The organism is Streptomyces sp. NPDC016469, assembly GCF_040632905.1.
Lineage (GTDB): Bacteria > Actinomycetota > Actinomycetes > Streptomycetales > Streptomycetaceae > Streptomyces.
The window spans coordinates 1-55,991 of record NZ_JBEYCQ010000007.1; the positions used below are offsets into that span (position 1 = coordinate 1).

Annotated in this window: 52 protein-coding genes and 2 pseudogenes; 23 read left to right on the plus strand and 31 right to left on the minus strand. The window is 71.8% G+C overall.

Annotation, left to right across the window (positions count from 1 at the left end; all coding sequences use genetic code 11):
- The 4 genes and pseudogenes from ABZ565_RS09445 to ABZ565_RS09460 form a co-directional block, all read left to right on the plus strand.
- A pseudogene (locus tag ABZ565_RS09445) lies at nucleotides 1-300 on the plus strand (2-oxoacid:ferredoxin oxidoreductase subunit beta); the annotation flags it as partial.
- A gap of 146 nt (nucleotides 301-446) precedes the next feature.
- Nucleotides 447-1,307, plus strand: coding sequence for an SDR family oxidoreductase (locus ABZ565_RS09450; RefSeq protein WP_361022657.1), 861 nt, complete (start codon nucleotides 447-449; stop codon nucleotides 1,305-1,307).
- 115 nt (nucleotides 1,308-1,422) lie between these two features.
- On the plus strand, nucleotides 1,423-2,427 hold the full coding sequence (rarD, locus tag ABZ565_RS09455) for an EamA family transporter RarD (RefSeq protein ID WP_361022660.1): 1,005 nt from the start codon (nucleotides 1,423-1,425) through the stop codon (nucleotides 2,425-2,427).
- Entirely contained in the window at nucleotides 2,415-2,873 is a 459-nt protein-coding gene (locus tag ABZ565_RS09460) for a VOC family protein (RefSeq protein ID WP_361022663.1), read from the plus strand. Before rarD ends, ABZ565_RS09460 begins: the two co-directional genes overlap by 13 nt.
- Before the next feature lie 48 nt (nucleotides 2,874-2,921).
- Here the strand turns inward: ABZ565_RS09460 and ABZ565_RS09465 are convergent, their stop codons facing one another.
- The 5 genes and pseudogenes from ABZ565_RS09465 to ABZ565_RS09485 all read right to left on the minus strand — a co-directional run bounded on the left by ABZ565_RS09465 (nucleotide 2,922) and on the right by ABZ565_RS09485 (nucleotide 6,550).
- Nucleotides 2,922-3,356, minus strand: coding sequence for a hypothetical protein (locus tag ABZ565_RS09465; RefSeq protein ID WP_361023370.1), 435 nt, complete (start codon nucleotides 3,354-3,356; stop codon nucleotides 2,922-2,924).
- A gap of 9 nt (nucleotides 3,357-3,365) precedes the next feature.
- A pseudogene (locus ABZ565_RS09470) lies at nucleotides 3,366-3,827 on the minus strand (peptidoglycan-binding protein); the annotation flags it as partial.
- A gap of 39 nt (nucleotides 3,828-3,866) precedes the next feature.
- Entirely contained in the window at nucleotides 3,867-4,946 is a 1,080-nt protein-coding gene (locus ABZ565_RS09475) for an N-acetylmuramoyl-L-alanine amidase (RefSeq protein ID WP_361022666.1), read from the minus strand.
- A gap of 16 nt (nucleotides 4,947-4,962) precedes the next feature.
- Nucleotides 4,963-5,364, minus strand: coding sequence for a peptidoglycan-binding domain-containing protein (locus tag ABZ565_RS09480; RefSeq protein WP_361022669.1), 402 nt, complete (start codon nucleotides 5,362-5,364; stop codon nucleotides 4,963-4,965).
- A 334-nt stretch (nucleotides 5,365-5,698) separates the two neighbouring features.
- Nucleotides 5,699-6,550 (minus strand): sigma-70 family RNA polymerase sigma factor, encoded by an 852-nt coding sequence (locus ABZ565_RS09485; RefSeq protein ID WP_361022671.1) that lies wholly within the window; start codon nucleotides 6,548-6,550, stop codon nucleotides 5,699-5,701.
- Nucleotides 6,551-6,635: 85 nt separating this feature from the next.
- Here ABZ565_RS09485 and ABZ565_RS09490 point away from each other — a divergent pair, with 85 nt between their 5' ends.
- Nucleotides 6,636-7,094: a carboxymuconolactone decarboxylase family protein gene (locus ABZ565_RS09490; protein ID WP_361022674.1), complete on the plus strand. Its 459-nt coding sequence runs from the start codon at nucleotides 6,636-6,638 to the stop codon at nucleotides 7,092-7,094.
- A 148-nt stretch (nucleotides 7,095-7,242) separates the two neighbouring features.
- Entirely contained in the window at nucleotides 7,243-7,425 is a 183-nt protein-coding gene (locus ABZ565_RS09495) for a hypothetical protein (RefSeq protein WP_361022677.1), read from the plus strand.
- Between the two features lie 30 nt (nucleotides 7,426-7,455).
- Here ABZ565_RS09495 and ABZ565_RS09500 read toward each other — a convergent pair whose 3' ends face one another.
- Both ABZ565_RS09500 and ABZ565_RS09505 read right to left on the minus strand, forming a co-directional pair.
- The gene (locus tag ABZ565_RS09500) at nucleotides 7,456-7,620 is read right to left on the minus strand and encodes a hypothetical protein (RefSeq protein WP_361022680.1); all 165 of its coding nucleotides are present in this window, start codon (nucleotides 7,618-7,620) and stop codon (nucleotides 7,456-7,458) included.
- Nucleotides 7,617-7,814 (minus strand): hypothetical protein, encoded by a 198-nt coding sequence (locus ABZ565_RS09505; RefSeq protein ID WP_361022683.1) that lies wholly within the window; start codon nucleotides 7,812-7,814, stop codon nucleotides 7,617-7,619. The genes ABZ565_RS09500 and ABZ565_RS09505 overlap by 4 nt, the downstream gene beginning before the upstream one ends.
- Nucleotides 7,815-7,943: 129 nt before the next feature.
- On the opposite strand from ABZ565_RS09505, the gene ABZ565_RS09510 reads away from it, so the two are divergent.
- Nucleotides 7,944-8,153 (plus strand): DUF397 domain-containing protein, encoded by a 210-nt coding sequence (locus tag ABZ565_RS09510; protein ID WP_361022686.1) that lies wholly within the window; start codon nucleotides 7,944-7,946, stop codon nucleotides 8,151-8,153.
- Here ABZ565_RS09510 and ABZ565_RS09515 read toward each other — a convergent pair.
- A complete protein-coding gene (locus ABZ565_RS09515; protein ID WP_361022689.1) occupies nucleotides 8,150-8,614 on the minus strand; it encodes a MarR family winged helix-turn-helix transcriptional regulator in 465 nt (154 codons plus the stop codon). The two genes, ABZ565_RS09510 and ABZ565_RS09515, sit on opposite strands and share 4 nt — an antisense overlap.
- A gap of 87 nt (nucleotides 8,615-8,701) precedes the next feature.
- Between ABZ565_RS09515 and ABZ565_RS09520 the strand changes: the two genes are divergently transcribed.
- The 3 genes from ABZ565_RS09520 to ABZ565_RS09530 all read left to right on the plus strand — a co-directional run bounded on the left by ABZ565_RS09520 (nucleotide 8,702) and on the right by ABZ565_RS09530 (nucleotide 11,397).
- A complete protein-coding gene (locus ABZ565_RS09520) occupies nucleotides 8,702-9,628 on the plus strand; it encodes a zinc-binding dehydrogenase (RefSeq protein ID WP_361022692.1) in 927 nt (308 codons plus the stop codon).
- A gap of 74 nt (nucleotides 9,629-9,702) precedes the next feature.
- Nucleotides 9,703-10,509, plus strand: coding sequence for an HAD family hydrolase (locus ABZ565_RS09525; protein WP_361022695.1), 807 nt, complete (start codon nucleotides 9,703-9,705; stop codon nucleotides 10,507-10,509).
- A 42-nt stretch (nucleotides 10,510-10,551) separates the two neighbouring features.
- On the plus strand, nucleotides 10,552-11,397 hold the full coding sequence (locus ABZ565_RS09530) for a hypothetical protein (protein WP_361022698.1): 846 nt from the start codon (nucleotides 10,552-10,554) through the stop codon (nucleotides 11,395-11,397).
- Here the strand turns inward: ABZ565_RS09530 and ABZ565_RS09535 are convergent.
- The 5 genes from ABZ565_RS09535 to ABZ565_RS09555 form a co-directional block, all read right to left on the minus strand.
- A complete protein-coding gene (locus ABZ565_RS09535; RefSeq protein ID WP_361022702.1) occupies nucleotides 11,394-11,981 on the minus strand; it encodes a TetR/AcrR family transcriptional regulator in 588 nt (195 codons plus the stop codon). The two genes, ABZ565_RS09530 and ABZ565_RS09535, sit on opposite strands and share 4 nt — an antisense overlap.
- Nucleotides 11,982-12,173: 192 nt before the next feature.
- Entirely contained in the window at nucleotides 12,174-13,130 is a 957-nt protein-coding gene (locus ABZ565_RS09540) for an ABC transporter permease (RefSeq protein WP_361022705.1), read from the minus strand.
- Entirely contained in the window at nucleotides 13,117-14,097 is a 981-nt protein-coding gene (locus ABZ565_RS09545; RefSeq protein ID WP_361022708.1) for an ABC transporter ATP-binding protein, read from the minus strand. The genes ABZ565_RS09540 and ABZ565_RS09545 overlap by 14 nt, the downstream gene beginning before the upstream one ends.
- A gap of 76 nt (nucleotides 14,098-14,173) precedes the next feature.
- Nucleotides 14,174-15,415, minus strand: a complete 1,242-nt coding sequence (locus ABZ565_RS09550; RefSeq protein ID WP_361022711.1) for a DUF2092 domain-containing protein — start codon at nucleotides 15,413-15,415, stop codon at nucleotides 14,174-14,176.
- Nucleotides 15,416-15,644: 229 nt separating this feature from the next.
- Nucleotides 15,645-16,655 carry a polyprenyl synthetase family protein gene (locus ABZ565_RS09555; RefSeq protein ID WP_361022713.1) on the minus strand — a complete coding sequence of 337 codons (1,011 nt, stop codon included), beginning with the start codon at nucleotides 16,653-16,655 and terminating at the stop codon, nucleotides 15,645-15,647.
- Between the two features lie 156 nt (nucleotides 16,656-16,811).
- Here ABZ565_RS09555 and ABZ565_RS09560 point away from each other — a divergent pair, with 156 nt between their 5' ends.
- The 10 genes from ABZ565_RS09560 to ABZ565_RS09605 all read left to right on the plus strand — a co-directional run bounded on the left by ABZ565_RS09560 (nucleotide 16,812) and on the right by ABZ565_RS09605 (nucleotide 29,287).
- Nucleotides 16,812-18,311, plus strand: a complete 1,500-nt coding sequence (locus ABZ565_RS09560; RefSeq protein WP_361022716.1) for a peptide MFS transporter — start codon at nucleotides 16,812-16,814, stop codon at nucleotides 18,309-18,311.
- Between the two features lie 9 nt (nucleotides 18,312-18,320).
- A complete protein-coding gene (locus tag ABZ565_RS09565; RefSeq protein ID WP_361022719.1) occupies nucleotides 18,321-20,315 on the plus strand; it encodes a CocE/NonD family hydrolase in 1,995 nt (664 codons plus the stop codon).
- Between the two features lie 115 nt (nucleotides 20,316-20,430).
- On the plus strand, nucleotides 20,431-21,663 hold the full coding sequence (fahA, locus tag ABZ565_RS09570; RefSeq protein ID WP_361022722.1) for a fumarylacetoacetase: 1,233 nt from the start codon (nucleotides 20,431-20,433) through the stop codon (nucleotides 21,661-21,663).
- Between the two features lie 153 nt (nucleotides 21,664-21,816).
- A complete protein-coding gene (locus tag ABZ565_RS09575; RefSeq protein ID WP_361022725.1) occupies nucleotides 21,817-22,587 on the plus strand; it encodes a GntR family transcriptional regulator in 771 nt (256 codons plus the stop codon).
- 42 nt (nucleotides 22,588-22,629) lie between these two features.
- Entirely contained in the window at nucleotides 22,630-22,857 is a 228-nt protein-coding gene (locus ABZ565_RS09580) for a ferredoxin family protein (protein WP_018101329.1), read from the plus strand.
- Nucleotides 22,858-22,871: 14 nt separating this feature from the next.
- A complete protein-coding gene (locus tag ABZ565_RS09585; protein ID WP_361022728.1) occupies nucleotides 22,872-24,239 on the plus strand; it encodes an ABC transporter substrate-binding protein in 1,368 nt (455 codons plus the stop codon).
- Nucleotides 24,236-25,102, plus strand: coding sequence for an ABC transporter permease (locus ABZ565_RS09590; RefSeq protein WP_361022731.1), 867 nt, complete (start codon nucleotides 24,236-24,238; stop codon nucleotides 25,100-25,102). The genes ABZ565_RS09585 and ABZ565_RS09590 overlap by 4 nt, the downstream gene beginning before the upstream one ends.
- Complete coding sequence (locus tag ABZ565_RS09595; protein WP_361022734.1) at nucleotides 25,099-25,854, plus strand: ABC transporter ATP-binding protein; 756 nt, start codon at nucleotides 25,099-25,101, stop codon at nucleotides 25,852-25,854. The genes ABZ565_RS09590 and ABZ565_RS09595 overlap by 4 nt, the downstream gene beginning before the upstream one ends.
- A 24-nt stretch (nucleotides 25,855-25,878) precedes the next feature.
- Nucleotides 25,879-28,593, plus strand: coding sequence for a fumarate reductase/succinate dehydrogenase flavoprotein subunit (locus ABZ565_RS09600; protein WP_361022736.1), 2,715 nt, complete (start codon nucleotides 25,879-25,881; stop codon nucleotides 28,591-28,593).
- A gap of 85 nt (nucleotides 28,594-28,678) precedes the next feature.
- Nucleotides 28,679-29,287 carry a Uma2 family endonuclease gene (locus ABZ565_RS09605; protein WP_361023373.1) on the plus strand — a complete coding sequence of 203 codons (609 nt, stop codon included), beginning with the start codon at nucleotides 28,679-28,681 and terminating at the stop codon, nucleotides 29,285-29,287.
- A 23-nt stretch (nucleotides 29,288-29,310) separates the two neighbouring features.
- Here the strand turns inward: ABZ565_RS09605 and recQ are convergent, their stop codons facing one another.
- The 15 genes from recQ to ABZ565_RS09680 form a co-directional block, all read right to left on the minus strand.
- The gene (gene recQ / locus ABZ565_RS09610; protein WP_361023376.1) at nucleotides 29,311-31,365 is read right to left on the minus strand and encodes a DNA helicase RecQ; all 2,055 of its coding nucleotides are present in this window, start codon (nucleotides 31,363-31,365) and stop codon (nucleotides 29,311-29,313) included.
- Between the two features lie 164 nt (nucleotides 31,366-31,529).
- A complete protein-coding gene (nuoN, locus tag ABZ565_RS09615; protein ID WP_361022739.1) occupies nucleotides 31,530-33,194 on the minus strand; it encodes an NADH-quinone oxidoreductase subunit NuoN in 1,665 nt (554 codons plus the stop codon).
- Nucleotides 33,191-34,762 carry an NADH-quinone oxidoreductase subunit M gene (locus ABZ565_RS09620; RefSeq protein ID WP_361022742.1) on the minus strand — a complete coding sequence of 524 codons (1,572 nt, stop codon included), beginning with the start codon at nucleotides 34,760-34,762 and terminating at the stop codon, nucleotides 33,191-33,193. The genes nuoN and ABZ565_RS09620 overlap by 4 nt, the downstream gene beginning before the upstream one ends.
- A gap of 4 nt (nucleotides 34,763-34,766) precedes the next feature.
- Nucleotides 34,767-36,713: an NADH-quinone oxidoreductase subunit L gene (gene nuoL / locus ABZ565_RS09625; protein WP_361022745.1), complete on the minus strand. Its 1,947-nt coding sequence runs from the start codon at nucleotides 36,711-36,713 to the stop codon at nucleotides 34,767-34,769.
- 14 nt (nucleotides 36,714-36,727) lie between these two features.
- Nucleotides 36,728-37,027: an NADH-quinone oxidoreductase subunit NuoK gene (nuoK, locus tag ABZ565_RS09630; RefSeq protein WP_018101339.1), complete on the minus strand. Its 300-nt coding sequence runs from the start codon at nucleotides 37,025-37,027 to the stop codon at nucleotides 36,728-36,730.
- Nucleotides 37,024-37,851, minus strand: coding sequence for an NADH-quinone oxidoreductase subunit J (locus tag ABZ565_RS09635; protein ID WP_361022748.1), 828 nt, complete (start codon nucleotides 37,849-37,851; stop codon nucleotides 37,024-37,026). Before ABZ565_RS09635 ends, nuoK begins: the two co-directional genes overlap by 4 nt.
- Nucleotides 37,848-38,543, minus strand: coding sequence for an NADH-quinone oxidoreductase subunit NuoI (nuoI, locus tag ABZ565_RS09640; protein WP_361022751.1), 696 nt, complete (start codon nucleotides 38,541-38,543; stop codon nucleotides 37,848-37,850). The genes ABZ565_RS09635 and nuoI overlap by 4 nt, the downstream gene beginning before the upstream one ends.
- Nucleotides 38,536-39,939, minus strand: coding sequence for an NADH-quinone oxidoreductase subunit NuoH (nuoH, locus tag ABZ565_RS09645; protein WP_361022754.1), 1,404 nt, complete (start codon nucleotides 39,937-39,939; stop codon nucleotides 38,536-38,538). Before nuoH ends, nuoI begins: the two co-directional genes overlap by 8 nt.
- The gene (locus ABZ565_RS09650) at nucleotides 39,936-42,443 is read right to left on the minus strand and encodes an NADH-quinone oxidoreductase subunit G (RefSeq protein WP_361022757.1); all 2,508 of its coding nucleotides are present in this window, start codon (nucleotides 42,441-42,443) and stop codon (nucleotides 39,936-39,938) included. Before ABZ565_RS09650 ends, nuoH begins: the two co-directional genes overlap by 4 nt.
- Nucleotides 42,440-43,807, minus strand: coding sequence for an NADH-quinone oxidoreductase subunit NuoF (gene nuoF, locus ABZ565_RS09655; RefSeq protein ID WP_361022760.1), 1,368 nt, complete (start codon nucleotides 43,805-43,807; stop codon nucleotides 42,440-42,442). The genes ABZ565_RS09650 and nuoF overlap by 4 nt, the downstream gene beginning before the upstream one ends.
- Nucleotides 43,804-44,628 (minus strand): NADH-quinone oxidoreductase subunit NuoE, encoded by an 825-nt coding sequence (gene nuoE / locus ABZ565_RS09660; protein WP_361023379.1) that lies wholly within the window; start codon nucleotides 44,626-44,628, stop codon nucleotides 43,804-43,806. Before nuoE ends, nuoF begins: the two co-directional genes overlap by 4 nt.
- 29 nt (nucleotides 44,629-44,657) lie before the next feature.
- Nucleotides 44,658-45,980 (minus strand): NADH-quinone oxidoreductase subunit D, encoded by a 1,323-nt coding sequence (locus tag ABZ565_RS09665; protein ID WP_361022763.1) that lies wholly within the window; start codon nucleotides 45,978-45,980, stop codon nucleotides 44,658-44,660.
- Nucleotides 45,980-46,690, minus strand: coding sequence for an NADH-quinone oxidoreductase subunit C (locus ABZ565_RS09670; RefSeq protein ID WP_361022765.1), 711 nt, complete (start codon nucleotides 46,688-46,690; stop codon nucleotides 45,980-45,982). The genes ABZ565_RS09665 and ABZ565_RS09670 overlap by 1 nt, the downstream gene beginning before the upstream one ends.
- Nucleotides 46,687-47,241: an NADH-quinone oxidoreductase subunit B gene (locus tag ABZ565_RS09675; protein ID WP_073964532.1), complete on the minus strand. Its 555-nt coding sequence runs from the start codon at nucleotides 47,239-47,241 to the stop codon at nucleotides 46,687-46,689. Before ABZ565_RS09675 ends, ABZ565_RS09670 begins: the two co-directional genes overlap by 4 nt.
- A gap of 18 nt (nucleotides 47,242-47,259) precedes the next feature.
- Nucleotides 47,260-47,619 carry an NADH-quinone oxidoreductase subunit A gene (locus ABZ565_RS09680; protein ID WP_003967084.1) on the minus strand — a complete coding sequence of 120 codons (360 nt, stop codon included), beginning with the start codon at nucleotides 47,617-47,619 and terminating at the stop codon, nucleotides 47,260-47,262.
- 815 nt (nucleotides 47,620-48,434) lie between these two features.
- On the opposite strand from ABZ565_RS09680, the gene ABZ565_RS09685 reads away from it, so the two are divergent.
- Together ABZ565_RS09685 and ABZ565_RS09690 are read left to right on the plus strand one after the other, a co-directional pair.
- Complete coding sequence (locus ABZ565_RS09685) at nucleotides 48,435-49,268, plus strand: C40 family peptidase (RefSeq protein WP_361022768.1); 834 nt, start codon at nucleotides 48,435-48,437, stop codon at nucleotides 49,266-49,268.
- 174 nt (nucleotides 49,269-49,442) lie between these two features.
- Nucleotides 49,443-50,666: an MFS transporter gene (locus ABZ565_RS09690; protein WP_361022771.1), complete on the plus strand. Its 1,224-nt coding sequence runs from the start codon at nucleotides 49,443-49,445 to the stop codon at nucleotides 50,664-50,666.
- 67 nt (nucleotides 50,667-50,733) lie between these two features.
- On the opposite strand, the gene ABZ565_RS09695 is transcribed toward ABZ565_RS09690, so the two are convergent.
- A complete protein-coding gene (locus ABZ565_RS09695; RefSeq protein WP_361022774.1) occupies nucleotides 50,734-52,017 on the minus strand; it encodes a geranylgeranyl reductase family protein in 1,284 nt (427 codons plus the stop codon).
- Between the two features lie 97 nt (nucleotides 52,018-52,114).
- Here ABZ565_RS09695 and ABZ565_RS09700 point away from each other — a divergent pair, with 97 nt between their 5' ends.
- Nucleotides 52,115-52,633 (plus strand): GNAT family N-acetyltransferase, encoded by a 519-nt coding sequence (locus ABZ565_RS09700; RefSeq protein ID WP_361022777.1) that lies wholly within the window; start codon nucleotides 52,115-52,117, stop codon nucleotides 52,631-52,633.
- 3 nt (nucleotides 52,634-52,636) lie between these two features.
- Here the strand turns inward: ABZ565_RS09700 and ABZ565_RS09705 are convergent, their stop codons facing one another.
- The gene (locus ABZ565_RS09705) at nucleotides 52,637-55,027 is read right to left on the minus strand and encodes a zinc ribbon domain-containing protein (RefSeq protein ID WP_361022780.1); all 2,391 of its coding nucleotides are present in this window, start codon (nucleotides 55,025-55,027) and stop codon (nucleotides 52,637-52,639) included.
- Between the two features lie 171 nt (nucleotides 55,028-55,198).
- Nucleotides 55,199-55,891 carry a demethylmenaquinone methyltransferase gene (locus ABZ565_RS09710; RefSeq protein ID WP_361022783.1) on the minus strand — a complete coding sequence of 231 codons (693 nt, stop codon included), beginning with the start codon at nucleotides 55,889-55,891 and terminating at the stop codon, nucleotides 55,199-55,201.
- Nucleotides 55,892-55,991 lie beyond the last annotated feature (100 nt).

Consider the following 55,991-nt stretch of genomic DNA (forward strand, 5'->3'; position numbering starts at 1 on the left):
GGCGTCGTACGCGACCCGCTCACCGGCGACCTGAAGGTCGTCGCCGTCACCGAGGACAACAAGTCCCAGATCCTCGTCCACGACGCCCATGCCCCGAGCCCCACAACAGCCTTCGCACTGTCCCGGCTCGCCGACGCCGACACCCTGCACCACACCCCCATCGGAGTCCTGCGCAGCGTCGAACGACCGGTCTACGACACAACCATGGCCCAGCAGCTCGACACCGCCGTCGAACGGCACGGCAAGGGCGACCTGGCCGCACTCCTCGCCGGCAACGACAACTGGACCGTGGTCGGCTGACGTCCAGGACCTCAGCGCGCCGGACCTGCCCCTCGCGGCGGGACCGGCGCGCTTTTGCATGCGCCGACCCGTGCACTTTCTTTTAGTTAGCGCATTCCGTAAGGTGGTATGTGAGAACGAAGCGAACAAACGAGGAGGAACCCCCCATGAGCATCGTCGTCACCGGAGCCACCGGAGCACTCGGCCGACTCGTCGTGGAGCACCTGCTGACCACCGTCCCCGCCACCGGCATCGCCGCCGTGGTCCGCGACAAGAAGAAGGCCGCCGGCCTCGCCGCCCGGGGCGTCGAGCTGCGCATCGCCGACTACGACCACCCCGAGACGCTGGCGAACGCCTTCCGCTCCGGCGACCGGGTCCTCCTCATCTCCGGCAACCAGGTCGGCAGCCGCGTCGCCCAGCACACCGCGGTCATCGACGCGGCCAAGGCGGCGGGCGTCGCCCAGCTCGCGTACACCGGGATACTCGGCGGCCCCGAGGCCGACTTCACGCTGGCCGACGAGCACCGCGCGACCGAGCAGCTGATCCTGGACTCCGGGCTGCCGTACACCTTCCTGCGCAACGGCTGGTACACGGAGAACCAGACCGAGAACCTGGCCCCGGTCCTGGCGCACGGCGCCGTCGTCGCCAGCGCGGGTGACGGCCGCATCGCCTACGCCTCCCGCGACGACTACGCGGCCGCCGCTGCCGCCGTGCTCACCGGCGAGGGCCACCTCGCCCGCGCGTACGAGCTGAGCGGCGACACCGCCCTGTCCTACGCCGAGTACGCGGCCGAGGTCGCGAAGGCCACCGGCAAGGAGATCGTCCACAACGACGTGCCGCCCGCCGTCCACCAGGAGATCCTGACCGGCGCCGGGCTGCCCGCGGGCTTCGCGGCGATCCTGGTCGATGTGGACCAGGCCGTCCGGCGCGGGCGTCTGGCCGGCACCAGCGGCGACCTGGCCCGCCTGATCGGCCGCCCGACGACCCCCGTCGCGGACACCGTCGCCGCCGCGGTCGCCGCGCTCTGAGCCCTACCCCGCCCGGTGTCATGACCGTCTGACGATACGGGCATGACACCGGGCCCCGGCGGCGCTACCTTCGTGTGGTTGACGGTCGTACGACAGCCACCCACCAGGAGGGCCCGTGCAGGGGACGAATGACCAGCGGGCCGGACTCCTCTCCGGGTTCGCCGCGTACGGGATGTGGGGCATCGTCCCGCTGTACTGGCCGCTGCTGAAGCCGGCCGGGGCGGTCGAGATCCTGGCCCACCGCATGGTGTGGTCGCTCGGCGTGGTGGCGGTCCTGCTGCTCGTCCTGCGCCGCTGGTCCTGGATCGGCCCGCTCCTGCGGCAGCCCCGGAAGCTGGGGCTGCTCGGCATCGCGGCGACCACGATCACCGTCAACTGGGGCCTGTACATCTGGGCCGTGAACAGCGGCCATGTGGTCGAGGCGTCGCTCGGCTACTTCATCAATCCGCTGGTCACCATCGCCATGGGCGTCCTGCTCCTGGGCGAGCGGCTGCGCCCGGCGCAGTGGGCGGCGGTCGCCACCGGCGCCGTGGCGGTGCTCGTGCTGGCCGTCGGTTACGGGAAGCCGCCGTGGATCTCGCTGATCCTGGCGTTCTCCTTCGCCACGTACGGCCTGGTCAAGAAGAAGGTCGACATGGGCGGCCTGGAATCGCTCACCGTCGAGACCGCCGTGCTCTTCCTGCCCGCACTCGGCTATCTGATCTGGCTGGGCGCGCAGGGCACCTCGACCCTGACCTCCGAGGGCGCCGGGCACACCGCGCTCCTCGCGTCGACCGGCGTCGTCACGGCGGTGCCGCTGATCCTGTTCGGGGCCGCCGCGATCCGCATCCCGCTCTCGACCATCGGGCTGCTCCAGTACATGACCCCGATCGCCCAGTTCCTCCTGGGTGTCGCCTACTTCCACGAGGAGATGCCGCCGGAGCGGTGGGCCGGGTTCGGCCTGGTGTGGGTGGCGCTGATCGTCCTCACCTGGGACGCGCTGCGGACCGCCCGCCGCAACCGGGCCCGGGCGCAGGCGGCCCGGCTCGCCGCGACGGCGACGGCAGCACCGGCGGGCGCGGAGCGGATCGAGGTCTCACCCGGCAAAAGCCCGGGCACCGGTACAGAATGCCGGTCATGACCCTTGAGTGGAAAGTCGTCATCGACGCCGCCGACCCGCACGCGCAGGCCGGCTTCTGGTCCCAGGCCCTCGGTTACGAGATCGAGGACAACAGCCCCCTGATCGAACGCCTCCTGGGGATCGGGGCCGTACCGGAAGCCCTCACCACCACCGCGCACGGCCGCCGCGCCTGGCTCGATCTGGCGGCGGTGCGGCACCCCGACGACCCGTACGACGAGGACAGCGGCGCCGGGCACGGCCGCCGGCTGCTCTTCCAGCGCGTCCCCGAGCCGAAGACGCAGAAGAACCGCCTCCACCTCGACCTGCACGCGGGCCCGGAGCGCCGCGAGGCCGAGGTGGCGCGGGTGGTCGGGCTGGGCGCGAAGGTCGAGCGCGAGGTGGAGGAGCCGGGGGGCCGGTGGACGGTGCTCACGGATCCTGAGGGCAACGAATTCTGCGTGCAGTAGACGCGGAAGAGGGGTGCCGGACCCCGGCACCCCTCCCTTCTGGTCCCCCTAGTTGAGGAACGTCACGTCCCAGTGGCTGCCCTCGTCCGCGTAGACGTTGCCTGACGGGGCGGTGTAGAGCGTGGCGCCGTCGCCGCGGGTGCCGCTGTACGCGAAGTTGCCGGTGATGTGGCTGGTCAGGCAGCTCACCCGCTGGAAGTCCAGCTTGTAGCCGTTGCCGTGGCTGTACGTGCCGGACGCGTGCCCGGTCTCGGTGCCGCCGGTGATGGTGAGCGTGCAGCCGCCCACCGCCTGCTTCAGCGCGACGGCCCCGTCGGCCGTGGCGGCGCGCAGCCCGTCGAACGAGGTGCAGCTGCTGCTGTTGCGGTCCGAGCAGTTGCCGGACGAGACCCAGCCGATGCCGGCCGCGTTGAACCGGGCGGCGGCCTGGGCGTGCGTCAGGGTGCCGCTGCCGCCGCTGCCGGCCCCGGAGCCGGACAGCAACGCCTCCCAGGTGGCCGGGCCGACGATGCCGTCGACCGGGCTCAGGCCCTTGGACTGCTGGAACGAGCGCACCTTCGCCTCGGTCCCGGAGCCGAAGGCCCCGTCGACCGCGAGCCCGCTGCCGTACTTGTTGAGCTGGACCTGAAGGGCCTTGACGGCCGAGCCGTTGCTGCCGTTGCTGACGGTGACGATGAGCTTGGGCCAGGTGGCGGGGCCGACCGCGCCGTCGGCGGAGAGGCCGTTGGCGCTCTGGAAGCCGCGCACACCGCTCACGGTGCCGGGGCCGAAGTCCCCGTCGGCGGTGGTGCTGAAGCCGCGCGCGGTCAGCAGGTGCTGCACGGTCGTGACATCGGCGCCCTGGTCCCCGCTGTCCACGGTGGGCCAGCCGGCGGCCTGGGCGGCCGGCACGACGAGCAGGGTGGCGAGGAGTGCGGCGAACACCGCGGTGATGACGGACGCTGCGCGTCTCATGAACGTTTCTCCTTGTGGGATGTGGTGCGGGAAGGGGAACTACGCGACGAGCCGGCTCCACGTACGGGCGTCCACGACCCCGTCGGCGGGCAGCGACCGGGTCGTCTGGAACCGGACCACGCTCGCCGCGGTCCCGGGCCCGAAGGCGCCGTCGACGTCCGTGGCGATGCCGTGCGCCACCAGCTGGCTCTGCACGGCCTCCACGGCCACGCCGGAGTCGCCCTGCCGGGCGGGCGCGGCGAGCTGGTTCCAGGTCTGCAGGCCCGCGACGCCGTCCGGGGTCGCGCACATGGTGTTCTGGAAGGCGAGCACCGCGGCCTGGGTCGCGGGGCCGTAGTCACCGTCCGCCGTGAGCGCCGCGCCGCGCCCGTTCAGCAGGAGCTGGAGCGTACGGACGCGCTCGCCGGTGTTCCCGGTGGAGAGCACGGGCCACACGGGCGGGGTCGCGTCGCCCCCGATGCGGGCCGCCACGTCCTGGCGCAGCTGGGGCAGCAGGGCGTAGAGGCGGTCGCCGGGGCACTCGGTGCTGTTGAAGTCGCGGTGCCCGTAGATCTGGTACGCGGGAAGCCCGTACTGCCGGCATATCCGCGCGCACAGCTCCACCAGCGCGGCGTACTGCTCGCCGCGGGGGTCGACCGTGGTGTACGTGCCCTCGTTCTCGATGCCGATGGCCACCGTGTTCTGCCCGGTGCAGTGCGCCGACTCCACCTGCCGCGTCCCGCCCTGGAGCGCGGCGAGGCTGCCGTGCCGGCCCTCCAGCACGTACGCGCCCCGGCTGATGGTGAAGTGCTGGCCGGTGTCGATCCAGTGTTCCGTGTCCATCTGGTACGCCTGCATCGACCGGGCCAGCGCGAACGCGTGGGCCTGTGAGTAGTCCGTGGAGCTGGGGTCCGCGGTGTGGTGGACGATGATCTTCTGCGGCGGGGTGGCCAGGGTCTTCACCGGGCTGCTCGGCTGCCGGGCGCCCCAGGCGGCGCAGTCGGAGATCACGGGCCCGGTCGCGGCGCGCGCCCGGCCCGGCGCGGCGAGCGGCAGCAGGGCGGCGGCGCCCAGCGCGAGTGTTCCGGTGAGTACGGCCCTGCGGCGCGGGTACGGCTGGGGTCGGTCGAGCGCGGTCATACGAGGTCCTTCGGGGTCAGCGGGTGGTGGGCAGCGCGGCGGAGCAGGCGCTCTTCATGCCGGGTGCGTTGTCGGCGATGTAACGGAGCATCACGTCGCCCGTATAGGGCCCGACGACGCCGTCCGCCGTGAGGAAGACCGGGTCCCCGTGGGCCGGGTCCACTCCCCAGATGTTGATCAGCTGGAACGTCTTCACGGCCGTCTCCGTGCGCGCCCCCCAGATCCCGTCGACCGCGATACCGGCGTGCACGTTGGACACGTTGACGGCGACCTGGACGCATTGGACGGCGGTTCCGGTGTCGCCGTACGCGACGTAGCCGGCACTCGTGGACGCCTGGGCCGGTCCGGCCAGCGCGACGGCGGCCAGGGCGGCGGCGGTGACGGCCGCGGCGCGGGCGGCCTTGGGCAGCGTGGGCATGCGGATCTCCTGAGGGGTGCGACGAACCGGACGGGGCCGACGCCGATGAACCTAGGGAGAGCGGAGACCGTCCCTCCACGCTTCACCGTCCCGAAAGCCCGACGGCCGTCCCGGCGGGGCGGTCCGGGACGGCCGTGGGACGTCGGCACAGGTGCGCCGACCTGCGGCTATGCGTGCATACGAGGCTGAGGCACGGGCCCGCCGCGTGGGACGCCGGGACGGGGCGGCGGGCCGCCGGAGCGCTCAGGCCGCCCGGTGTCCGGCCGTGCGCGGGCGCATGCCGGGGTCGCGCAGCAGGTCGAAGCGGTCGCCACCGCGCCCGGTGGGCAGCCTGTCACACCCGCTCCGGCAGGTTCATCCGGGCGAGTTCCGCCGGGTCCACCTGTGCCGTGATCTCCGTGATGCGGTCGTCGGTGACCGTGAAAGTGAGGAGGGAGAGGGGGGTGCCCTCCGACGTCCAGGAGAGGATGGCCGGGAGGCCGTTGGCGGTGGCCGGGTGACCGTGGGCCGCGGCGGCGCCCACGCGGGCCCGGGTGGCCACCTCCGTGGCGCCGAGGGTGATGAACGTGCCGTCCGGGGTGTGCGCGGTCAGCTTCACCTCGGGGTGCAGGACCTCCAGCAGCCGGTCGAAGTGGCCGTCCCGGGCTGCCGCCAGGAACGCCTGGACCACCTCGCGCTGCCGCCGGTCCGCGCTCGCCGGCCGCTGCGCCCCCTGGACCTTCCGCCGCGCCCGGCTCGCCAGCATCTTCGTCGCGTCGGCCGACTTGCCCAGGATCGGGCCCACCTCCGCGAACGGCACCGCGAACACGTCGTGCAGCACGAAGGCGAGGCGTTCGTCCGGCCGCAGCGAGTCCAGCACCGTGAGCAGCGCGAGGCCCACGGAGTCTCCGATCGCCGCCAGGTCCTCCGGCGCGGGGGCGTCGTCCAGTGTCACGGTGAACTCCGGCCCGTCGTCGTACGAGACCTCCGGGCGCGCCCGGCCGGACCGCAGCACGTCGAGGCTGATCCGGCCGACGACCGTCGTCAGCCAGCCGCCCAGATTGTCGATCGTGCCCGGCTCCTGGCGCGACAGCCGCAGCCAGGCCTCCTGCACCACGTCCTCCGCGTCCGCGTGCGACCCGAGCATGCGGTACGCGACCGCCCTCAGCCGGTCGCGGTGCGACTCGAAAGCGTCGGCGAGCGTCATCTTGTTACCTCCGTGGCAGCGGCTCCGTCATAGGGATGACGCGCACCGGCGTCGCAACGTAACCCTCCGAAGGAGCCCTTCCCCCGTGGAAAACCGTCTCAAGGACAAGAACGCCGCCAGCCCCGACGTCTGGACCGCCGTCCGCCACCTCCACCAGGCGATCGCCGCCGGTGGTGTCGACCCCCAGCTGCTCGCCCTGGTCCATCTGCGCGTCAGCCAGATCAACGGCTGCTCGGCGTGCGTCTACGCCGCCGTGGCCGCCGGGAAGAAGGCCGGCGACACCGACGAGCGACTGCACAACGTCGCGGCCTGGCGCGAAGCGCCCTTCTACACGGACGCCGAGCGCGCCGCGCTGGCCCTCGCCGAGGGCGCCACCCGGCTCCAGGACGGGGCGCCCGGCGTCACCGACGAGATCTGGGACGAGGCCAACGCCCACTTCACCGAGGAGGAGATCGGTGCCCTCAACCTGGAGATCGCCATGACCAACTTCTTCAACCGCATCAACCGCACCATCAAGGAGCCCGCCGGCAAGACCTGGGGCTGAGGGTGGGGGCCGGTGCACTGCGGGCGGTGCCTCCCGCGCCCCCGGGCCGCGCCGCGCACGGGAGACGCACCGGCGCTTGACCGAGGTCGTACAGGCCGTGATGCTGTGAGCCCGCGCGGGAGGCGAGCGGGCTGTGCGAGGGGGATGCGTGACTGAGCGACACATGACCGTGCCCGATTTCTGGGCACACATAGGCTTCCTGATCGCCATCGTGCTCGTCGTCGTGGCCCTGTTCACCGGCTGGCCGACCGGCCTGCTGCTGGTGGCCCTGATCATCATGACCGTCAGCGTCGTGGTGGCGGCGATCGAAAAGCCCAAGCGCAGGCGCTGACCTCGCCGCCGGAGCCTTGCGGAGCGCCCCTCAGCCGATGTCGAGCCGTCCCGGGTGCTCCGCGGCCTGATGCCGCCTGCGCAGCACCCGGGCGTCCGCCTCCCGGCTCCCGTCCCGCTCGCTCCGGGCGACGGCTTCTTCGAGGTCGAACTCCTGGCACGTGCGGCACGGTTCGGGTTCCTCCGGGGCGGTCATGCGACCTCGCCCCGGCTCCGGGCGTTCTCCCGCGCGGTCCGCGCCGCGAGCCGTTCGGCGGGGGTCGCGTCCCGGGTGTGCTCCGGCCGCACCTCCCACTCCGTGCCGCCCTTCGGCGACCGGAGCGTCCAGTAGGGGCCGGCGACCCCTCGGAACTCCCCCACCAGCGGTCGATCCCACCGCCCGACGTCCACGACGATCGCCCCGATGGCCGGAACCGGCCCCTCCCTCGGCCTCCGCGCCGACGCATACGCGGCCTTCGTTACGGGCATCAAGGACGGCGGGTTCAACACCCTCTGATCCGCCCTACGAAGGAAAGCCCCGTGGCCACCGAATCCCCCCGCTGGTCCACCTCGTCGTACAGCGACAACGGCGGCCAGTGCGTCGCGGTCGCCACCAACCTCGTCGCCTCCACCGGCACCATCCCCGTCCGGGACTCCAAGGTCCCGGACGGGCCCGCCCACCCCCTCCGCGCCGACGCCTTCACCGCCTTCGTGGCAGGCGTCAAGCGCGACGCGTTCGGCCCGGTCTAGTCGATCCCGGCCCCGCTGATCCGGCGCAGCATGTCCAGGAAGCGGACCCGCTCGTCGGGGCTCAGCGGGGCCAGGAGTTCCGCGTTGGCGCGGCCGCCCGCCGCCGTGCACTCCTCCAGGCGGCGGCGCCCCGCCTCCGTCACGCTCACCGCGTTCTTGCGGCGGTCCTTCGGGTCCGGGGCGCGGACGATCAGGGACTCCTCCTGAAGGTCGTTCAGGATGCCGACCAGGTCCTTCGGGTCGAGTGCCACCGCGCGGCCCAGGTCCGCCTGGGCGACCGGCGCCAGGTCCTCGATCGCTGCCAGCACCACGTGGTGCCACATCTTCATGCCGTGCGCGGCCAGCGCATCCGCCACCAGGGACCGGCCCCGTGCCGCCGCCCGGCCCAGGAGCCAGCTCGGGAGAGGGCGGATGCGGCTCGGGGCCGCCGCCGCTGCTGCCTTGTCTGCCATGCTCCGCATCGTATCCAGGAATCGTTGGACTTCCCCACGACTTTGAGCTTACCGTTGGGATTCCCAACGAACCCCGGTCGGTCGGAGGTCATCGCCATGCGACGCATTCGGTACGAACACAGCGGCGGGCCCGAGGTGTTGTTCGAGGAGGACGTGCCGGTCCCCGAGCCCGGCCCCGGCGAACTCCTCGTCAAGGTCGAGGCGGTCGGCGTCACCCTCCCGGTGGTGCGAAAGGTGCGGGAGAGCCGGGAGCCCATCCCGCTCGGCGGCGAGATCGCCGGTGAGGTGGTGGCGCTCGGGGACGGGGCGAGCGCGCACGCCGTCGGCGACCGGGTCACCGGCCTGTGCTTCGGACACGGGTACGCCGAATACGCCCTGCTGAACCAGGCCATGGCGTCCGCCGTCCCCGCCGGGGCCACCGCCCAGGACACCGTCGCGCTCGTCCGCAGCGGGGTCGTCGCGCTCGGGGCGCTGGAGGCGGCCCGGCCCGAGAAGGGCGAGTCGGTACTCGTGACGGCTGCCGCGAGCGGGGTCGGCCATCTCGCCCTCCAGCTCGCCCGGCTCCGGGGCGCGTCCCGGGTCGTGGGCGCCGTGGGCGATCCGGCGAAGGCGGACTTCGTGCGGTCACTGGGGGCCGACGAGGTGGTGACGTACACCGACGAGAGCTGGGGCGAGCCCTGCGACATCGTCCTGGACGCGGTCGGCGGCGACCTCCTCCCCCGGGCCGTCCGGGCAACCGCCCCCGGCGGCCGGCTCGTCGCGTACAGCTCGGGCGGCGGCACGATCGAGGCGTACGACCTGCTCGTCGGCGGCAAGTCGGTCATCGGCTTCCAGGTGGCCCGCGTCGCCCGGACCCGGCCCGCACGGTACGCCGGGTGGATCGCGGAGCTGTGGGCGCTGCGCACCGAAGGCGCCCTGCGCCCCGCCATCCACGCGGCCCACCCGCTCGCCGACGCGGCCCTCGCCCACGCCGCGATCGAGGGCCGCCGCAACCGGGGCAAGGTCGTCCTCACCGTTGCGTAGCCGCCCTACCCCACGTCCCCGCCCCGCCACAACTCCGGCCGGGGCTCCGGAATCCGGCGCCTACGCTTGCCCCCATGCCCATCCCACCCGCATATGCCCTCGTGGCCACCGACCTCGACGGCACCCTGCTGCGCGGCGACGACACCGTCGGCCCCCGCACCCGCGCCTCGCTCGCCCTGGCCCGCGCGGCGGGCGCCCGCCACCTGGTCGTCACCGGGCGCCCCGTGCCCGGCGTGCGGGAGCTGCTGGACGGGCTCGGGTACGAAGGGCTGGCCGTGTGCGGGCAGGGGACGCAGGTGTACGACGCCGGCGCGCGGCGCACCGTGCGGGCCGTCACGCTCGACCGGGAGGCGGCCGGCACGGCGCTCGGGAAGATCGAGGCCCAGGTGGGGCAGGTCTACGCGGCCGTCGACCAGGACGGACCCGAGGGACGCACGCTCATCGAGCCCGGTTACCGGCTGCCGCACGCCACGCTGCCCGCGCAGCGGACCCGGCACCGGGACGAGCTGTGGGCCGAGCCGGTGATCAAGGTGCTCATCCGGCACCCCGAGCTGAGCGACGAGGCGCTGACCGCCGAGGCGCGGGCGGTCGTCGGGGACCTCGCCACGGTGACGCACTCCGGGCCGGGGACCGTCGAGCTCCAGCCGTACGGCATCGACAAGGGCGCCGGGATCGCGCTCGCCGCCGAGGAGCTGGGCGTGGACCCGCGCACGGCGATCGCCTTCGGCGACATGCCCAACGACCTGCCGATGTTCCGCAGCTGCGGCTACGGCGTCGCCATGGGCAACGCCCACCCGGAGCTGCGCGCGGCGGCCGACGAGGTGACCCTGTCCAACGAGGAGGACGGCATAGCGGTCGTGCTCGAACGGCTCTTCGGCTGAGGTGCCGGTCGGCCCCATGCCGCTGGGCAACCCTCCGGCCCCGTGCGCGGTCATACCGGCATGGTCTCCCCTCTGATCCTGCGCGGCCGAGGCGTCACGGCCCACTTCGAAGACCGGTCGGTCCTGCTGGAACAGGACGGCGTCCACCGGCGCATTCCGGTGCGGGCGATCCGGGAGGTACGGGCGGCGGGCGGCGGCGACACGGTCGAGATCGAGCTGACCAGCGCCGGCGGCGCTCCCACCGTCTTCATGGTGTCCCGGTCCTCACCGGCCGCCGTGGCGGCCTTCGTCTCGGCGGTGACCTCCGCGCTGCCGGAGGGGCGCGCCCCTCGCGACGGCATGGAACTGGTGACCGAGGAGGCGTCCGAGGCCCCGGCCTGGCGCCTGTTCCTGGCCCGGCGCACCGGGGCGGTCGTGGCGGCCGTGGGCGTGGTGGCCGTCTGGGCGGCTCTCGTGGTGCACGCCGCGGCGGCGGGAGCGCCCGGCCGGTGGCTCATGCCGGTCTTCGGGGTGCCCCTGCTGCTGGGCGTGGGCCGCTTCGTGCGGCTGGGCGCCGGCATCGCGCGCGACCACCGGTCCACCCGGCGTCACGGCATCACGGTCGCGGCGGACTTCGCGGGCCGTAACAGCGCGAACAAGGAGACCTGGCGGTTCACCGACGCGGAGGGCCGGGAGCGCCTCTACGTCGGGAGCGGAAGGACCGTCAGCCGCGACCCGCGCAGGATCGAGGTGCGTTACGACCCGCGCCGCCCCGACGAGTTGTACGCCCCTCAGCCCGCGATCCTGTACGTGGTCGTCGGGGCCGTCCTGGGCCCCATGCTGGCGGGCATCCTGACCCTGGGCCTGGGGCTCGCCTTCTGGCCGCTCGCCGAAGCGCTCGCAGGCTAGACCGTCGCCCCCAGCGCCCGCAGCACGTGGTCCACCAGCTTCCCCACGTCCTCCGCGTCCTGCATCGGCTTGCGCAGCACATGGCGGTAGTACAGCGGGCCGTACAGCATCTCCACCGCGAGGTCGAGGTCCGCGTCCGGTGGGATCTGGCCCCGGTCCCGGGCGCTGCGCAGGCGGCCGACCGCCTCCTGGAAGCGGGGGGCGATGAGCTGTGTGCGAACCGTTTCGGCCAGCTGGTCGTCGTGGTGGAGTTCCGAGAGGATGCCCGCGTAGGCCGGGCCGAACGGGGGTACGGCGAGGACGTTCACCGCGCCCGTGAGGTGGGTGCGCAGGTCCTTCGCGATGTCCCCGGTGTCCACGAACGGGGTCGCCGACACCAGCATCTCCGTGAAGGCTTCCAGGAGCACCGCGCTCTTCGACGGCCACCAGCGGTAGATCGTCTTCTTGCTCACGCCCGCCCGCGCCGCGATCGCCTCGACCGTGACCCGCCCGTATCCCCGCTCCGTACAGAGGTCGAGGGCGGCCTGCAGGATCGCCCTGCGTGAGCTCTCGCTCCGGCGCAGCGAACTCGGCGATGTGTTCATTCGGTGAGCATAGGTCTGTTTGAGCCAAACCTTATTGACAGCGCGTCGCCACAAGTCGAACAATGCTTTCGCGGAAACGGAACGTACCGTGTCGGCTCGTTCCCTCTGTTTCCGCGCCGTTCGTGCCGTTCGTGCCGCGACGAGCCGATCGGGGGACGGCTCGCCGGCCGACGGTACGGGCGCGGCTCCCGGTCAGGCGTTGATGTCCTTCGTCGTGAACCGGGCCCAGGCCGCAGAGCCGAACACCGCCGCGTACAGCGCCTGGAGCTCCAGGTTCTTCAGCAGCTCGTCCCAGTAGACCGGCTCGCGCAGCAGGTCCGCGAAGGACAGCCAGTAGTGCGGGAAGAGGTAGGGGTGGACCCCGCTCAGCTGGGGGATGGTGTCCACGATCTGGACGGTGATCAGCACCCCGACCGTCGCCGCCATGGCCGCGATCCCGCTGTTCGTGAGGGTCGAGATGAACAGCCCGAGCGCCGCGAAGCCGGTCAGGGACGCCGCCACGAACACCGCGACGGCTCCCGCCCGTACCAGGCCCTCGCCGAAGCCGATCGTCGTCCCCGAGATCGTCGTGACGTCGCCCACCGGGAACAGCAGCGCGCCCACGGCCAGCGCGGACGCGGCAACGACGAGCGTCGCGACCAGGCAGAAGCCGAGCGTGGCGGCGTACTTCGCGAGCAGCAGCCGGGTCCGGCCGGCCGGGGCGACCAGCAGATAGCGCAGGGTGCCGGCGTTGGCCTCGCCCGCGATCGCGTCGCCCGCGATCACGCCGACGGCCATGGGCAGGAAGACCGGGAGCGTCGCGGCGAGGGCGGCGAAGACCAGGAAGAGCCCGTTGTTGGTCACCTGGGACAGGAACGCGGGCCCGGCGCCCCCGCCGCCGGGCCCGGCCGAGGAGCCGTCGGCCGTCTCGATCCGCACCGCGATCCCGATCAGGACGGGGACGGCGGCCAGCACGCCGAGCAGCGCGAGGGTGCGCCAGCGGCGCAGGGTGGTGACCAGCTCGGAGCGGAGGATTCCGAGGGTCCGGAGGGGGCTGCGGGCGGCGTGTGCGCGGACGGGCCCCTCGGCCCCCACGCGAACCGCCCCTTCGCGAGCGGCCTCCGCCGCCGGCTCCCCGGCGGCTCCGGCCGCCCCCTCAGCTTGCGACATCGAATCCCTCTCCCGTCAGGGCCACGAACGCGTCCTCCAACGAAGCCCGCTCCACGCCGAACGCGCGCACCCGTACGCCCGCCCGCACCAGCGCCGCGTTGAGATCGGCCGGCTCCACCGTGCCCGGCGGGGCGTCGGCGCGGACCCGGTCGCCGTCCACCGTGATGCCCGTGACGCCCTGCTCCTTCAGCACGCGCGCCGCGTCCGCCGGGTCCGGCGTGGTGACGGCCAGGCGGCCGCCCGTGGCCAGGTCCGCGACCGGGCCCTGGGTGAGGAGGCGGCCCCGGGCCATCACCGCGGCGTGCGTGCACACCTGCTCGATCTCGTCCAGGAGATGGGAGGACAGGAAGACCGTGGTGCCGTCCGCCGCCAGCTCCCGGACCAGGGCGCGGATCTCGCGCATGCCCTGCGGGTCCAGGCCGTTGGTCGGCTCGTCCAGGACGAGCAGCCGGCGCGGCCTGAGCAGGGCGACGGCGAGGCCGAGGCGCTGTTTCATGCCCAGCGAGTACGCGCGCGCCTTCTTGCCGGCCGCCGGGGCGAGCCCGACCCGTTCCAGCGCGTCGCCGACCCGGGCGTCGCGGGTGCGCGGGTCGGCGGTGGGGTCGGCCCTGTCGTACCGGAGGAGGTTGTCCCGGCCGCTCAGGAACCCGTACAGCGCGGGTCCCTCGATCAGCGCGCCGACCTCGGGGAGCACGGTGCGCGAGGCGTCCGGCATGGGGCGGCCGAGGACGCTCGCGGTGCCGGAGGTCGGGGCGATGAGGCCCATGAGCATCCGGATGGTGGTGGTCTTGCCGGAGCCGTTGGGCCCGAGGAAGCCGAAGACACTGCCGCCGGGGACGGTGAGGTCCAGGCCGTCCACGGCGAGCTGGCCGCCCCGGTAGCGCTTGGTCAGCCCGCGCGTCTCGATGACGGGTGCGGTGCCGGGTGCCCCGGGCTGCCCGAGGGGCTCGGCGTCGGGCCCTGCCATGCGTGCTCCCCACTGGTCGTACCGTCGCGCCCGCCCCGCCGCGCGACACGCACGGCGGGGCGGGCGTAAGGAAGCGTCAGCCCGCGTTCGCGGCGGCGACCAGCGCGTCCTTGGTGACCGCGCCCACGTAGACGCGGCCGTCGTCCGTCATCAGCGCGTTGATCAGGCGGGTCTTGAAGACCGTGCCCGAGCCGAACTTCCCGCTGACCTTGTCGCCGAGCGCGTCCAGGAACTGCTGGGCCTCGGCCGGGACGTCCTTCGACGCCTCGGACGGCAGGGCCGCGCCGCCGGGGGTCCTGAACTCGGCGATGCTGTTCCAGCCCTTGCCGATGATCTTCGGTGCGCCCTCGCCCTCGAACGTGCCCAGGTCGTCGCGCGCCTTCTCGGCGGCCTCGCGGGCCTCCTTCTCATGGCCGTCGGCGTCGTCGGCCTCGGTGACCTTCGCTCCCTTGGGCGGGGTGAAGGCGAACGAGGACGCGGCGGGCTTCCCGAAGTCGACCGAGGTGAAACCGGCGTCCACGACCGCCTTGCCGCCGCTGCTGGGCTGAAGCGTGAACTTCAGCGGCACGCCGTTCTCCGCGTCCACGGCGACGGTGACCGAGCCGATCGTGGAGCCCTTCTGCTCGGGCTTCAGGACCAGGCGGTACGCGTCGCGCCCGGCGATCCGCGCGGTGCCGTCCACCGTGACGGACGTGGTGCCGTCGGCGGCCTTCAGCGCCTCCTCGGCGAGCTCCTTCGGCGTGGACGGGACGCCCTCGGGGGCGGCCCGGTCCTTGCCGTGGGGCGCCTCGCCCCTGCCCTCGGCGTGGTAGACCGCGTGGGAGCCGCTGTCGTAGGCCCAGACCTCGTCGCCGTTGTGGATGAGGCTGTACTCGGACGCCTTGTCCAGGACGGACAGGCGCTGCTTGTCGGGGCCGTCGGCGGCCACCCGGAGGGTGTGCGTACCGGAGGCGAGTTCGGTGAGCTTGGTCTGCGGGTCGGCGCTCGACGTGTCCTTGCCGCCGTCGCCGCCCCCGGCCGCGCCGGACAGGAAGGAGCCGGCCAGGCCGCCCATGGACGGGATGCCGAGGTCCGTGCTGATCTTCACCGTGCCGGAGAACTGCTCGGTGTCCGATGCGGCGATCTTCTCGATGAGTTCCTGAGCGGTGATCTTCGGCAGATCGGGGTCGCCCGAGCTGGCGAGCGCCGGGACCAGGCCGATCGTCGCGGCCGCCACCCCCGCCACCGCGACGGGGACGATGTAGCGCGCGGCCTTGCGGCGGCCGACGGGCCTCCGGACGGCCGTGCCGTTGGTCTCCGCGCTGTCGTTCGGTGCCATGTGTGCCCTACCTCCGTGGTCGGCGGCTTCCGTCGGGATGCACTCGTCCACTCCGTGCCGCCATTCTCACCCGTTTTGGTCAGGAGTGGTTGTTCTCCATCTGACCAAATCGGGCGGCCCGAAGCGTCAACCCCCGGGAGCAACCTCGTGTACCTCTTCGGTATGACGGCGGAGGGTCATTTCTCCGCCGTCCAGTAGGGGTTGGGCCGTCAGTGGCCCCAGGGCCCGGTCAGCCGGCGCGGTGGACCACCGCGTCGCACATCTCTTCGAGCGCCAGCTTCGCGTAGCACTCCGGCAGCGGCTTCAGCGTCGCCCGCGCCTCCTGCGCGTACCGCACGGTGTCGCGGCGGGCCTGCGCCAGCGCCGGGTGGGCGCGCAGCAGGCGCAGCGCCTCCGCGAGCCGGTCCGGGTCGCCGAGGTCGCCGTCGAGCAGCTCCACGAGGGCCAGGTCGTCCGGCTTGCCGTCCGCCGCGGCCTGCGCCCTGAGGTGGAGGACGGGGAGGGTGGGGATGCCCTCCAGGAGGTCCGTGCCGGGGGTCTTGCCGGACTCGTGGGAGTCCGACGCGATGTCCAGGACGTCGTCGGCGAGCTGGAAGGCCACGCCGAGCCGTTCGCCGTACTGGGTGAGGATGTCCACCGTGGCCTCGTCGGCGCCGGACATCATCGCGCCGAAGCGGCAGGCGACGGCGATCAGGGAGCCGGTCTTGCCGCGCATCACTTCGAGGTAGTGGTCGACCGGGTCGCGGCCGTCGCGCGGGCCCGCGGTCTCCAGGATCTGGCCGGTGACCAGGCGCTCGAACGCCTCCGCCTGGATGCGGACGGCCTCCGGGCCGAGGTCGGCCAGGATGTGCGAGGCGCGGGCGAAGAGGAAGTCGCCGGTCAGTACGGCGACCGAGTTGCCCCAGCGGGAATTGGCGCTGTCGACGCCGCGTCGCACATCGGCCTCGTCCATGACGTCGTCGTGGTACAGCGTCGCCAGGTGGGTGAGCTCGACCACGACGGCCGCGGGCACCACGCCCGGTGCGTCGGCGTCGCCGAACTGGGCGGCGAGCATCGCAAGGAGCGGCCGGAACCGCTTGCCGCCCGCGCGCACCAGGTGCTGGGCGGCTTCCGTGATGAAGGGCACGTCGCTCTTGGTGGCATCGAGCAGGCCCGACTCGACAGCAGCCAAACCGGCCTGGACACCGGCCTCAAGAGCCTGGTCCCGCACGCTCAGTCCGAACGGCCCGACGACGGTCACGAGGGGATCTCCTGTCTGCTGACGATCACACGGAATGTCGATGTGTCGTTGTCACCACTCAAGTCAGCGTATCCGGTCCCCTTTGGATCACCGTGGGCGCCTTCCCGCCACCGCCGGTATGTTCGGGATCAGCTCATACGATCAGGAGTTGCCGCTTTGTCCCACGCAGCAGCAGACACCGAACCGGCGCAGCCGCCCCCGGCCGACGACCACGCCTTCTTCGGCCAGCCCCGGGGTCTGATGACCCTGTCCGGCCTGGAGGTGTGGGAGCGGTTCTCGTTCCTGGGGATGCAGGCGATCCTGGTCCTCTACTTCGCGGACACGGTCGCCCACGGCGGGATGGGCATGGAGGCCGGGACGGCCGCCTCCGTCTCGGCCGCGTACGGCACGCTCGTCTACCTGGTGTCGGTGGCGGGCGGCTGGCTGGCCGACCGCATCCTGGGCTCGTACCGGGCGGTGCTGTACGGCGGCATCCTGATCGCCTGCGGGCATTACGCCATGGCGGTGCCCACCGACGCGATGACGTGGGTCGGCCTCGGTCTGATCAGTGCCGGTACGGGTCTGCTGAAGCCCAATGTGGCGACGATGGTCGGCAAGCTCTACCGCACGGACGACGAGCGGCGGGACGCCGGCTTCGCCCTCTATTACATGGGCATCAACATCGGTGCCTTCCTCGGGCCGCTGATCACCGGCTGGCTCGGTGACCACGCGAGCTGGCACTGGGGTTTCTCGGCGGCCGCCTTCGGCATGACGCTGGGCCTCATCCAGTACGTGGCGGGCCGCCGTCACCTGGCCGGGCGAAAGCACACCGCCGAATACGCGCTGGCCCCCGGGCCCATGCGCCGGGCGGTCCTGCTCATCGCCGTCGGGGCGGTGGTGGTGGCGGCCGTCGCGACCGCGCTGGCCCTGGCGGGGTGGCTCACCATGGACCGGTTCGTGGACGTGCTCACCCTGATCTCGGTGATCGCGCCCGTCGTCTACTTCGCGGTGATGTTCCGCAGCCCCCGGGTCACCGCCGAGGAGCGCGGCAGGCTGCGCCCGTACGTGGTGCTGTTCCTGGCGTCCGTGGTGTTCAACTTCATCCTCTTCCAGGCGTACTCGACGATGATGCTGCTCGCGTCGACCAACGCCCGTACGGAGGTCTTCGGCTTCCACTTCCCGGCGAGCTGGTACGCCTCCGCGCTCGGCGCCTTCGAGGTGCTGCTCGCCCCGGTGGTCGCGGCCGTCTGGGCGAAGATGGGGCCGCGTCAGCCGCACGCGTCCAACAAGATCGCGATCGGGGTGATCCTCGGCGGTCTCTCGTTCCTGCTGATGGTCCTGCCCACTTCCGGGCACACCGGCGACACGTACAAGATGGCCGCCTGGTGGATCGTCGGCTCCTATCTGCTGCTCGGCCTCGGCGACATCCTGCTGGAGACCTCCGGCATGTCGGCGACGACCAAGCTCGCCCCGAAGGCGTTCGCCAGCCAGACCATGGCCCTCTGGTTCCTCTCGCTGGCCCTCGCCAACGGCATCCAGGCCCAGATCGTGAAGCTGTACGGCGAGGTGTCCAACCCCGCCTACTTCGGTGTCAACGGCGCCGTCGCGGTGGTGGCCGGCGTGGCCGTCATCGCCGCCGCCCCCTGGCTCAGGCGCACGATGCACCCCGTCCACTGAGGTACGCCCATGCACATCCAGACCGCGTTCCCGTACGAGACGACCCGCGAGGACCTCTACATCCCGCTGGCGGACGGCACCCAGCTGTACGCCCGGATCTGGCGGCCGGTCACGGACGAACCCGTGCCCGCCCTGCTGGAGTACCTGCCGTACCGGCTGAGCGACTGGACCGCGCCGCGCGACTGGCAGCGCCACCCCTGGTACGCCGGACACGGCTACGCCTCCGTCCGGGTGGACGTGCGCGGCCACGGCAACAGCGAGGGCATGCCGGGTGACGAGTACGACGCGACGGAGCTGGCCGACGGGGTCGCGGTCGTCCACTGGCTGGCCCAGCAGGAGTGGTGCTCGGGCCGGGTCGGCATGTTCGGGATCTCCTGGGGCGGCTTCAACTCGCTCCAGATCGCCGCGCTGGCCCCGGAGCCGCTGAAGGCGATCGTCACGGTGTGCTCGGCGGACGACCGCTACGACAACGACGTCCACTACATGGGCGGCTCGGTCCTCGCCGTGGACATGCACGCCTGGGCGGCGACCATGCTGGCCTTCGTCTGCCGGCCGCCCGACCCGGCGGACGTCGGCGACGACTGGCGGCAGATGTGGCTGGACCGGCTCGAAGCGGTGGACCCCTTCATCCACACCTGGCTCTCCCACCAGACCCGGGACGCCTACTGGAAGCACGGCAGCGTCTGCGAGGACTACTCCGCGATCGAGGCGAACGTCCTCGCGGTCGGCGGCTGGCACGACCCGTACCGCGACACCGTCCTCCGGCTGGTCGAGCACCTGGACCCGGCGAAGGTGCGCGGGATCATCGGCCCCTGGTCGCACCAGTACCCGGACCGGGGGCTGCCGCCCGGACCGGGCATCGGCTTCCTCCAGGAGACCCTGCGCTGGTGGGACCAGCACCTGAAGGACGAGGACACCGGGGTGATGGAGGAGCCGCTGCTGCGGTCCTGGATCAGCGAGTCGCACCGGCCCGCCACGGTGTACGAGACGCTGCCCGGCCGCTGGGTCGGGGAGACCAGCTGGCCGTCGGAGAACGTCACCCCGGTCGCGTACGCCCTCCAGGGCGGACCGCAGATCGTCCACTCGCCACAGCAGACCGGCCTGGACGCGGGGAGGTTCTTCCCCTTCGGCAACGACGCCGACCTGCCGCCGGACCAGCGGGACGAGGACGCCAAGTCGCTCTGCTTCGAATTCCCGGTCGCCGACGCGCCGATCGAGATCCTGGGCCGGCCCAGGGTGAGCCTCCGCATCACGATGGACGTCCCGCGCGGCCAGGCCATCGCCCGGCTCTGCGACGTCGCCCCCGACGGCTCCTCCACCCTCGTCACGCGCGGCGCGCTCAACCTCGCCGCCCGGGGCGGCCGGGACCGCACCGAGGACTGGACCCCCGGCGCCACCGAGGACGTCACCTTCGAGCTGAACGGCATCGGGCACACCTTCCCGCCCGGCCACCGCATCCGGCTCGCCGTCTCGTCCTCGTACTGGCCCTGGATCTGGCCGCAGGCGGGCTCGGCGGGCTTCACCCTGGAGGCGGACGGCAGCCTCGTCGAGCTCCCGGTGCGGCAGCACACGGAGGACCCCGCGATCCGCTTCGAGGAGCCGGAGCAGTCCGAGCCGCTGGGCGTGGTGTACCCGGAGACGCTGGACGCGCCGCGGCCGGAACGGCTCGTCGTCCGCGATGTCGCCAAGGGCGAGTGGCGGATGGAGGTCGACCCCCGCTACGGCGGCACGCGCGTCTACCCGGACGGGCTGGAGTTCACCGAGGACGCGGTGGAGACGTACACGATCCAGGAGGGCGACCCGCTCTCCGCGCGGACCCGGTCCGACTGGACGATCCGGCTGCACCGGCCGGAGATGTCCTGGGACGTGCAGATCGACACCCGCTCGGAGATCACCGCCGACGCGGACGACTTCCACACCGTCAACGAGGTCGTCTGCACCGAGGGCGGCGAGGTCGTCTTCCACCGGACCTGGGAGAAGAGCATCCCGCGAACTTCCGGGTGACGTCGCATGTGAGGCGTACTTTCCGGGGCATTGGGGATGGTTGGGGCACTGCCCTCCGGCAGTCCTCCCGACGTAACGTTGTCCCCAAGCGACCCGGAAAGCGAGGCAGCGACCCATGCCCGAGCAGAGCAGCCCGCTCGATGTGGCCGAGGGCCATCCCTTCGGCCCGCACAACCTGCCGTACGGCGTGTTCTCCACCCCCGACCGCCCGGGCGAGCGGCGCGTCGGCGTCCGCATCGGCGACCACGTCCTGGACGCCGGGGCCGCCGCGCTCGCCCTCGGTTCGCCGTACGCCCGGCTGCTGGCCCAGCCCGACCTGATGCCCCTGCTCGCCGCCGGGCGCACCGCCTGGCGCGATGTGCGCCGGGCGCTGACCGCATGGGTCACGGTCCCCGCGCACCGCGCGGACATGGAGCCGCTGCTGCATCCGCTGGACACGGTCACGCTCCATCTGCCCTACCGGGTCGCGGACTACGTGGACTTCTACGCGAGCGAGCACCACGCCACCAACGTGGGCCAGATCTTCCGGCCGGACGCCGACGCGCCGCTCACCCCCAACTGGAAGCACCTGCCCATCGGTTACCACGGACGCGCGGGGACCGTCGTGGTCTCCGGCACCGATGTGGTGCGCCCGGCGGGCCAGCGCAAGGCACCGGCCGACCCGGTGCCCGTCTTCGGCCCGTCCGTGAAGCTGGACATCGAGGCGGAGGTCGGCTTCGTCGTCGGCACCCCGTCCGAGCAGGGCAGGCCCGTCGCCCTCACGGACTTCCGCGAGCACGTCTTCGGGCTCTCGCTGCTCAACGACTGGTCGGCGCGCGACATCCAGGCGTGGGAGTACGTGCCGCTCGGCCCGTTCCTCGGCAAGTCCTTCGCGACCTCCGTCTCCGCCTGGGTCACCCCACTGGAGGCCCTGGACGCCGCCCGCACCACCCCGCCCGCCCGCGACCTCCCCCTCCTCCCCTATCTGGACGACGCGGACGAGGACGAGCCCGGCGGCTACGACCTGCGGATCTCCGTCGCGATCAACGGGCACGTCGTCGCGGAGCCGCCGTTCTCCACGATGTACTGGACGGCCGCCCAGCAGCTCGCCCAGATGACGGTCAACGGCGCCTCGCTGCGCACCGGCGACCTCTTCGCCTCCGGCACGGTCAGCGGCGCCGAGCCGTCTCAGCGCGGGTGCCTCCTGGAGCTGACCTGGAACGGCCGCGACCCGCTGGAACTGCCCGAGGGCAAGCGGACGTTCCTGGAGGACGGCGACACGGTGACGATCACCGCCTGGGCCCCGGGACCGGACGGAACCCGGGTGGGGCTGGGCGAGGTGACGGGGCGGGTGGTGGCCGCGGGGTGACGGGGGCGGGGTCCGCATCGCGGACCGCCCGGGTGGCGGATCTTTCCCCGGCCGCCCACATCACCGCAGGTCACGGGCGCCCCGCCGGGGTCCGTTGATGGCGCAACACTGCGGCAACACCAACTCCCGTACGCCGTCGGTATGGTCCACCGCATGCCAGCCGAACGCACCCGCGAGCACACCGTGCCCGTCGCCGCCGCCCGCCGGCGCCGGCTGCGTGCGGACGGCGCCCGGCTCCTCGCCGACCTGCTGCGCCACCAGGTGCGCACGGGCGCGTTCCCCGGTGGCGTCCTGCCGTACGAGGACACCATCGGGCGCGACTACCGCGTCTCGCGCAACACCGTCCGCCAGGCCCTCGACCTGTTGCGCGGGGAGGGGATGGTCGAGCGGCAGCCGGGCGTCGGCACGGTTGTCGTCGCCGAGAAGTATCCGCACGCGCTCGACCGGCTCCAGGGTCTGGCGGAGACCCTGCGCGAGCACGGCCGGGTCACCAACGAGGTCCGCACGGTCGGGCCCGTACCCGCTCCGGCCCCGGTCGCCCGGCGGCTCGGTCTCGCTGAGCACACCGATGTGCTCTACATCGAGCGCCGCCGCCTGCTGAACGGGCTGCCGCTCTCCCTCGACCTCACCTACGTCCCGATGGACGTCGGCACCGGGCTGCTCGGCGCCGACCTGGAGAACACCGACGTGTTCCGGCTGCTGGAGTCCCTGACCGGGCAGCGGCTGGGTGACGCCGACGTCACCCTGGAGGCCGTCAACGCCGACGCGCACTCCGCCGCCGTCCTGGAGGTCCCGCGCGGATCCGCCGTCCTGATGCTGGAGCGGCTGACCCGGCTCGCCGACGGCCGGCCGGTGGACCTGGAGTTCATCCGCTTCCGCGGTGACCGCATCAGCATGAACGGCGTGCTGCGCCGCGCCTGTTGAACCAATCCCACCCATTCGGAAGACCTTCCCTGGAGCCCCGCCATGCCTCTGGCGCCCCAGCGGGCCGACGTGCCCGTGACCATCGACGAGTCGAAGTGCATCGACGGATGCACCCTGTGCGTCGACATGTGCCCGCTCGACTCCCTGGCCATCCACCAGGACAGCGGCAAGGCGTACATGCACGTGGACGAGTGCTGGTACTGCGGCCCGTGCGCCGCCCGCTGCCCCACCGGGGCGGTCACCGTCAACATGCCCTATCTCCTGCGCTGAAAGGCCCCGACTCCATGCGACGCACAGCACCCGGCGCACTGGCCGGCGCCGCGCTGCTCCTCACGCTCACCACGGGCTGCGGCGGCGGGGCGAGCGCGGACGACAGCGGTACGGTCACGGTGACCGTCGGCTATCAGTCCCGGACCATCAACACCGTCACCGCCGGCACCCTGCTGCGGTCCCTCGGCTACTTCGAGGACGAGCTGCGCAAGCGCGGTGCGCGAGACGGTGTCACGTACAAGGTGAAGTGGCAGGACTACGCCACCGGCGCCCCGATCACCGCCCAGATGACCGCCGGAAAGATCGACATCGGCTCGATGGGCGACTTCCCGCTGCTGATCAACGCGGCCCGGGGCGTGCAGCTGAAGCGCCCCACCCGGCTCGTCTCGGTCACCGGCTACAACCTGGCGGGCGGCCTCAACACCGTGGTCACCGCCCCCGGTTCCCAGCTCCGCTCGCTCACCGACCTGCGCGGCAAGAAGGTCTCCACGAGCGTCGGTTCGGCCGCCGACGGCACCCTCGTACGCGCCCTGCAACAGGCCGGGCTCGACCCCGAGAAGGACATCCGCAAGCTCAACCAGCAGCCCGCCGTGGGGGCTTCGGCGCTCCAGGCGGGCAGCGCGGACGCGTTGTCGCAGTTCGTGGCCTGGCCGGGGCTGCTCGCCTTCCAGGGCCGGGCCGAGGCGCTGTACGACGGCGCGGAACTCAACCTGCCGACCTTCCACGGCGTCACGGTCAGCGAGGACTTCGCCGAGAAGCGGTCCGCCGTGGTGGAGGACTTCCTGCGCGCCCAGGGCCGGGCGACGGCCTACCTCCACGAGCACCCCGTCGCCGCGTCGGAGTCCGTCGCGAAGGCCACCGGGCTGCCGGCGGAGGTCGTGCACCTCTACAACGGCGCCCAGGGCATCGCCACCTTCGACACCACGCTGAAGCCAGCGCTCATCGTCGCCCTGAAGAAGGACGTCCCGGTGCTGGCCTCCGCGAAGCTCGTCGGTGACGTGGACGTGGACGCCTTCGTGGACGACCGGTACATCAAGCGGGTGTACGGCTCCGGCTACGCGAAGGCCCTCGCCGCCGGGCCGCCCGCCCGGCGCGGCGGAGAGGTCTGGCTGAAGGGCAAGGACGCCACCACGGCCTTCGCCACCTCCGCCGAACTGCTGCGGTACGCGGCCGCGCACCGGGATCAGGTCCGGGCGGCGTACGTCCCCGACGCGAAGACCGGCACGCTGTGGTTCGCGGACCGCGCGGTGTGGGTCGAGGACGGCTCGGCACTGCGGCCGTACGTCACCGGGTCGGCGGCCCGCGCCGATGTCGCGGCGCACCCCGGCGCCCGGACCGTCTCCTACGCCGACGCGCTGAAACGCGCCGGGACCGCGTCATGAGCGGGCGGTGGTACGGCCCCGCGCGGCGGGTGCTCTCACTGGTCGCGGTGCTCGGGCTGTGGCAGGCGCTGACCACGTACGACATCAATCTGTGGCTGCGCTTCGAACAGTTCCCGACGGCCGGCGAGGTCGCCCGCGCGTTCGCGGACCGGGTCGCGGGCGACGCGTACTGGCAGGACCTCACCGACAGCCTGACCCGGATCGTCACCGGCTTCGCGCTGGCCGCCGTCCTCGGGGTCACCGTCGGCACCGCCGTCGCCCGCTCCCGGATCGCCGCCGATCTGCTGGGCCCGGTCCTCGAAGTGCTGCGGCCCGTCCCGGCCATCGCGCTGGTCCCGGTCGCGATCCTGCTCTTCCCGAGCAACGAGCAGGGCATCGTCTTCATCACGTGCACGGCCGCGTTCTTCCCGGTCATGGTCTCCACCCGGCACGCGGTGCGGGCGCTGACCCCGGTGTGGGAGGAGGCCGTCCTGACCATGGGCGGCGGCCGGCGGCGGGTCCTGTGGTCCGTGGTGCTGCCCGGCGCGCTCCCCGGCATCCTCGGCGGCCTGTCCGTCGGGATCGGGGTGTCGTGGATCTGCGTGATCTCCGCCGAGATGATCTCCGGCGAGTACGGGGTCGGTTACCGGACCTGGCAGGACTACACGGTGGTCGACTACCCGGGGGTCTTCGTCGGCATGGCCACCATCGGCCTGCTCGGCTGGCTCACCTCCACCGCGGTGGAGCTCCTGGGCCGGCGGCTGACCCGCTGGCTGCCGCGTACGGAGAGCCGCCCGGCCACCCCCGCGCGCCGGCGCCGCCCCACCCCGGCGGCGCCCACCGCCCCCTCGGTCCGTACGGCACAGGAACGGGTGCGCTCATGACGACCACCACGCCTCCGACCACGACCACGCACGGGCTGCGGCTCACCCTGCGCGGCGCCACGCTCGGCCGGGCCGGTGCGCCGGTCCTGGACGGCATCGACCTCGATGTCGTGCCCGGCGAGATCCTGGCCGTCGTCGGCCCGTCCGGCTGCGGCAAGTCCACGCTGCTGCGGACCCTGGCCGGGCTGCTTCCGGCCCTCGGCGGCGAGGTGGGCGAGGACGGCGCGCCCGTCACCGGACCCCGCGCCGAACGGGCCCTCGTCTTCCAGGACGACGCGCTGCTGCCCTGGCGCACGGTCCGGGCCAACGTCGAACTGCCCCTAGCCATCCGGGGCGTGGGACGCGCCGAGCGCCGGACCCGCGCCGAGGAGTGGCTGGCCCGGGTCGGGCTCGCCGAGCACGCGGCGAAGCTGCCGCACCGGATCTCCGGCGGGCAGCGCCAGCGCGTCCAGCTGGCCCGGGCGCTCGCGGCGGGTCCCCGGGCGGTCCTGATGGACGAGCCGTTCGGTGCGCTGGACGCCCAGACCAGGGCCGGCATGCAGCAACTCCTGGTCGATGTGCTCCGGGGCAGCGGCGCCACGGTGGTGTTCGTGACGCACGACGTGGACGAGGCGCTGTTCCTGGGCGACCGGGTGGCGCTGCTGCCGGGCGGGCGGGTGCTGCCGGTGCCACGCCCGCGCGAACGGGCCGCGCACACCGACCCGGCGACGGTCGCGCTGCGCCGCGAGGTCCTCGAATCCCTCACCCCCTGAAACCTCTTCCGGAAAGGCACTCCCGTGCAGATCCCCGCCCTCGCGGACGCCGAGGAACTCTCCTGCGACGTGCTGGTCGTCGGCGGCGGTACGGCCGGCACGATGGCGGCCCTCACCGCCGCCGAGCACGGCGCGTCCGTCCTCCTCCTGGAGAAGGCACACGTCCGCCACTCCGGCGCGCTCGCCATGGGTATGGACGGCGTGAACAACGCGGTGATCCCGGGCCGGGCCGAACCCGACGACTACGTCGCGGAGATCACCCGCGCCAACGACGGCATCGTGGACCAGTCCACCGTCCGGCAGACCGCCGTCCGGGGCTTCGGCATGGTGCGGCGCCTGGAGTCGTACGGGGTGAAGTTCGAGAAGGACGAGCACGGCGAGTACGCGGTCCGGCAGGTCCACCGCTCCGGCTCGTACGTCCTGCCCATGCCCGAGGGCAAGGACGTGAAGAAGGTCCTCTACCGGCAGCTGCGGCGGCGCGAGATGCGGGAGCGCATCCGCATCGAGAACCGGGTCATGCCGGTGCGCGTGCTCACCGGCGACGACGGCCGGGCGATCGGCGCGGCCGGCTTCAACACCCGCACCGGGCAGTTCGTCACGGTCCGCGCGGGGGCCGTGATCCTCGCGACGGGCGCCTGCGGCCGGCTCGGACTGCCGGCCTCCGGATACCTCTACGGCACGTACGAGAATCCGACCAACGCGGGTGACGGCTACGCCATGGCGTACCACGCGGGCGCCGAGCTGACCGGTATCGAGTGCTTCCAGATCAACCCGCTGATCAAGGACTACAACGGCCCGGCCTGCGCGTACGTCGCCAACCCGTTCGGCGGCTACCAGGTCAACCGGCACGGCGAGCGCTTCGTGGACTCCGACTACTGGTCGGGCCGGATGATGGCGGAGTTCGCGGCGGAGGTGGCCTCCGACCGGGGGCCGGTCTACCTCAAGCTCAGCCATCTCCCGGAGGAGTCCGTCAGCGCGCTGGAGACGATCCTGCACTCCACGGAGCGCCCGACGCGCGGCACCTTCCACGCGGGGCGCGGTCACGACTACCGCACCCATGACATCGAGATGCACATCTCCGAGATCGGCCTCTGCGGCGGCCACTCCGCCTCCGGCGTCCGTGTGGACGACCACGCCCGCACCACGGTGGACCGCCTCTACGCGGCCGGTGACCTGGCGTGCGTCCCGCACAACTACATGATCGGCGCGTTCGTCTTCGGCGACCTGGCGGGCGAGGACGCGGCCCGGTTCACGGCGTACGAGGGCGAGTTGCCCGCCGACCAGCTGCGGGCGGCGCACGAGCTGATCTACCGGCCGCTGCGCCATCCGGACGGGCCGCCGCAACCCCAGGTCGAGTACAAGCTGCGCCGCTTCGTGAACGATTACGTGGCTCCGCCGAAGTCCGGGGCCCGGCTGTCGATCGCTCTGGAATCGTTCGAGCGGATGCGGACGGACCTCGCGGAGATGGGCGCGACGACCCCGCACGAACTGATGCGGTGCGCGGAGGTGTCGTTCATCCGCGACTGCGCGGAGATGGCCGCCCGCTCCTCGCTCGCCCGTACGGAGTCCCGCTGGGGGCTCTACCACGAGCGCACGGACCACCCGGAGCGGGACGACGCGGACTGGTTCCATCACCTGGACCTGTACAAGTCGGCGTCCGGGGCGATGGAGTTCACCGCGCGCCCGGTGGCGCCGTACCTGGTCCCGGTGGAGGGGTTCGCCCCGGCCGGGGGGCCGGTGCGGCGGATCGGCGCGGTGGAGCCGGTGGGGGTGGGGACGGCGGGGGCGCGGGAGGCTGCGCCGGTGTCGGTGCGTGTTCCCGTGGCGGCGGCCTCCGAACCGGCCGTCTCCACCTCGCCGCGCATCCTTGAGCTGTTGGCGCTGGGCGAGGGCGAACCGGACCTGGCGTCGCTCGCCCCGTACCTGGACGACCCGGACCCCGCCGTGCGCCGGGCCGCCGTCGCCGCGCTCACGGAGTCCACCCCGCCGGGCGCGGGCCCGGCGCTGGCCACGGCCTTGGGCGACCCGTCCGCCGCCGTGCGCGCGGCCGTCGCGGCGTCCCTGCGCGAACTGGTCGAGGTCCTGCCCCCGTCCCCGGAGCTGCGCACCCCGTTGGTCGCCGCGCTCTCCTCGGCCGACGCGGTGGTCCGGGCCGCCGCGCTGGACACCCTGCGGGCGCTGCGGCTGGGCGACGCGGAGCTGTACGCGGGCATGCTGGGCGACCCGGATGCCGGCGTACGGGTGGAGACCGTGCGGGCGCTGGTCTCGGTGGACGCGGTGCAGGGCCTGTCCCGTGCGACGGCCGACCCGGCCCGAGAGGTCCGGGTCGCGGTGGCCAAGGGCCTGGCCGCCGTCCGCCTCCCCGGCCCGGCCCCGCTCACTCCACTGCTTGACGACCGGGACGCTCTGGTCCGCGCGGCGGCCCTGGGCGCGCTGGCGGAGACGGGCTGCCCGGCGGGGTACGCCGAGCGCGCGGCGGCCGCGCTGGACGACCCGGCCTGGCAGGTCCGCGCGGGCGCGGCGAGGGCCCTGACCTCGGCGGACCCGTCGCAGGCGGTGGCCCCGCTGGCCGCCGCCCTGGACGACCCGAACGCGGACGTCCGCAAGGCGGCGGTGCTGGCACTGCTGCGTCACGGGGACGCGCCGGGGGCCCGGGAGGCGCTGGCGGGGGCGGTGGCGGACCCGGACGCGGATGTGCGGGCCTATGCGGGGCGGGGGGTGGCGGTCAAGGGCGCGTGAGTCGTTCACACGTTCAGGGGAGCCGCTTCCGGTTCCCGGCGGATACGCTGAAAGCTCCCGCGAGACTCCGTCCATGGGAGCACTGATGAGCGTCGGCCCCGAGGCCCCGGAACCGCGGTGGGCGGTCCCGCCCGAGGGCGGCTGGACCGCCGATGACCTGGACACACTCCCGAATCTGCCTCCGCACACGGAGCTGATCGACGGGAGCCTTGTCTTCGTGGGTCCGCAGACCCTTTTCCATTCGCGGGCGGTTGACATCTTCAACTGGCAGTTGCAGTCACTGGCACCTCCCGGCCTGGAGGTCGTGCGTGAGTTCACGATCGACATCGACCGCTACAACCGGCCCGAACCCGACGTGATCGTCGTCGACGGCGAGGTCATCCAGGACCCGAGCCAGACCCGCTTCCCCGCCGCATCCGTCCAGCTGGCCATCGAGGTCGTGTCGCCGGAGTCGCGGTCGCGGGACCGGGAGACCAAGCCGATGAAGTACGCCCGTGTGAAGATCCCGCACTTCTGGCGGGTGGAGAACCACGACGGCCGTGCCGTGGTCTATGTATTCGAGCTGGAGCCCGCCACCGGCGCGTACACCTCGACCGGGATCTTCCACGACCGGATGAAGGTGTCCGTCCCGTTCCCGGTCGACCTCGACCTCGGCGCCATCACGCCGCGCCGCCGGGCGGCGGACCCGCAGTAGGCCCGCCGCGCGGCCCACCCGTCTCACTCGTACTCCGGGGGCTCCTCGTCCCAGCCGAACTCGGCGTCGTCGAAGGCGGACGGCTGGGCGGGCACGGCAGCCGGTGCGGGCTTCCGGACGGGGGCAGGGGCCGGGTCGGCCGGGGCGGGGGCCGCCTGCGCCGGGGGCGCCGGGGCTTCCGCAGCTGCCGGGGTGTCGTCCGTGTCGAGCCCCGCCAGGACCTCCAGCACCCCCTCCCCGTACGTCGCGAGCTTCTTCTCGCCCAGACCGCTGATGCCGCCCAGCTCGCCCAGGGTCGTCGGGCGGACCGTGGCGATCTCACGCAGGGTCGCGTCGTGGAAGATCACGTAGGCGGGGAGGCCCAGCTCCTTGGCCTGGGCGGCGCGCCAGGCGCGCAGGGCCTCGAAGACGGGGAGGGCCGTCTCCGGGAGATCGGCGGCGGCCGCCGCCTTGGGCTTGCGCTCACCCCGGGAGGAGGACGCGCGGGCGGTCGTCGGCTTCTTCGGTTCCTTGCGGAGCTGGACCTCACGCTCGCGGCCGAGGACCTTGCCGCTCTCCTTGGTCAGGACCAGCGTGCCGTACTCGCCCTCGACGGCGATCAGGCCCTGAGCGAGGAGCTGGCGGACCACGCCGCGCCACTCCGCCTCGGCCAGGTCCTCGCCGATGCCGAACACCGACAGCTGGTCGTGGTCGAACTGGATGACCTTGGCCGTGCGGCGGCCGAGCAGGATGTCGATGATCTGGCCCGCGCCGAACTTCTGACCGCGCTCCCGCTTCAGCCGTACCACCGTGGACAGCAGCTTCTGCGCGGCCACCGTGCCGTCCCAGGTCTCGGGCGGGGTGAGGCAGGTGTCGCAGTTGCCGCAGGACTCGGCCGCGGGCTCCTGGCCGAAGTACGTGAGGAGCTGGGCGCGGCGGCACTGGGCGGTCTCGCACAGGGCGAGCATGGAGTCCAGGTGGGCGGCGGCCCGGCGGCGGAACGCCTCGTCGCCCTCGCCGCCCTGGATGAGCTTGCGCTGCTGGACGACGTCCTGGAGGCCGTACGCCATCCACGCCGTGGACGGGGCACCGTCGCGGCCGGCCCGGCCGGTCTCCTGGTAGTAGCCCTCGACGGACTTCGGGAGGTCCAGGTGGGCGACGAAGCGGACGTCCGGCTTGTCGATGCCCATGCCGAAGGCGATCGTGGCGACGACGACCAGGCCCTCCTCGCGCAGGAAGCGGGACTGGTGGGCCGCGCGGGTCCCGGCGTCGAGCCCCGCGTGGTACGGGACGGCCTCGATGCCGTTGCGGCAGAGGAATTCGGCGGTCTTCTCCGTGGACGCCCGGGAGAGGCAGTAGACGATGCCCGCGTCCCCGGCGTGCTCCTCCTTGAGGAAGGCGAGCAGCTGCTTCTTCGGGTCTGCCTTGCCCACGATCCGGTACTGGATGTTGGGCCGGTCGAAGCTGGCCACGAAGTGCCTGGCGTCGGGCATGCCGAGCCGCTGGGTGATCTCGCGGTGCGTGGCGCCGGTCGCCGTGGCCGTCAGGGCGATGCGCGGCACGTCCGGCCAGCGCTCGCCGAGCACGGACAGGGCGAGGTAGTCGGGGCGGAAGTCGTGGCCCCACTGGGCGACGCAGTGCGCCTCGTCGATCGCGAAGACCGAGACCTCGCCCCGGGCCAGCAGCGCGAGCGTGGAATCCAGCCGCAGCCGCTCCGGGGCCAGGTAGAGGAGGTCCAGCTCGCCCGCGACGAACTGGGCCTCCATCGAGCGGCGCTCGTCGAAGTCCTGCGTGGAGTTGATGAAGCCGGCCCGCACGCCGAGCGCGCGCAGCGCGTCGACCTGGTCCTGCATGAGGGCGATCAGCGGGGAGATCACGACGCCGGTGCCCCGCCGGACCAGCGCCGGGATCTGGTAGCAGAGGGACTTGCCGCCACCGGTTGGCATGAGCACGACGGCGTCCCCGCCGGCCACCACGTGGTCGACGATCGCCTCCTGCTCGCCGCGGAACGCCTCGTAACCGAAGACGCGGTGCAGCGTGCGCCGGGCCTCGCTCTCGGTCGCGGCGGCGGCCCCGCCCGTGCTCACATCCGTGGTCATGCCCGTCACGCCCGTCCCGCTCATCGCTCTGTCCCCCGCTACCGGTCCCGCTGCGTCCCAGCGCTCCCCTGCCACGATAGGCGCCGCCTGTGACAACGCCGGACGGGCTTGACTTCCCGAAGGAAGGTCAAGCCCGTCCGGCGTGCTCGTGCGGCCGCTTCCGGCTACCTCACGAACGTTCCCGCCTGGCCCGCCAGGTCCAGGAAGTACTGCGGGGCCACGCCCAGGACCACGGTCACGGCGACGCCGATCGCGATCGTCGTCATCGTCAGCGGGGACGGGACGGCGACCGTGGGGCCGTCCGCCTTCGGCTCGCTGAAGAACATCAGCACGATGACCCGGATGTAGAAGAACGCGGCGATCGCCGAGGAGATCACACCGACCACGACCAGGCCGCCCGCGCCGCCGTCCGCCGCCGCCTTGAACACCGCGAACTTCCCGGAGAAGCCCGAGGTCAGCGGGATACCGGCGAAAGCCAGCAGGAACACCGCGAAGACCGCCGCGACCAGCGGCGAGCGCCGGCCGAGCCCGGCCCACTTCGACAGGTGCGTCGCCTCGCCGCCCGCGTCCCGTACCAGCGTGACGACGGCGAAGGCGCCGACCGTCACGAAGGAGTACGTGCCGAGGTAGAAGAGGACGGACGAGATGCCGTCGGGGGTGGCCGCGATCACACCGGCCAGGATGAACCCGGCGTGCGCGATCGAGGAGTAGGCCAGCAGCCGCTTGATGTCGGTCTGCGTGATCGCGACGACCGCGCCGCCCACCATCGTGACGATCGCGACGCCCCACATGACCGGCCGCAGGTCCCAGGTGAGCCCGGGCAGCACCACGTACAGCAGGCGCAGCAGCGCGCCGAACGCGGCGACCTTCGTGGCGGCGGCCATGAAGCCGGTGACCGGGGTCGGGGCGCCCTGGTAGACGTCCGGGGTCCACATGTGGAACGGGACGGCGCCGACCTTGAAGAGCAGGCCGGTGAGGATCATCGCGCCGCCGATGAGCAGCAGCGCGTCGTTGCCCATGGTGTCCGCGAGCGCCGGGTCGATCTTCTGGATCGAGCCGTCGACCACGGTCGCGATCTGCGCGTACGAGACGGAGCCCGCGTACCCGTAGAGGAGGGCGATCCCGAAGAGCAGGAAGGCCGAGGAGAACGCGCCGAGCAGGAAGTACTTCACGGCCGCCTCCTGCGACATCAGCCGCTTGCGGCGGGCGACGGCGCACAGGAGGTACAGCGGGAGGGAGAAGACCTCCAGGGCCACGAACAGCGTCAGCAGGTCGTTGGCCGCCGGGAAGACCAGCATGCCCGCCACCGAGAAGAGGACGAGCGGGAAGACCTCGGTGGTGGTGAAGCCGGCCCGGACCGCGGCCTTCTCGCTGTCGCTGCCGGGGATCGACGCGGCCTGCGCGGCGAAGGAGTCGACCCTGTTGCCGTGCGACTCGGGGTCGAGCCGGCGCTCGGCGAACGTGAAGACCGCGACCAGGGACGTCAGCAGGATGACGCCCTGGAGGAACAGGGACGGTCCGTCGACCGCGATGGCGCCCATCGCGGCGATGTGCGCCTTGGTCGTCCCGTAACCGCCGGCCGCGAGGCCGACCACCGCGGCGAACGCGGCGACCAGCGCGACGACGGTCAGGAACACCTGCGTGTGGTACCGGGCCCGGCGCGGCACGAACGCCTCGACCAGGACGCCGATGACGGCGACGCCGATCACGATCAGGACCGGCATCAGCTGGGTGTACTCGATGACGGGGGCCGTGAACTTCTCGTCCGGGGCGGCGGATGTCACCCCGCCCGCCGTCGTCCACAGGCTGTGGACAGCTGTTGCGCTCACTTGGCGGCCTCCACCTCGGGCTGGGGGTCCTTCTTCTGTACGTCCGACATGGTGTGCCGCACCGCCGGGTTGACGATGTCCGTCAGGGGCTTCGGGTAGACACCCAGGAAGAGCAGCAGCGCGATCAGCGGGACGACCACCACGAGCTCACGGGCCTTGAGGTCCGCCATGCCCTGCACCTCGGCCTTGACCGGGCCGGTCATGGTGCGCTGGTAGAGGACCAGGACGTAGATCGCGGCGAGCACGATGCCGGTGGTGGCGATGATGCCGACCGCCGGATACGCGGCGAACGCGCCGACCAGGACCAGGAACTCGCTGACGAACGGGGCGAGCCCCGGCAGCGAGAGCGTCGCCAGACCGCCGATCAGGAAGGTGCCGGCCAGGACCGGGGCCACCTTCTGCACCCCGCCGTAGTCCGCGATGAGGCGCGAACCGCGCCGGCTGATCAGGAAGCCCGCGACCAGCATCAGCGCGGCCGTCGAGATGCCGTGGTTGACCATGTACAGCGTCGCGCCCGACTGGCCCTGGCTGGTCATCGCGAAGATGCCCAGGATGATGAAGCCGAAGTGCGAGATGGACGCGTAGGCGATCAGCCGCTTGATGTCGCGCTGGCCGACCGCGAGCAGCGCCCCGTACACGATGCTGATCAGCGCCAGGACCAGGATCACCGGCGTCGCCCACTTGCTGGCCTCCGGGAAGAGCTGGAGGCAGAAGCGGAGCATCGCGAACGTGCCGACCTTGTCGACCACGGCGGTGATCAGCACGGCGACCGGTGCGGTCGCCTCGCCCATGGCGTTGGGCAGCCAGGTGTGCAGCGGCCACAGCGGGGCCTTCACCGCGAAGGCGAAGAAGAACCCGAGGAACAGCCACCGCTCGGTGCCGGTCGCCATGGAGAACGTGCCGTTGGCCCGGGCCTCGGCGATCTCGGAGAGCGAGAACGAGCCCGCGACCACGTACAGGCCGATCACCGCGGCCAGCATGATGAGGCCGCCGACCAGGTTGTAGAGGAGGAACTTCACGGCGGCGTACGAACGCTGCGCCGCCGCGTTCTCGTCGCTGCCGGTGTGCGCCCGGTCCCCGAAGCCGCCGATGAGGAAGTACATCGGGATGAGCATGGCTTCGAACAGGATGTAGAAGAGGAAGACGTCGGTGGCCTCGAAGGAGAGGATCACCATCGCTTCGACCATCAGGATCAGGGCGAAGAAGCCCTGGGTGGGGCGCCAGCGCGAGGAGTTCGTCTCCAGGGGGTCGGCGTCGTGCCAGCCGGCCAGGATGACGAACGGGATCAGCAGGGCGGTGAGCGCCATGAGCGCGACGCCGATGCCGTCGACGCCCAGCTCGTAGCGGACGCCGAAGTCCTTGATCCAGGCGTGCGATTCGGTGAGCTGGAAGCGGTCGCCGCCGGGCTCGAAGCGGGCGAGCGCGATGCCCGCCAGGACGAGCGTGGCCAGCGAGAAGACCAGCGCCAGCCATTTGGCGGCGGTGCGCCGGGCGGCCGGGACGGCGGCGGTGGCCACCGCGCCGATCGCCGGGAGCGCCGCCGTCGCTGTCAGGAGGGGAAAGGACATGTGATCAGACCGCCCTCATCAGCAGGGTCGCGGCGATGAGAACCGCCGTACCGCCGAACATCGAGACCGCGTAGGAGCGGGCGTAGCCGTTCTGCAGCTTGCGCAGCCGGCCGGAGAGCCCGCCCATGGACGCGGCCGTGCCGTTGACGACGCCGTCGACCAGGGTGTGGTCGACGTAGACCAGGGAGCGGGTCAGGTGCTCGCCGCCCCGGACCAGGACCACGTGGTTGAAGTCGTCCTGGAGGAGATCGCGGCGTGCGGCCCGGGTGAGCAGCGAGCCGCGCGGCGCGGCCACCGGCACCGGCTTGCGGCCGTACATCGCCCAGGCGATGGCGACCCCGACGACCAGGGCGACCATGGTGGCCGCGGTGACGGTCGACGCGCCGATCGGGGCGTCGCCGTGATCGTGCCCGGTGACGGGCTCCAGCCAGTGCAGGAAGCGGTCGCCGATCGAGAAGAAGCCACCGGCGAAGACCGATCCGAAGGCCAGCACGATCATCGGGATCGTCATGGACTTCGGGGACTCGTGCGGGTGGGGCTCCGCGTGCTCGCCGCGCGTCTCGGCGGCGGGCTCGACGTCCGGCGCGTCCGGGGACGGCGTCGCCGTGCGGCGCCAGCGCTCCTCGCCGAAGAAGGTCATCAGCATCACGCGCGTCATGTAGAACGCGGTGATCGCGGCGCCCAGCAGGGCCACGGAGCCGAGGATCCAGCCCTCGGTGCCGCCCTTGGCGAACGCCGCCTCGATGATCTTGTCCTTGGAGAAGAAGCCGGAGAGGCCGGGGAAGCCGATGATCGCGAGGTAGCCGAGGCCGAAGGTGACGAAGGTGACCGGCATGTACTTCCGCAGGCCGCCGAACTTCCGCATGTCCACCTCGTCGTTCATGCCGTGCATGACCGAACCGGCGCCGAGGAAGAGCCCGGCCTTGAAGAAGCCGTGCGTCACCAGGTGCATGATCGCGAAGACGTAGCCGATGGGGCCGAGCCCGGCGGCCAGGATCATGTAGCCGATCTGCGACATCGTGGAGCCGGCGAGGGCCTTCTTGATGTCGTCCTTCGCGCAACCGACGATCGCACCGAACAGCAGCGTGACCGCGCCGACGACCACGACGACCATCTGGGCGTCCGGGGCGGCGTTGAAGATCGCGCCGGAGCGGACGATCAGGTAGACGCCGGCGGTGACCATGGTCGCGGCGTGGATGAGGGCGGAGACCGGGGTCGGACCCTCCATCGCGTCGCCGAGCCAGGACTGCAGCGGCACCTGGGCGGACTTGCCGCAGGCGGCGAGCAGCAGCATCAGGCCGATCGCCGTCAGCTTGCCCTCGCTCGTCTCACCGGTCGCCTCCAGCACCGGGCCGTACGCGAACGTGCCGAAGGTGGTGAACATCAGCATGATCGCGATCGACAGGCCCATGTCGCCGACGCGGTTGACCAGGAACGCCTTCTTCGCGGCGGTCGCCGCGCTGGGCTTGTGCTGCCAGAAGCCGATGAGCAGGTACGACGCCAGACCGACGCCCTCCCACCCGACGTACAGCAGCAGGTAGTTGTCGGCGATGACCAGGATCAGCATCGCCGCCAGGAACAGGTTCAGATAGCCGAAGAAGCGGCGCCGGCGCTCGTCGTGCTCCATGTAGCCGATCGAGTAGATGTGGATCAGCGTGCCCACACCGGTGATCAGCAGGACGAAGGTCATCGACAGCTGGTCGAGCTGGAAGGCCACATCGGCCTGGAAGCCCTCGACCGGGATCCAGCTGAACAGCTTCTGGTGCAGCGCCCGGTCGTCCGCGCCCTTCCCCAGCATGTCGGTGAAGAGCACCACGGCCACGACGAACGAGGCGGCGGCGAGCAGGGTGCCGAGCCAGTGTCCGGCGCGGTCGAGGCGCCGGCCGCCGCAGAGCAGCACCGCCGCTCCGAGCAGGGGCGCCGCGACGAGCAGCGCAATCAGGTTCTCCACAGTGCAAACGCCCCTTACAGCTTCATCAGGCTGGCGTCATCGACCGAGGCCGAGTGGCGGGAACGGAACAGCGACACGATGATCGCGAGCCCGACCACGACCTCCGCGGCGGCGACCACCATCGTGAAGAAGGCGATGATCTGACCGTCGAGATTGCCGTGCATCCGGGAGAAGGTCACGAACGCCAGGTTGCAGGCGTTGAGCATCAGCTCGACGCACATGAACACCACGATCGCGTTCCGCCGGATCAGCACACCGGCCGCGCCGATGGTGAACAGCAGAGCGGCGAGGTAGAGGTAGTTGACCGGATTCACTTGGCGACCTCCTCTTCTTCGGTGTCCCGGCCCAGCCGCTCACCGGAGCGCTGCTCCAGTGCCTTGAGGCCGGCCAGTGATTCCTGGGACACGTCGCGCACCTGGCCGCGCTTGCGCAGCGTGTTCATGACGGTCAGCTCGGACGGGGTGCCGTCGGGGAGCAGGCCCGCGATGTCCACCGCGTTGTGCCGGGCGTAGACGCCGGGGGCGGGCAGCGGCGGCACGTGGTTGCTCCGCACGCGCTCCTCGGACATCTCCCGCTGGGTCTTGGCCCGTTCGGTGCGCTCGCGGTGCGTGAGCACCATCGCGCCGACCGTCGCGGTGATCAGCAGCGCGCCGGTGATCTCGAAGGCGAAGACGTACTTGGTGAAGATGAGGCTGGCGAGCCCCTCCACGTTTCCGCCGTGCGCGGTGTTGGCGGTGCCCAGGCCGTTGAAGGTCTTCAGCGAGGCGTTGCCGATACCGGCGATCAGCAGGACGCCGAAGCCGATGCCGCATCCGGCGGCCAGCAGGCGCTGGCCCTTGATGGTCTCCTTCAGCGAGTCCGCCGCCGTGACACCGACGAGCATGACCACGAAGAGGAACAGCATCATGATCGCGCCGGTGTAGACGACGATCTGCACGATGCCGAGGAAGTAGGCGCCGTTGGCGAGGTAGAACACCGCGAGGATGATCATCGTCCCGGCGAGGCACAGCGCGCTGTGCACGGCCTTCTTCATGAGCACCGTGCACAGGGCGCCGATCACGGCGACCGTGCCGAGCACCCAGAACTGGAACGCCTCGCCGGTCGAGGTCTGCGAGGCCGCTGCGGCCAGGCCGGTCATGCGTCCACCCCCTGCGCGGCGCCGTTGCTCTGAGCCTCGTCGGACGGCTTCTCGCCCTTGGACACGGCGAGCTGGCGCTCCGTACCGGGGGCGGCCTCGGTGACCAGGCCCCGGTAGTAGTCCTGTTCGTCCATGCCGGGGAAGATCGCGTGCGGGCTGTCGACCATGCCTTCCTCCAGGCCCGCGAGCAGCTCGTCCTTGGTGTAGATGAGGCTTTCGCGGGTGGTGTTGGCGAGCTCGAACTCATTGGTCATCGTGAGCGCCCGGGTCGGGCACGCCTCGATGCACAGTCCGCAGAGGATGCAGCGCGCGTAGTTGATCTGGTAGACGCGGCCGTAGCGCTCACCCGGGGAGTAGCGCTCCTCGTCGGTGTTGTCCGCGCCCTCCACGTAGATCGCGTCGGCGGGACAGGCCCAGGCGCACAGCTCGCAGCCGACGCACTTCTCCAGCCCGTCCGGATGGCGGTTGAGCTGGTGGCGGCCGTGGAAGCGGGGCGCCGTCACCTTCGGCGTCTCCGGATACTGCTCGGTGAGCCGCTTCTTGAACATGGCCTTGAAGGTCACGCCGAAGCCGGCCACCGGGTTGTGGAACTTGTCCTCCGAGGACTGGGAGGACTGCGACGCCGTCGACCCCGTCGGGCCGGTGGATTTCGCCGGCCTCTTGGACCCCGGCGAATCAGGCAGTTCAGACACCGTCGGCCTCCTTTCCGTCACTCGGATTTCCGTCACTCTGAGTATCCACCCCGCCACTGACAACGAGCTCCCGCTCACGGCGCGGCCGGCGCCTCGGCACGGGCGGCAGGGTCTGTCCGGGCAGTGGCGGCACCGGGAATCCGCCCGCCATCGGGTCGAACGCCGGCTCGGGCCCGGCCTGCTCGGCCGCGGCCTTCTCCTTCTTGTCGCGGAAGATGTCGGCGACGAAGGAGATCAGCAGCACCGCGATCACGGCACCCGCCACGTAGAGCAGGATCCTGGAGAAGTCGTAGCCCTCGTTGCGCAGCGCCCGTACGGTCGCGACCAGCATCAGCCAGACGACGGAGACCGGGATCAGGACCTTCCAGCCGAGCTTCATCAGCTGGTCGTAGCGGACACGGGGCAGCGTGCCGCGCAGCCAGATGAAGAAGAACAGCAGCAGCTGGACCTTGACGACGAACCAGAGCATCGGCCACCAGCCGTGGTTCGCGCCCTCCCAGAAGGTGCTGATCGGCCACGGGGCCCGCCAGCCGCCCAGGAACAGGGTCGTGGAGACCGCGGAGACGGTGACCATGTTGACGTACTCGGCGAGCATGAACATCGCGAACTTGATCGACGAGTACTCGGTGTTGAAGCCGCCGACGAGGTCGCCCTCGGACTCCGGCATGTCGAACGGGGCGCGGTTGGTCTCACCGACCATCGTGACGATGTAGATGATGAAGGAGACCGGCAGCAGGATGATGAACCAGCGGTCCTCCTGCGCCTCCACGATCTTCGACGTCGACATCGACCCGGAGTAGAGGAACACCGAGGCGAACGCGGCGCCCATCGCGATCTCGTACGAGATCATCTGCGCGCAGGAACGGAGCCCGCCGAGCAGCGGGTACGTGGACCCGGACGACCAGCCGGCCAGCACGATGCCGTAGATGCCGACCGAGGCGACCGCGAGGATGTACAGCATCGCGATCGGCAGGTCGGTGAGCTGCATCGCCGTACGGTGCCCGAAGATCGAGACCTCGTTGCCGGACGGGCCGAAGGGGATCACCGCGATCGCCATGAAGGCGGGGATGGCGGCGACGATCGGCGCGAGGACGTAGACGACCTTGTCCGCGCGCTTGACGACGACGTCCTCCTTCAGCATCAGCTTGATGCCGTCGGCGAGCGACTGGAGCATGCCCCAGGGGCCGTGCCGGTTGGGGCCGATGCGCAGCTGCATCCAAGCGACGACCTTGCGCTCCCACACGATGGAGAAGAGCACGGTCACCATCAGGAACGCGAAGCAGAAGACGGCCTTGATGACGACGAGCCACCAGGGGTCGGTGCCGAACATCGACAGGTCCTCGGCGGCGAGCACCGCACCGTGCGGGGCCGCGGCCAGTTGAGCGAAGGCGGTCACGCCCGCACCTCCGGTGTGACGTCGGGAGTACCGGGAGCGGCGGGGCCGATCCGGACCAGGCCGCCGGGGCGGGTCCCGGTCATGGCCGGCACGCCCCGCCCGGTGGAGTTCAGCGGCACCCAGACCACGCGGTCCGGCATGTCGGTGACCCGGAGCGGGAGTTCGACGCTGCCCGCCGGGCCGGACACCGCCAGCAGGTCGCCGTCCTTGACCCCGCTCTCCGCGGCCGTGGCGGCCGACAGCCGGGCCACCGCCTCGTGCCGGGTCCCGGCCAGCGCGGTGTCGCCCTCCTGGAGGCGGCCCAGGTCGAGCAGCATCCGGTGGCCGGCCAGGATCGCCTCGCCGTCGCCGGGCCGGGGCAGCGGCTGCGCGGAGACGCGCGGTTCGTCCGCGTACCCGCCCTGCCAACCGCCGAGGCGGTCCAGCTCGCGGCGGGCGGCCCGGAGGTCCGGCAGCGCGAAGTGGACGTCCATGGCATCGGCCAGCATGTGCAGGACGCGGGCGTCGCCCGGGGCGAGGTTCCGCGTCATCTGGTCGGGCTTCAGCGCGGCCTCGAACATCCGCGCCCGGCCCTCCCAGTTGAGGAAGGTCCCGGACTTCTCGGCGACCGCGGCCACCGGGAACACCACGTCGGCGCGGTCGGTGACCTCGCTCGGCCGGAGCTCGAAGGAGACCAGGAAGCCGACCCGGTCCAGGGCCTCCAGGGCCCGCGCCGGGTCCGGCAGGTCCTCGGTGCCGACCCCGGCGACGACCAGCGCGCCCAGCTCACCGGTGGCAGCGGCCTCGATGATCTGGCCGGTGTCGCGGCCGAAGCGGGACGGGAGTTCGGCGACGCCCCACGCGGCGGCGACCTCGCCCCGGGCGCGCGGGTCGGTGGCCGGGCGGCCGCCGGGCAGCAGCGACGGGAGCGCGCCCGCCTCCACCGCGCCGCGTTCGCCCGCCCGGCGCGGGATCCACACCAGCCGGGCCCCGGTCGCGGTCGCGGCCCGGACCGCGGCGGTCAGCCCGCCGGGCACCCCGGCCAGCCGCTCGCCGACCACGATCAGCGCGCCCTCACCGCGCAGCGCCTCGGCCGCGACAGCGCCCTCGCCCTCCAGGCCGACACCGCCCGCGATGGCGTCCAGCCACTCGGTTTCGGTACCGGGGGCGGCGGGAAGCAGCGCGCCGCCCGCCTTCACCAGGCCCCGCGTGGCGTGCGAGGCGACGGAGAAGGTGCGCTGCCCGTGCTTGCGGTGGGCCTTGCGCAGCCGCAGGAAGACGCCGGGGGCCTCTTCCTCCGACTCGAACCCGACCAGCAGCACGGCCGGGGCCTTCTCCAGGGAGGTGTACGTGACACCGGACCCGTCCAGGTCCTTGCCGCGCCCGGCGACGCGCGAGGCCAGGAAGTCGGCCTCCTCGTCGCTGTGCACCCGGGCCCGGAAGTCGATGTCGTTGGTGTCCAGGGCGATCCGCGCGAACTTGCTGTACGCGTACGCGTCCTCGACGGTCAGCCGGCCGCCGGTGAGGACGCCGGTCCGGCCGCGTGCGGCGGACAGGCCCTCGGCCGCGGCGGCCAGGGCCTCGGGCCAGCTCGCCGGTTCCAGCCCGCCCGACTCGCCCCGGACGAGCGGGGTGGTGAGGCGGTCGCGCTGCTGGGCGTAGCGGAAGGCGAAGCGGCCCTTGTCGCAGAGCCATTCCTCGTTGACCTCGGGGTCGTTGGCCGCGAGGCGGCGCATGACCTTCCCGCGCCGGTGGTCGGTGCGGGTGGCGCAGCCGCCGGCGCAGTGCTCGCACACCGAGGGCGTCGACACCAGGTCGAAGGGGCGGGAGCGGAACCGGTAGGCCGCCGAGGTGAGCGCCCCGACCGGGCAGATCTGGATGGTGTTCCCGGAGAAGTACGACTGGAACGGGTCGCCCTCGCCGGTGCCGACCTGCTGGAGCGCGCCGCGCTCGATCAGCTCGATCATCGGGTCGCCGGCGACCTGGTTGGAGAACCGGGTGCAGCGCGCGCAGAGCACGCACCGCTCACGGTCCAGCAGCACCTGGGTGGAGATCGGTACGGGCTTCTCGTACGTCCGCTTCCTGCCGTCGAAGCGGGAGTCCGGGTCGCCGTGCGACATCGCCTGGTTCTGGAGCGGGCACTCGCCGCCCTTGTCGCAGACCGGGCAGTCCAGCGGGTGGTTGATGAGCAGCAGCTCCATCACACCGCGCTGCGCCTTGTCGGCGACCGGCGAGGTGATCTGTGATTTGACGACCATGCCGTCGGTGCAGGTGATGGTGCAGGACGCCATCGGCTTGCGCTGGCCCTCGACCTCGACGATGCACTGCCGGCAGGCGCCGGCCGGGTCGAGGAGGGGGTGGTCGCAGAAGCGGGGGATCTCGATGCCGAGGAGTTCGGCGGCGCGGATGACCAGGGTGCCCTTGGGCACGCTGATCTCGATGCCGTCGATGGTCAGCGTGACCAGGTCCTCGGGCGGGATCGCCGCTTCGCCGCCCCCGGAGGGCGCACTCGTGGTGACTGTCATGCGTTCACCCCCTGGTGAGCGTTCTTGTCGTCGGCCCAGAGGGTCGATTTGGCGGGATCGAAGGGGCAGCCCTTGCCGGTGATGTGCTGCTCGTACTCCTCGCGGAAGTACTTCAGCGAGGAGAAGATCGGCGAGGCGGCGCCGTCGCCGAGGGCGCAGAACGACTTGCCGTTGATGTTGTCGGCGATGTCGTTGAGCTTGTCGATGTCGGACATCCGGCCCTTGCCCGCCTCGATGTCGCGGAGCAGCTGGACGAGCCAGTAGGTGCCCTCCCGGCAGGGGGTGCACTTGCCGCAGGACTCGTGCGCGTAGAACTCGGTCCAGCGGGTGACGGCCCGCACCACGCACGTCGTCTCGTCGAAGCACTGGAGCGCCTTGGTGCCGAGCATGGACCCGGCCGCGCCGACGCCCTCGTAGTCGAGGGGCACGTCGAGGTGTTCGTCGGTGAACATCGGGGTGGAGGAGCCGCCGGGGGTCCAGAACTTGAGGCGGTGGCCGGGGCGCATGCCGCCGCTCATGTCGAGGAGCTGGCGCAGCGTGATGCCGAGCGGCGCCTCGTACTGGCCGGGGCCGGCGACGTGGCCGCTGAGCGAGTAGAGCGTGAAGCCCGGGGACTTCTCGCTGCCCATCGACTTGAACCAGTCCTTGCCCTTGTTCAGGATCGCGGGAACCGAGGCGATGGACTCGACGTTGTTCACCACAGTGGGGCAGGCGTACAGACCGGCGACCGCAGGGAAGGGGGGCCGCAGCCGGGGCTGGCCACGCCGTCCTTCGAGAGAGTCGAGCAGCGCGGTTTCCTCACCACAGATGTACGCGCCGGCGCCCGCGTGCACCGTGAGTTCCAGATCGAGCCCCGAACCCAGGATGTTCGTCCCCAGATATCCCGCCTCGTACGCCTCTCGAACGGCCTCGTGCAACCGCCGCAGCACGGGGACGACCTCACCGCGCAGATAGATGAACGCGTGCGACGACCGGATCGCGTAGCAGGCGATCACGATGCCCTCGATGAGGCTGTGCGGGTTGGCGAAGAGGAGCGGGATGTCCTTGCAGGTCCCCGGCTCCGACTCGTCGGCGTTGACGACAAGATAGTGAGGCTTGCCGTCCCCCTGCGGGATGAACTGCCACTTCATGCCGGTGGGGAAGCCGGCGCCGCCGCGTCCGCGCAGACCGGAGTCCTTGACGTACGCGATGAGGTCGTCCGGGGACATGGTGAGGGCCTTGCGCAGGCCCTCGTAGCCCTCGTGGCGGCGGTAGGTGTCCAGGGTCCAGGATTCCGGCTGGTCCCAGAAGGCGGACAGGACGGGTGCGAGCAGCTTCTCGGGGCTGGTCCCGTTCTGGTCGATCTCGGTGGCCAACGTCATCACTCCCCCTCCTCGGCTGCGGGTCCGGCCGGGTGGTCCGGGTCGGATGCCGAGGTCTGCTGCGGCGCGTCGTGGGAGCTGAGGTGCTCGGCGCCCTTCTGCGGCTGGTCGGTGGGCGCCTCGCCGCGCGGGCCGACCACGCGGGCCTGCGGTGCGGCCTCGCCCTTGGCCAGCTTGAGGCCGATGAGCGAGGCGTGGCCCGCGCCGCCGCTGGCCGCGACGGCGCCGGGGCGCTCGTCGGGGAAGCCGGCCAGGATGCGCGCGGTCTCCTTGTACGTGCACAGGGGCGCGCCGCGGGTGGGCTCGACGGTGCGGCCGGCGAGGAGGTCGTCCACCAGCCGGGTGGCGCTCTCCGGGGTCTGGTTGTCGAAGAACTCCCAGTTGACCATCACGACGGGCGCGAAGTCGCAGGCGGCGTTGCACTCGATGTGTTCGAGCGTCACCTTGCCGTCCGCTGTGGTCATATCCGGCTGGTCGTTTCCGACCCCGAGGTGCTCCTTCAGCCGGTCGAAGATCGCGTCGCCGCCCATCACCGCGCAGAGCGTGTTGGTGCAGACGCCGACCTGGTAGTCGCCGCCGGCCTTGCGCCGGTACATCGTGTAGAAGGTGGCGACCGCGGTGACCTCGGCGGTGGTGAGGCCGAGCGTGTCGGCGCAGAAGGCCATGCCCGTACGCGAGACGTACCCCTCCTCGGACTGCACGAGGTGCAGCAGCGGCAGCAGCGCGGAGCGGCTGTCGGGGTAGCGGGCGATCACCTCCTTCGCATCCGCTTCGAGCCTGGCGCGCACCTCGGCCGGGTAGGCGGGGGCGGGGAGCTGCGGCATCCCCAGACTGACTTCCTGACGTGCTTCGGTCACCGGTCGACGCCTCCCATCACGGGGTCGATGGATGCGACGGCGACGATGACGTCGGCGACCTGGCCGCCCTCGCACATCGCCGCCATGGCCTGGAGGTTGGTGAAGGACGGGTCGCGGAAGTGGACCCGGTAGGGGCGGGTTCCGCCGTCCGACACGACGTGCACGCCGAGTTCGCCCTTGGGGGACTCGACGGCGGTGTACGCCTGCCCGACGGGGACCCGGAAGCCCTCGGTCACCAGCTTGAAGTGGTGGATCAGGGCCTCCATGGAGGTGCCCATGATCTTCTTGATGTGGTCCAGCGAGTTGCCCAGGCCGTCCGGGCCGAGCGCGAGCTGCGCGGGCCAGGCGATCTTCTTGTCGGCGACCATGACCGGTCCGGGTTCGAGCCGGTCGATGCACTGCTCGATGATCCGCAGCGACTGGCGCATCTCCTCCAGGCGGATGAGGAAGCGACCGTAGGCGTCGCAGCTGTCGGCGGTGGGGACCTCGAAGTCGTAGGTCTCGTAGCCGCAGTACGGGTCGGTCTTGCGCAGGTCGTGCGGGAGGCCGGCCGAGCGCAGGATCGGGCCGGTGGCGCCGAGGGCCATGCAGCCGGTGAGGTCGAGGTAGCCGACGTCCTGCATGCGGGCCTTGAAGATGGGGTTGCCGGTGGCGAGCGCGTCGTACTCCGGCAGGTTCTTCTTCATGGTCTTCACGAACGCGCGCAGCTGGTCGACCGCGCCCGGGGGAAGGTCCTGGGCGAGGCCGCCGGGGCGGATGAACGCGTGGTTCATGCGGAGCCCGGTGATCAGCTCGAAGAGGTCGAGCACCAGCTCCCGGTCGCGGAAGCCGTAGATCATGATCGTGGTGGCGCCGAGCTCCATGCCGCCGGTGGCGATGCACACCAGGTGCGAGGAGAGCCGGTTGAGCTCCATCAGGAGCACGCGCAGGACGGTGGCCCGGTCGGGGATCTGGTCCTCGATGCCGAGGAGCTTCTCGACGCCGAGGCAGTACGCCGTCTCGTTGAAGAACGGCGTCAGGTAGTCCATGCGCGTGACGAAGGTGGTGCCCTGCGTCCAGCTGCGGAATTCGAGGTTCTTCTCGATGCCGGTGTGGAGGTAGCCGATGCCGCAGCGGGCCTCGGTGACGGTCTCGCCGTCGATCTCCAGGATGAGCCGGAGCACGCCGTGCGTGGACGGGTGCTGCGGGCCCATGTTGACGATGATGCGCTCGTCGTCGGACGCGGCGGCGTTCTCGACGATCTCGTCCCAGTCGCCGCCGGTGACCGTATATACAGTCCCCTCGGTGGTGGCGCGGGGCGTTGCATGGGGAGTGGTCATCAGGAGTACGACCTCCGCTGGTCCGGAGCCGGGATCTGGGCGCCCTTGTACTCGACGGGGATGCCGCCGAGCGGGTAGTCCTTGCGCTGCGGGAAGCCCTGCCAGTCGTCCGGCATCATGATCCGGGTCAGGGCGGGGTGCCCGTCGAAGACGAGCCCGAAGAAGTCGTACGCCTCGCGCTCGTGCCAGTCGTTGGTCGGGTAGACCGGGACCAGCGAGGGCAGGTGGCGGTCGTCGTCCGGCGTGGAGACCTCAAGGCGGATCAGCCGGCCGTGGGTGAGCGAGCGCAGGTGGTAGACCGCGTGCAGCTCGCGGCCCTTGTCGCCGGGGAAGTGGACGCCGCTCACGCCGGTGCACAGCTCGAAGCGGAGCGCCGGGTCGTCGCGCAGGGTCCTGGCGACGGTGACCAGGTGCTCGCGGGCGATGTGGAAGGTCAGCTCGCCCCGGTCGACCACCGTCTTCTCGATGGCGTTCTCCGGGAGCAGGTCCTGCTCCTCCAGGGCGCCTTCGAGCTCGTCGGCGACTTCGTCGAACCAGCCGCCGTAGGGGCGGGAGGAGGCGCCGGGGAGGGCGACGGTACGGATGAGGCCGCCGTAGCCGGAGGTGTCCCCGCCGTTGTCGGCGCCGAACATGCCCTTGCGGACGCCGATGACCTCGCCGTGCTCGTCGCGCGGGGCGGGGACGGCGGAGCCGCTCAGCTCGTCGCTCATCGCAGGAGCCCCTTCATCTCGATGAGGGGCAGGGCGTTGAGCGCCGCTTCCTCCGCCTCGCGGGCGGCTTCCTCGGCGTTGACCCCGAGCTTGGAGCCCTGGATCTTCTGGTGCAGCTTGAGGATCGCGTCCATCAGCATCTCGGGCCGCGGTGGGCAGCCCGGCAAATAGATGTCAACCGGAACAATGTGATCAACACCCTGAACAATGGCGTAATTGTTGAACATTCCGCCCGATGATGCGCAAACGCCCATGGAGATGACCCACTTGGGGTTCGGCATCTGGTCGTAGACCTGCCGCAGGACGGGCGCCATCTTCTGGCTCACCCGCCCGGCCACGATCATCAGGTCCGCCTGCCGTGGCGAGCCGCGGAAGACCTCCATGCCGAAACGGGCCAGGTCGTAACGGCCTGCCCCGGTCGTCATCATCTCGATGGCGCAACAGGCGAGGCCGAAGGTCGCCGGGAAGACGGAGGACTTCCGCACCCAGCCGGCCGCCTGCTCGACGGTGGTCAGAACGAAGCCGCTCGGCAGCTTCTCTTCGAGTCCCATGGTGTGCCCCTCAGCCCCTCAGTCCCATTCCAGACCGCCGCGCCGCCACACATACGCGTAGGCGACGAAGACGGTGAGCACGAAGAGCAGCATCTCCACGAGCCCGAAGATCCCCAGGGCGTCGAAGCTGACCGCCCAGGGATAGAGGAAGACGATCTCGATGTCGAAGACGATGAAGAGCATCGCCGTCAGGTAGTACTTGATGGGAAAGCGGCCGCCTCCGGCCGGCGTGGGTGTCGGTTCGATACCGCACTCGTACGCTTCGAGCTTTGCCCGGTTGTACCGCTTGGGGCCGATAAGCGTGGCCATGACCACGGAGAAGATCGCAAACCCTGCCCCGAGGGCGCCGAGCACGAGGATGGGCGCGTAGGCATTCACGCTCCTCGCTCCTTCCAGTCGTCCTTGACCGTTGGACCGCATCGGGCGAACCGGCTCCCCGCCTCACCAAGATCGTGCACATGTGAGGCAGTTCACAAGCCCGACTGCCCCGCATCCTATGCCCGCCGTCCTGTGATCTGCGACACGGGGTACGCCAACGTCTTTGTGATCTCCACCACCTGACGAACGATCATGAAGTCGGATGAGCGGTGATCTTCGTACACGAAGCGGCCGAGTGATCACGAGACGTGACATCTACTGCCGTTATCGCTGGTCAAAGGGGTGTCGCACTATCAAGCCGCAGCGCTGCACGCAAAATTGGCGATGGACACGATGGGGTGATAAAGGGATCTGCCCCACTCTGCGCCAGCGACGACCGGAAGGGGTCACTCGCACGAGGCCTCACGCGGAACCAAGTGGACGCAGAACGACAAAAGGGGCTTACGGGGTGAATGAGCCGCCTCACGCCGCGAGTTCGGCGGGCCGGGCCCCGAACCCCGCACCGGCCGGCCGCACGCCTCCCGTGCCGAGCGCTCGTATGCCCACCACACTGAGGCCACACTGTGAGCTGCATCACTTCACATCAGTGGCCATACAAGCGGGCTTGGCCAACTGTGTGGACGGGTGGTAAGTGGCGGGCAATTCGGGCGTATTGCAGAAAGCCCATGATCACAGCCATGATCACGAGTGCCCGATTTGCCCGTTACGGCGTCAATAAGGGCCCTCAGAAAGCGGATTCACAGATTCCGGACGTAACTGTGTCGCAACACACGTTTCTTGATGGGACCCCGCACGCCCTGATAGCGCTAGTACTCATGTCCCACACCGCTCTCATACCCAGCCACCGGAAGCCCCGCCGGAACGCCTCGACGACGGCGCTGCGTGCCGGAGTTGCCGGTGGCGTCCTCAGCACCATCGCGGTCGCGGGTGCCGCGGGCCCGGCCCAGGCCGAACCGGTGACCCAGACGATCGAGATGCCCACCATCACGGCGGGACTCTCCACCACCGTCGCCGCGTCCGCCGAGGCCACGCAGCAGGTCGCCCTGGACCTGGAGACGCAGGCCCAGGAGGACGCGGCGGCCAGCAGCGCCGCCAAGGACGCCAAGAAGGCCAAGGCCGAGGCCGTCCGCAAGGCCGAGGCCAAGAAGAAGGCCGCGGCGGCCGCCAAGGCCAAGGCGGAGGCCGCCGAGCGCGCCTCCCGCGACGCCGCGCGCACCACGCTCCAGAAGAGCACCGGCTCCTCGTCGTCCGGGTCCACCAACGCCGCCACGACCTCGTACTCCACCAACGCCACCGGCTCCGCGGCCTCCGTCGTCGCGTTCGCCCAGGCGCAGGTCGGCGACGCGTACGTGTCCGGCGGCACCGGCCCGAACTCATGGGACTGCTCCGGCCTGGTCCAGGCCGCGTTCCGCACGGTGGGCGTCGACCTGCCGCGCGTCTCGCAGAGCCAGTCGACCGCCGGCACCCAGGTCTCGCTGAGCAACCTCCAGCCGGGCGACATCCTGTACTGGGGCGGCGCGGGCAGCGCGTACCACGTCGGGATCTACGTGGGCGGCGGCCAGTTCGTCGGCGCGCAGAACTCCTCCACCGGTGTGGTGCAGCGCCCGCTGGACTACGACATGCCGACGGGCGCGGTCCGCGTCCTCTGAGTGCACGGATTCACAAGCGCCTCGGCGCGCTGCGAAGGGCCGTCGTTCCCCCGCTCGGGAGCGACGGCCCTTCGGCGTCACCGTTGACGTCGCGAACCTGCCGGACATCGTCCGCGCGTGCTTGTGAACTGGGGTGCACAGCCCCCGTTCCACCGAGCACAGGACGGCCCCTCCATGCACCGTACGGCCCCCACGGCCCCGACCCTCTCCGCCCCTCCCGCCGGCACGCGGTTACGCGGCCGGTCCGCGGTGGGCGCGTTGACCCTGGCCCTCTTCGCCATCGTCACCTCCGAGATCCTGCCGATCGGTCTGCTGACCCCGATCGGGGCCGAGTTCGGCGTCGCGGACGGTACGGCGGGCCTGATGATGACCATGCCCGGCCTTCTCGCCGCCGTAGCCGCCCCGACGGTGACCCTCGCGACGGCCCGCGTCGACCGCAGGCTGATGCTCTGCGCCCTGGTCCTGCTGCTCGCGGTGGCCGACTTCCTCACCGCCGCGGCCACGGCCTACTGGCTGGTGCTCGTCGCCCGGGTACTCGTCGGCATCACCATCGGCGGCTTCTGGTCGATCGGTGCCGGGCTGGCCGGCCGGCTGGTCCGCCCCGCGTCGGCCGGGCGCGCGACGGCGGTCATCTTCGCGGCCGTCCCCCTCGGTTCCGTCCTCGGCGTCCCCGCCGGCACGCTCATCGGTGATCTGACGGGCTGGCGCACGGCGTTCGCGGTGATGGGGCTGCTGAGCACCGGCGCGCTGGCCCTGCTGCTGCTGACGCTCCCCGCCCTGCCACCGGACGGGGGCACCCGCCCCTCGGTGCTCGTCGCCCTGCTGCGCGGCACCGGTACCCGGTACGCCCTGCTGTTGACGTTCCTCATCGTCATGGCGCATTTCGCCACGTACACCTACGTCACGCCGCTGCTCCAGCGGATCACCGGGGCCGGTCCGGCGCAGATCACCGTGTACCTGCTGATCTACGGCTCCGCCGGCGTGGCCGGCAACTTCATCGGGGGCACGCTGGTCACCCGCGCACCCCGCCTCGCCTTCGGGGCGGCCGCCGCGACGATCGCCGCCGCGACCGCCCTGCTGCCGGTCCTGGGCCGCACCGACGCGGGCGCGCTCGCCCTGCTCGTCGTCTGGGGTCTCGGCTACGGCGCGGTGCCGGTCTGCTCCCAGACGTGGTTCGCCCGCGCGGCCCCGCACGCGCCCGAGGCCGCCACGGTCCTGTTCACCGCGTCCTTCCAGGTGACGCTCGCCGCCGGCGCCCTGACGGGGGGCGCGATCGTCGACCACACCTCGCTGCGCACGGTCATGTGGTGCGGGGCGGTGGCGGCGGCCCTGGTGGTGCTCGTCGCGTGGCGGACGAAGGAGCCCGCGGCCGTGCCGCCGCCCCCACCGGGGCGGTGAACCGGCCGGGAGCCGGCACCCCGCCCGGGAGTGACGGCTCCTCCGTTCGCGAACGGCGGTACGGGGGTCAGGAGCTGGGCGCCACCTTCGCCAGGCCGTTGATGATGCGGTCCATCGCGTCGCCGCCCGTCGGGTCGGTGAGGTTGGCGAGCATCTTCAGCGTGAACTTCATCAGTACCGGGTGCGTCAGGCCGCGCTGGGTCGCGACCTTCATGACCTTCGGGTTGCCGATCAGCTTCACGAAGGCGCGGCCCATCGTGTAGTAGCCGCCGTAGGTCTCCTTGAGCACCTTCGGGTAGTTGTTCAGCGCCAGCTCCCGCTGGGCCGGGGTCGCGCGGGCGTGCGCCTGGACGATGACGTCGGCCGCGATCTGGCCGGATTCCATGGCGTACGCGATGCCCTCGCCGTTGAACGGGTTGACCATGCCGCCCGCGTCACCGACGAGGAGCAGGCCCTTGGTGTAGTGCGGCTGGCGGTTGAAGGCCATCGGCAGGGCGGCGCCCCGGATGGGCATCGTCATGTTGTCCGGGGTGTAGCCCCAGTCCTCCGGCATGGACGCGCACCACGCCTTCAGGACCTCGCGCCAGTCCAGCTCCTTGAACGCGGACGAGGAGTTGAGGATGCCGAGGCCGACGTTGGACGTGCCGTCGCCCATGCCGAAGATCCAGCCGTAGCCGGGCAGCAGCTTCTCCTGGGGGCCGCGCCGGTCCCACAGCTCCAGCCAGGACTCCAGGTAGTCGTCGTCGTGCCGGGGCGAGGTGAAGTACGTCCGCACGGCGACGCCCATCGGGCGGTCCTCACGGCGGTGCAGGCCCATCGCGAGGGAGAGCCGGGTGGAGTTGCCGTCGGCGGCGACCACGAGCGGGGCGTGGAAGGTGACCGGGGTCTTCTCCTCGCCGAGCTTCGCGTGCACCCCGGTGATCCGGCCGGTCCGCTCGTCGGTGATCGGGGCGCCGACGTTGCACCGCTCGTACAGCCGGGCACCGGCCTTCTGCGCGTTCCGGGCCAGCTGCTCGTCGAAGTCGTCGCGCTTGCGGACGAGTCCGTAGTCCGGGTAGGAGGCAAGATCCGGCCAGTCCAGCTGGAGCCGGACGCCGCCGCCGATGATGCGCAGGCCCTTGTTGCGCAGCCAGCCCGCCTCTTCGGAGATGTCGATGCCCATGGCCACGAGCTGCTTGGTGGCACGCGGGGTGAGGCCGTCGCCGCAGACCTTTTCGCGCGGGAACGCGGTCTTCTCCAGCAGGAGGACGTCGAGTCCGGCCTTGGCCAGGTAGTACGCGGTCGTGGAGCCGGCGGGGCCCGCCCCGACGACGATGACGTCCGCGCTGTGTTCGGACAGGGGTTCGGTCACGGTCGGTTCTCCCGAAGACTCGAATTCGCGTGCCGCGCGGCACAGGTCCAAGGCAGTCTATGGGGGCCTGTCGATCAACCCTCCGAAGGGCTGCCTCATGTCAATCGCGCCTGCCGCTCCCCCCGTCGTACAGCTGCGTGTCCCGACCGACGAGGACGCCGTCGCCTGGCACCGGGCCTTCGACGACCCGGAGGTGATGCGGTTCTTCGGCGGGCGGCCGGAGGAACTGTCGATGTACGAGGAGTGGACCGCACGGCAGCGCAGACACGACGCCGAACTCGGGTACTGCCTGTGGACCGTGCTCGACGGGGAGGGAAGCGTCGTCGGTTTCACCGGCGCGCAGCCGTGGGGGCCGACCGCGTACGGACCGGTCGGCGAGACCGAGATCGGCTGGCGGCTGACCCGGCCGGCCTGGGGCCTGGGTTACGCGACGGCCGCCGCGCGCCTCACGCTGGAGCGGGTGCGCGCGGCGGGGGTGGAACGGGTGGTGGCGGTGGTCGACGTGCTCAACGAGCGGTCGGCCGCGGTGGCACGGCGCCTCGGCATGGAACCGGCCGAGACCTTCACGACCTCGCTGCCGGGCCAGGAGGTGCGGTGCTTCCGGCTGGAGCTGTGACGGTCAGTCCACGTCGTTGAGCATCCACGTGGACAGGGCGGTGTCGAAGACCTCGCGGGCACCGGCCCAGTCCACGTCCCGCTCGGTGACGTAGATGGCGTACTCGGTGCCGTCCTCGGCGATGTAGCTCTGGTCGATCGCATGGATCGGCAGACCGCTCCTGTCCTCGTACGTGTACTCCCACCGGGCGCCCGGGCGGCCCTGGAAGGTGTTGGCCGACAGCTGGACCTGCTGGTAGTTCCGCTGGTGGGCGGAGGCGGTCTTCTCCAGGGCCTTGAAGTTCTCGTACGAGGTGTAGGGGGCGTCCGCGATGACCCCCACCTTCAGCAGGCCGGTGTCGCCCGGCGACCTGGCGTAGGTGACCTGGTGGTTCTCCTCGCCCTGCCGCTCCCAGTCGTCCGGCAGGGCGAGCGAGAAGCCGGCGGTGTCGGCGACGACGCTGTAGCCGTCCGGGAAGACGAGTTCGGCCGGGTCGGTGGTGGCGGTCGCCTCGGCGGAGGGGGCCGCGCTGGTCCGGTCCTGGGCGGGCGTCGCCCGGTCGCCGTCCTTGCCCCTGCCGTTCCCGGAGGTGCCCGGGTCGTCGTCGTGGCGGTCCATCAGGGCGAGGGTGCCCGCGGTCGCCCCGCCGCCGAGGACCAGGGCGGCGGCGAGCGTGGCCCCCCAGACGAGGACGGCCCGCCGGCGCCGGGGCGCGGGAGGCTGCGCGGGGGCCTGGGCGGGGACGTACGGGCCGGGCAGGGTGCTGGTGGGCGGCTCGGTGTCCGGCGCGGGCGCGGGTGCGGCGGCCTCGGCGGCCGTGGCCTGGGCGGGCGGGGGGTACGGACCCGGGCCCTGCGGGCCGGGCTTCGGAACGTACGGGCCGGGGGCCGCGGTCTTGCCCGGGGCGGGGGTGTACGGGCCGGGGATGTGCGGGCCGGGGTGCGGGGGGCCGTACGGGCTCGGCGGGGCCGGGTACGCCGGGGAGCCGCCGCCCGGGCCTCCGCCGCCCGTCATCCGGGCGAGGTACGGCGCGACGAGCACCGCGCCGCCGACCCACAGCAGCCCGAACAGCAGCGCGTCGGCGACGCTGGGCGCGACCTCCAGGGTGCCCGAGCCGCCGATGTCGGCGACGTTGCCGGAGAACTCGGCGGACAGGCCGCTCATCGCGGTCAGCGCGAGGAACCCGAGCAGGAACAGGCCGCCCGCGGTGACCTGTTCGCGCCGGTCGGCGGAGCGTCGTCCGGCGAGCAGCCCGACGATGAGCGCGCTGACGAGGCCCGCGGCGAGCGCGCCGACGAGGGCCCAGTCGTTGGCCGCGTCGCTCAGCTCACCGAGCCCGAACGAGCCGTGGTCCATACCGGAGCCGATGATGTCCGCCTGTCCCCGCGCGTCGTACTCGACGGAGCCGCCCCAGCTCACCGAGAGCACCATCAGCGCGATGTTGGGCAGCAGCGGCAGGGCCATCAGCAGGGCCGTGCCGTTGACGTCGTCCAGGGTGGCGTACGTGATGTAGCCGATCAGACCGCAGAGCAGGAGGACGGCGCCGAGCGCGCGGACGGCGGTCCCGGCGGCGCGTACGAAGCTCTGCGCGCCCGGCCGCTGGGCCAGCCAGGCGGCCGCGACGTCGCGTTGCAGGACGGCGCAGGTGGTGACGAGCGCGATGGCGAGGGCGCCGAGGGCCGCGAGGACCGGCGAGGAGTGGAGCGAGTAGCCCTCGACCTCGGGCTGGGCGTAGAGCCCGAGGACCAGGACCGCGGCGGTGGCCACGACGCTGATCCGGACCGCCGCGTCGAGACCGCCGCCCTGCCGGCGGACGCCCCGGGCGCCGAGGATGAGCGCGCCGATCCACAGGACGGTGACGGTGAGCGGGATCAGCGAGAGCGTCGTCTGGCTCTGCGCACCCGGGTCGAAGTCCCCGTACGAGTCCCCGTACGGCGAAGCTCCCCCGTATCCGCCGCCGCCCGGCACGACGGCCCGGACCTCGAAGCCGCCGCCGAACGCCTGGAGCAGCATCGCGAGCGCGATCCGCAGCCGGTCGCTCCATCCGACGACGACGTCGTCCCCCTGCCCGTAGTCGGGGATGGCGAGGACCACGGCGAGCCCGACGATCAGCCCGGTCGGCCAGACAGCCGCCTTCAGCGAGCCCGCCCAGTCCCCGCGCATCACCCGCCCGAAGAAGATCCCGGCCGGCGAGGGCCCGGCGGGCACCGGCGGGTACCCGGGCGGTGGCGCGGCGGGCCGTGTCATGTAGGCCGGCACCGCGGGCGGCTCGACGGCCGGCGCCCCGGCCGGCGGCGGCGGTGCGGCGGGCTGAGGAGGCGCGGCGGGCGCGGCGGGGCGTTCCCGCCCGCACTTCATGCAGAAGCGCGCGTCGTCGGGCGCCTGGGTTCCACAGAAGGGGCAGTACGAGGGCATGAGAGCTCCGCAGCGGGCCGGGGACGGGCGAGACGGTGACACAGGGAAACGGGGAAGACGCGTGCCGTATCAACGGACACATCTTCCCCGCCCACCGGTTCCCGTCAACTCGGAATACCGGCAACCGTTTTCGCGAGTGCGGCGGTTCCCGTCCGGGGCCCGCCGGAAACGTCAGGCGCGCACACCTCGGTGCAGGGCCACCACGCCCCCCGTGAGGTTGCGCCAGGCGACCGCGGACCAGCCTGCGGCCTGGAGCTTCTTGGCCAGGCCGGGCTGGTCGGGCCAGGCGCGGATGGATTCGGCGAGGTAGACGTAGGCGTCGGGGTTGGAGGAGACCGCGCGGGCCACGGGGGGCAGGGCGCGCATCAGGTACTCGGTGTAGACCGTGCGGAAGGGGGTCCAGACGGGCTGGGAGAACTCGCAGATGACGACCCGGCCGCCCGGCTTGGTGACCCGGTACAGCTCACGCAGCGCCGCGTCCGTGTCCTGGACGTTGCGCAGGCCGAAGGAGATGGTCACCGCGTCGAAGGTCTCGTCGCGGAAGGGGAGTTTCGTGGCGTCGCCGGCGGTGAAGGGCAGCCAGGCGTGACGCTTCTTGCCCTCCCGGAGCATGCCGAGGGAGAAGTCGCACGGCACGACGTACGCGCCGGTCGCGGCGAACGGCAGCGAGGACGTCGCCGTGCCGGCCGCCAGGTCGAGCACCTTCTGCGCGGGCCGGGCGTCGACCGCCTTGGCGACCTCCTTGCGCCACAGCCGGGCCTGGCCGAGCGAGAGCACGTCGTTGGTCAGGTCGTAGTTCGCCGCCACGCCGTCGAACATCGAGGCGACTTCGTGCGGCTGCTTGTCCAGGGAGGCTCGGGTCACGCACCCCATTCAAGCAGCCCGGTCCCCGGCGGCTCGCGGGGGACGCCCCCGGCGAACCCGGCTTCAACCTTTTCCGCCCGGCGGCACTCAGTACTCACGG

What these genes read in the sequence shown, in the direction of transcription:
- ABZ565_RS09575 (WP_361022725.1), top strand. Translation starts at nt 21,817, where the DNA reads ATGCCAGCCGAACGCACCCGCGAGCACACCGTGCCCGTCGCCGCCGCC.
- nuoE (WP_361023379.1), bottom strand. Translation starts at nt 44,628, where the DNA reads ATGCCGCAGCTCCCCGCCCCCGCCTACCCGGCCGAGGTGCGCGCCAGG.
- ABZ565_RS09450 (WP_361022657.1), top strand. Translation starts at nt 447, where the DNA reads ATGAGCATCGTCGTCACCGGAGCCACCGGAGCACTCGGCCGACTCGTC.
- ABZ565_RS09690 (WP_361022771.1), top strand. Translation starts at nt 49,443, where the DNA reads ATGCACCGTACGGCCCCCACGGCCCCGACCCTCTCCGCCCCTCCCGCC.
- ABZ565_RS09650 (WP_361022757.1), bottom strand. Translation starts at nt 42,443, where the DNA reads ATGACAGTCACCACGAGTGCGCCCTCCGGGGGCGGCGAAGCGGCGATC.
- ABZ565_RS09595 (WP_361022734.1), top strand. Translation starts at nt 25,099, where the DNA reads ATGACGACCACCACGCCTCCGACCACGACCACGCACGGGCTGCGGCTC.
- ABZ565_RS09590 (WP_361022731.1), top strand. Translation starts at nt 24,236, where the DNA reads ATGAGCGGGCGGTGGTACGGCCCCGCGCGGCGGGTGCTCTCACTGGTC.
- ABZ565_RS09620 (WP_361022742.1), bottom strand. Translation starts at nt 34,762, where the DNA reads ATGTCCTTTCCCCTCCTGACAGCGACGGCGGCGCTCCCGGCGATCGGC.
- ABZ565_RS09605 (WP_361023373.1), top strand. Translation starts at nt 28,679, where the DNA reads ATGAGCGTCGGCCCCGAGGCCCCGGAACCGCGGTGGGCGGTCCCGCCC.
- ABZ565_RS09525 (WP_361022695.1), top strand. Translation starts at nt 9,703, where the DNA reads ATGCCCATCCCACCCGCATATGCCCTCGTGGCCACCGACCTCGACGGC.
- ABZ565_RS09550 (WP_361022711.1), bottom strand. Translation starts at nt 15,415, where the DNA reads ATGGCACCGAACGACAGCGCGGAGACCAACGGCACGGCCGTCCGGAGG.
- ABZ565_RS09500 (WP_361022680.1), bottom strand. Translation starts at nt 7,620, where the DNA reads ATGACCGCCCCGGAGGAACCCGAACCGTGCCGCACGTGCCAGGAGTTC.
- ABZ565_RS09585 (WP_361022728.1), top strand. Translation starts at nt 22,872, where the DNA reads ATGCGACGCACAGCACCCGGCGCACTGGCCGGCGCCGCGCTGCTCCTC.
- ABZ565_RS09545 (WP_361022708.1), bottom strand. Translation starts at nt 14,097, where the DNA reads ATGGCAGGGCCCGACGCCGAGCCCCTCGGGCAGCCCGGGGCACCCGGC.
- fahA (WP_361022722.1), top strand. Translation starts at nt 20,431, where the DNA reads ATGCCCGAGCAGAGCAGCCCGCTCGATGTGGCCGAGGGCCATCCCTTC.
- ABZ565_RS09700 (WP_361022777.1), top strand. Translation starts at nt 52,115, where the DNA reads ATGTCAATCGCGCCTGCCGCTCCCCCCGTCGTACAGCTGCGTGTCCCG.
- ABZ565_RS09535 (WP_361022702.1), bottom strand. Translation starts at nt 11,981, where the DNA reads ATGAACACATCGCCGAGTTCGCTGCGCCGGAGCGAGAGCTCACGCAGG.
- ABZ565_RS09520 (WP_361022692.1), top strand. Translation starts at nt 8,702, where the DNA reads ATGCGACGCATTCGGTACGAACACAGCGGCGGGCCCGAGGTGTTGTTC.
- ABZ565_RS09685 (WP_361022768.1), top strand. Translation starts at nt 48,435, where the DNA reads ATGTCCCACACCGCTCTCATACCCAGCCACCGGAAGCCCCGCCGGAAC.
- ABZ565_RS09475 (WP_361022666.1), bottom strand. Translation starts at nt 4,946, where the DNA reads ATGACCGCGCTCGACCGACCCCAGCCGTACCCGCGCCGCAGGGCCGTA.
- recQ (WP_361023376.1), bottom strand. Translation starts at nt 31,365, where the DNA reads ATGACCACGGATGTGAGCACGGGCGGGGCCGCCGCCGCGACCGAGAGC.
- ABZ565_RS09705 (WP_361022780.1), bottom strand. Translation starts at nt 55,027, where the DNA reads ATGCCCTCGTACTGCCCCTTCTGTGGAACCCAGGCGCCCGACGACGCG.
- ABZ565_RS09480 (WP_361022669.1), bottom strand. Translation starts at nt 5,364, where the DNA reads ATGCCCACGCTGCCCAAGGCCGCCCGCGCCGCGGCCGTCACCGCCGCC.
- ABZ565_RS09515 (WP_361022689.1), bottom strand. Translation starts at nt 8,614, where the DNA reads ATGCGGAGCATGGCAGACAAGGCAGCAGCGGCGGCGGCCCCGAGCCGC.
- ABZ565_RS09675 (WP_073964532.1), bottom strand. Translation starts at nt 47,241, where the DNA reads ATGGGACTCGAAGAGAAGCTGCCGAGCGGCTTCGTTCTGACCACCGTC.
- ABZ565_RS09540 (WP_361022705.1), bottom strand. Translation starts at nt 13,130, where the DNA reads ATGTCGCAAGCTGAGGGGGCGGCCGGAGCCGCCGGGGAGCCGGCGGCG.
- ABZ565_RS09670 (WP_361022765.1), bottom strand. Translation starts at nt 46,690, where the DNA reads ATGAGCGACGAGCTGAGCGGCTCCGCCGTCCCCGCCCCGCGCGACGAG.
- ABZ565_RS09485 (WP_361022671.1), bottom strand. Translation starts at nt 6,550, where the DNA reads ATGACGCTCGCCGACGCTTTCGAGTCGCACCGCGACCGGCTGAGGGCG.
- ABZ565_RS09565 (WP_361022719.1), top strand. Translation starts at nt 18,321, where the DNA reads ATGCACATCCAGACCGCGTTCCCGTACGAGACGACCCGCGAGGACCTC.
- ABZ565_RS09460 (WP_361022663.1), top strand. Translation starts at nt 2,415, where the DNA reads ATGCCGGTCATGACCCTTGAGTGGAAAGTCGTCATCGACGCCGCCGAC.
- ABZ565_RS09580 (WP_018101329.1), top strand. Translation starts at nt 22,630, where the DNA reads ATGCCTCTGGCGCCCCAGCGGGCCGACGTGCCCGTGACCATCGACGAG.
- ABZ565_RS09635 (WP_361022748.1), bottom strand. Translation starts at nt 37,851, where the DNA reads ATGACCGGCCTGGCCGCAGCGGCCTCGCAGACCTCGACCGGCGAGGCG.
- ABZ565_RS09665 (WP_361022763.1), bottom strand. Translation starts at nt 45,980, where the DNA reads ATGACCACTCCCCATGCAACGCCCCGCGCCACCACCGAGGGGACTGTA.